Source organism: Nocardioides sp. P5_E3 (assembly GCF_054049275.1).
This window is the reverse complement of sequence record NZ_JBFUMR010000018.1, coordinates 55,185-96,858: the sequence shown is the minus strand read 5'-3', so window position 1 is coordinate 96,858 and position 41,674 is coordinate 55,185. Positions and strand designations below refer to the sequence as shown.

Genomic DNA, 41,674 nt, shown 5'->3' with positions numbered 1-41,674 from the left:
GCGCAGGAGGCGCCCGACGGCCCGCCGTCGTGGGTGACCGGCGACGCCGCCCCGCCGTCGGCTCCCGCAGCCCCGCCGCCGGTCTCCGCCGCTCCCGCGCGTGAGGCGCTCGAGGCGGCCCGGGCCGGGGGACCGGCCGAGCCGGCCGCCCCGGTGCGCTCCGCCGACGACGACGTCGACCCCGACGACCCCGACGCCGACTCCGCGGCCATCGACACCGAGTCGCTGCTCAGCCAGACGCTCGGCGCCAAGCTGATCGAAGAGATCAAGAACGACTGACCCGATGACCGGCCCCAACCCCATCCCAGACCTGCAGCGGGAGACCCGATGACCCAGAACCCCTTCGACGCCCTCGGTGGCGGCGGCTTCGACATGAACGCCCTGCTCCAGCAGGCGCAGCAGATGCAGCAGCAGCTCGAGGAGGCGCAGGCCAACCTCGCCCAGCAGACCGTCGAGGGCACCGTCGCGGGCGGTGCCGTGACGGTCACCGCCAACGGTGTCGGCGAGCTGGTCGGCGTGACGATCCGCTCGGGCGAGTTCGACGGGACCGACCCCGACGACCTGTCCGACCTCTCCGACCTCATCGTCGCCGCCTACCGCGACGCGCGCGCCAAGTCGGAGGCGCTGGCCGGCGACTCGCTCGGCCCGCTGACCGAGGGTCTCGGCGGAGGCGGCGGCATGCCCGGTCTCCCCGGGCTCGGCTGAGGGGCCTCGTTGTACGAAGGTGTCGTCCAGGACCTGATCGACGAGCTCGGCCGCCTGCCGGGCGTCGGTCCCAAGAGCGCGCAGCGCATCGCCTTCCACCTGCTCCAGGCCGAGCCCACCGACGTACGCCGTCTCGCCGACGTGCTGATCGAGGTGAAGGCCCGGGTGAAGTTCTGCTCGACGTGCTTCAACGTCAGCGAGGACGAGCAGTGCCGCATCTGCCGCGACGAGCGCCGTGACCCGAGCGTCCTGTGCGTGGTGGAGGAGTACAAGGACGTCGTCGCGATCGAGCGCACCCGCGAGTTCCGCGGCCGCTACCACGTCCTCGGCGGCGCCATCTCGCCGATCGACGGGATCGGCCCCGACCAGCTCCACGTCAAGGAGCTCATGCCGCGCCTCGCCGACGGCACGGTCACCGAGGTCATCCTCGCCACCGACCCCAACCTCGAGGGCGAGGCCACCGCGACCTATCTCACGCGCCTGCTCCTGCCCATGGGGTTGCGCGTGACCCGCTTGGCGAGTGGACTGCCTGTGGGCGGTGACCTCGAGTACGCCGATGAGGTCACGCTCGGACGAGCGTTCGCCGGAAGGAGATCAGCCGAATGACCGAGACCGACGAGAGGGTGTTCGGCGAGCAGATCGCCGACTCCGTGGAGAGCTTCCTGCTCGCACTGCGCGCCATCGCCCGCGAGGGCAACGGGTCGCAGGCGGTGTCGCTGCTGCTCCTCGAGATCAGCCAGGTCCTCCTGGCCGGTGCCCGGATGGGCGCCCAGACCGACTTCACGCCGCGCGAGGAGTTCCAGCCCGACGTGGGGCCCGAGGCCGACATCGACGACCTGCGGCTGCGGCTGGCCGAGATGCTCGAGGGCGTCGACGACTACTCCTTCGTCTTCGACCCCTACATCCCGGAGGTGGTCGTCAGCCGTCTCTCCGACGACCTGGCCTCGATCGCCATCGACCTCGAGAACGGCCTGCGCCACTACCGCGCGGGCAACGTCGACGAGGCCCTGTGGTGGTGGCAGTTCTCCTACGTCAACAACTGGGGCAACCTGGCCGGTGCGGCGCTCAACGCGCTGCTGACCGTCGTCGCGCACGACCGTTTCGACACCGACTTCGAGGCCGACGCCGACGCCGTGGCCGTCGCTGATGAGATGCTCGGGAGCGCCCCGGTCGCGCGCCCGTAGAATCGGCGGTGGCCTGTCGGCAACGGCGCCGACGGGCACGCCAGAGCTCCGCGGCCGCTGAGGGCCGCACACCGATCCCGAGGACCAACCGTGGGCATTGTCGTGCAGAAGTACGGCGGCTCCTCGCTCGCCGACGCCGACGCCATCAAGCGCGTCGCCCGGCGCATCGTGGACGTCAAGAAGGCCGGTCACGACGTCGTCGTGGCGGTGTCCGCCATGGGTGACACCACCGACGACCTGGAAGACCTCGCCAACGGCGTCTCGCCGCTGCCTCCGGCGCGGGAGATGGACATGCTGCTCACCGCGGGTGAGCGCATCTCGATGGCGCTGGTCGCCATGGCCATCAGCGACCTGGGCTACACCGCGCGCTCCTTCACGGGCTCGCAGGCCGGCGTGATCACCGACTCGGTCCACGGCAAGGCCAAGATCATCGACGTCACCCCGGGTCGCATCACCCAGGCGATCGGCGAGGGCCACATCGTGATCGTGGCGGGGTTCCAGGGGGTGTCGGCCGACACCAAGGAGATCACCACGCTCGGCCGGGGCGGCACCGACACCACCGCGGTGGCGCTGGCCGCGGCCCTCGAGGCCGACGTGTGCGAGATCTACACCGACGTCGACGGGGTCTTCACCGCCGACCCGCGGATCGTGCCAAGCGCCCGCAAGCTCGGCAAGGTCTCCTACGAGGAGATGCTGGAGCTGGCCGCGTGCGGCGCGAAGATCCTGCACCTGCGGTGCGTGGAGTACGGCCGCCGCTACGGCATCCCGATCCACGTCCGGTCGTCGTTCAGCCAGCTCGAAGGCACCTGGGTCGTCAACGACCCGCAGCTCAACCCCGGACCAGCCGGTCCCAGTGAGGGAGACACCATGGAACAGCCCATCATCGCCGGCGTGGCCCACGACCGCAGCGAGGCCAAGATCACCGTCGTCGGCGTGCCCGACAAGGTCGGCGAGGCCGCCCGCATCTTCGAGGCCCTGGCCGACGCGCAGATCAACCTCGACATGATCGTGCAGAACATCTCGGCCGCGGCGACCAGCCTCACTGACATCTCCTTCACGCTGCCCCGCAGCGACGGCCAGGTCGCGATGACCGCGCTGGCCCGCATCCAGGCCGAGGTCGGCTACGACAAGCTGCTCTACGACGACCAGATCGGCAAGGTCTCGCTGATCGGCGCAGGCATGCGCTCGCACCCCGGCATCACCTCGAAGTTCTTCGCCGCGCTCGCCTCCGCCGGCGTGAACATCGGGATGATCTCCACCTCCGAGATCCGGATCTCGGTCGTCGTGGACGAGAACGCCGTCGACGACGCCGTACGCGCGACGCACACGGCGTTCGACCTCGACGCCGACGAGGTCGAGGCCGTGGTCTACGGAGGCACCGGTCGATGAGCGCAAAGGTCAACATCGGCATCGTCGGCGCAACGGGGCAGGTCGGCGTCGCGATGCGCCAGATCCTGCTCGAGCGCGACTTCCCGGCCGACCAGGTCCGCTTCTTCGCCTCCTCCCGGTCGGCCGGAACGGTGCTGCCGTTCGGCGACCGTGAGATCACCGTCGAGGACGCCGAGACCGCCGACCCGGCGGGGCTCGACATCGCGCTGTTCTCCGCCGGCGCGACGACGTCCCGTGCGCTCGTGCCGAAGTTCGTCGAGGCCGGCGTCATCGTCGTCGACAACTCCTCGGCCTTCCGCAAGGACCCGGAGATCCCGCTCGTGGTCTCCGAGGTCAACCCCGACGCGATGGCGGCCGTCATCGAGGCCGGGCGCGGCGTGATCGCCAACCCCAACTGCACGACGATGGCCGCGATGCCGGTCCTCAAGCCGCTGCACGACGAGGCCGGCCTGACCCGCCTCATCGTGTCGTCCTACCAGGCGGTCTCCGGCTCCGGCGTCGCCGGCGTCGACGAGCTGGCCAACGCCGTGGCCGCGGCCGGCGACAAGGCGCGCGAGCTGGCCTACGACGGCTCCGCGATCGCGTTCCCCGAGCCGGTGAAGTACGTCGAGCCGATCGCCTACAACGTCCTGCCGATGGCGGGTTCCGTCGTCGACGACGGCCTCAACGAGACCGACGAGGAGCAGAAGCTCCGCAACGAGTCGCGCAAGATCCTCGGCCTGCCCGACCTGCTGGTCTCCGGCCTCTGCGTCCGGGTGCCGGTCTTCACCGGCCACTCGCTCGCGATCAACGCCGAGTTCGAGCGGGCGATGACCCCCGCCCGGGCCCGCGAGATCCTCGGCTCGGCGCCCGGCGTCGAGCTCGACGAGGTGCCGACCCCGCTCAAGGCGGCCGGCAAGGACCCGTCCTACGTCGGCCGGCTCCGTCAGGACCCGGGCGTCCCGGACGACCGCGGTCTCGCGCTCTTCATCAGCAACGACAACCTGCGCAAGGGTGCCGCCCTCAACACCGTGCAGATCGCGGAGCTCATCGCCGCCGCGCGCTGACCTCAGGAAGAGCCTGACCACCCCGCCCGTCAGCGGACGTCGTACGACGACGAGTGCGCGGAGGTGCCCGCCGCCGGGTCGTCACTGACGGCCGCGGTGACCCACCACGACGCGGCGTGGGAGATCGCCGACGCCACGGGGACGGCCACTAGCGCCCACCCCTCGTCGAGGGAGCCGAGCAGGAACACCAGCACCAGCACCGCCAGGATGCCGACGGCGAGGAGGCTGGTGGAGCCGGCGTGAGGTACGCCGAGCACGCGGAGCAGCAGGCTGCCGGCCCAGGTCAGCACAGCGAGGACGACCAGCAGGATGAGCAGCCCGGGGCCGCCGCCGCACGCCGACGTGCCGCGCACGGCCTCGCAGCCGACCCCGGCCAGCCACGCCAGCAGCACGGCGAGACCGCCGACGGCGACGCCGGTCAGGGATGCCGCGGGCAGGCCGCTGACCTGCACCGACGGGAGCCTCCGGGGGCCGGGTCGGGGCTCCGGCGCCGGAGGGGGCTGGACGACCACAGGGGCCGGAGTCTCGACCTCACGCGGGGGAGTGGACTCGTCGGCGACCTTCCTCCTGCGCCGCAGCGAGAAGGACGGCATCTCGAGCGGGGGACGGTCGTCGGCCATGAGGGGCACAGTGCCACACGACAGGAGCTCCCGGACCCACTCTGGGGTCCGGGAGCTCCGGTGGTCGGGCTGACAGGATTTGAACCTGCGGCCTCCTCGTCCCGAACGAGGCGCGCTACCAAGCTGCGCCACAGCCCGCCGCCCGGACCGAGAATTCCAGTCCGGGCAACGCGGGCGAGCATACCGGAGCGGTCGGGGGCTGCCGAAATCGCCCCGGTCCGGTGGGACCGGCTCAGGGGCTGGCTCAGGGGCCGGCTCAGCGTCGCTTGGTGAAGGTGAGGTGGGTGACCCCGCTGGGCGACGACACCGACTCGATGTCGAAGGTGTCCTCGAGCGCCTCGAGGCCGTCCCACAGCCGGGCACCCCGGCCGAGCACGATCGGCACGACCACGAGGTGGAGGTGGTCGACGAGGCCCGCGGCGAGGAAGTCACGCACCACGGACGCTCCGCCGCCGAGGCGTACGTCGAGGTCGCCGGCCGCCTCGCGCGCGACGGCGAGCGCCTCGGCGGGGGAGGCGTCGAGGAAGTGGAACGTGGTCCCGCCGGCCATCTCGAGCGACGGACGGGGACGGTGGGTGAGGACGTACGTCGGCGTGTGGAAGGGCGGCTCGTCGCCCCACCACCCCTGCCAGTCGGGGTCGTCCTGCCACCCGGGCGGGCCGAACTTGTTGGCGCCCATGATCTCCGCACCGAAGCCCACCTCGTGGCGGGCCGCGAAGACGGCGTCGACGCCGCGCTGGCCGGCCTCGGGATCCCAGAAGGTGGTGGCGAACATCCACTCGTGCAGCCGCTGCCCGGCGTGGCCGAACGGCGACTCCAGCGACTGCGGCTCGCCGGAGCCGAAGCCGTCGAGCGAGATCGAGAAGTTGTGGACCCGGACGAGTGGCACGTGTGGCTCCTTCAGGAGAGGGGCGGGCGGTCGAGCACGGTGGGGACGTAGTCGAGGAGCTGCAGGCGACCGTCGAAGGTACGGCTCTCGACGAGCTCGAGGCGGACGTCGGGATAGCCGTCGAAGACCCGGTCCCGTCCGGTGGCTCCGTTGATCACCGGGAAGACGACCAGCCGGAACCGGTCGACGAGCCCCGCGACGAGCAGCGAGCGGGCCAGCGTGAGGCTGCCGAGGGTGCGCAGCGGCAGTGGACCGGCCTCCTTGAGGACACGGACCGCCTCGACCGGATCGGCGGCCACGAGCCGGGTGTTCTCCCAGTCCAGCGGGTCGCGGAGCGTGGACGAGAAGACGATCTTGTCCATCGTCGCCAGCTGGGCGATGGCCTCGGGCTCCTCCTCCGCCATCCCGGACATCAGCCGGTAGGTGGTCGCGCCCATCAGCGTGGTGTGCTCCTCCTGCTCGCCGAGGAACGCGTAGTAGTCCGGGCCACCCATGCCCCAGAGACCGGGCCAGCCGTCCGCGGCGGCGCAGCCGTCGAGAGACACGATGAGGTCGACCATCAGCTCGGGCACGCCGGCACTCCCTTCTCGCTGGTTCCACACCACCACAACCGGGGGCGGGTGGAAAGGCCGGGCGGCGAGAGCTCAGGAAGCAGGGACGAGGGTCATCAGCGTGGCCTCGGGACGGCACGCGACCCGGAAGCGGACGTACGGGTTGGTGCCGAGCCCGGCCGACACGTGGAGCCAGGCCGAGCCGTCGTCGCCGGGAGCGGAGTCGGCGGGGTGGCGGTGCAGGCCGCGGGCGCGGGCGGGCTCGAGGTCGCAGTTCGTGGTGAGGGCGCGGCCGCCCGGGAGGCACACCTGGCCGCCGTGGGTGTGGCCCGCGATGATCGCGTCGTAGCCGTCGGCGGCGAACTGGTCGAGGACGCGGAGGTACGGCGCGTGGGCCACGGCCAGGCGCACGTCGGCCGTCGCGTCGGCCGGTCCGGCGACGCGCTCCAGGTCGTCGAACGCCAGGTGGGGGTCGTCGACGCCGGCGAAGGCGATGGTGGTGTCGCGCACCGTCAGCGACCCGAAGCCGTTGGTCAGGTCGAGCCACCCGGCCTCGGCGAAGCGTTCCTTGAGGCGGGGCCACGGCAGCTGCGGCGTCGAGGTGTTGCGCTTGCCCGTGTCGGGGAGCAGGTAGAGCAGCGGGTTGCGCATGCCCGGCGCGTAGTAGTCGTTGGACCCGAGGACGTAGACGCCCGGCACGTCGAGCAGTCCGCCGAGGGCGTCGGCGACGACGGGCACGGCACGCATGTGGGCGAGGTTGTCACCGGTGTCGATCACCAGGTCGGGCTCGAGGTCGGCGAGACCGCGCAGCCACTCCTGCTTGGCGCGCTGGTCGGGCGCCATGTGGATGTCACTGAGGTGCAGCACCTTCAGCGGAGCGTGTCCGGCGGGCAGCAGCGGCACGGTCACGCGGCGGAGGGTGTACTGCCGGGCCTCCCATGCGGCGTACGTCGCCAGGCCCACGCCGGCGAGCGTCCCGAGCCCGAGCGTGCGGCGTACGACGGGGAGGAAAGGCATTCGCCAAGGCTGCCACAATGGTGTTCATGAGTGCTCTGAAGGACCGTCTCCGCGCCGACCTGACCACCGCCATCAAGGCGCGTGACGAGCTGCGCTCCTCGACCATCCGGATGGTGCTGACCTCGATCACCAACGCCGAGGTCGCCGGCAAGGAGGCCCGCGAGCTCTCCGACGACGACATCATCGGCGTCCTGTCCACCGAGGCGAAGCGTCGCCGGGAAGCGGCCGTGGCGTTCCAGGAGGCCGGCCGCACGGAGATGGCGGCCAAGGAGGCCGCCGAGGGCGAGGTGATCGCCGACTACCTCCCCGCCCAGCTCGGCGCCGCCGAGATCGCCGACCTGGTGGCCGCCGCGATCGAGCAGACCGGCGCGGCCGGTGAGGGGATGCGCGCGATGGGCAAGGTGATGGGCGTCGTGACGCCCCAGGTCAAGGGTCGTGCCGACGGTGGTGCCGTGGCGGCCGAGGTGCGCGAGCAGCTGGGCTGAGGCCCCTCGGGGAACGCCTCAGCGCCGGCCGCCGCCGCCGCCGTTGCCGTTGCCGCGACCCCGGCCGCCCCCGTTGCCGTTGCCGTTCCCGCTGTTGCCCGCGGAGGGCGGCGGGGGCACGTAGCCGGTCGAGGTGTAGAGCGTCACCGTGTCGCCGCTGCTGAGCTGGCCGCCGCCCTCGGGTGAGGTGTAGGCGACCAGGCCGGCGCCGGTCTCGGAGTTGACCTGGCCCCCGTCGGCGACGGTGAACCCGGCGGCCTGGAGCGCCGCGGTCGCGGCCTCGACGCTCTGGCCGGCCACGTCGGGCACCGTGCTGAGCACGCCGGCGATCTCGTCGCCGGGCGGCGTCTGGAAGTCCTCGTAGGGCAGCTTGGCCGACGCCGCGGCCATCGCCTCGCCCCAGATCGGACCGGCGACGGTCGAGCCGAACGCCTCGTAGATCGTGCTGCCTCCGACGACCTGGCCGTTGAGGGTCATCCACTCGCCGAACTCGTTGGCGCCGGCGACCATGGCTGCCGTGGCGAGCGTCGGGGTGTAGCCGACGAACCACACGGCCATGTTGCTGTTGTTGGTGCCGGTCTTGCCCGCGGAGGGCTTGTCGATGGCGATGTTCTGACCGAACCCGCCGGGCTCCATGACGCCGCGCAGGATGTCGTTGACGGCGTCGGCGGTCGCGCCGGGCATGACCTGCTCGCACTGGCTGGCGAAGTCCTTGAGCGACGTGCCGGACGAGTCGAGCACCTGGGTGACCGGTCGGGGGTCGCAGTGCAGGCCGCGGGCGGCGAAGGTCGCGTAGGCCTGCGCCATCGTCAGCGGGTCGGCGTCGGAGACGCCGAGGATCCACGACGGCACCTGCTGGGCCTGGGGCACCTTGACGCCCATCTGCTTGGCCAGCTCGAGCGGCTCGCACATGCCGGTGCGGGTCTCGAGCTGGGCGAAGAAGGTGTTCACCGAGTGCTGGGTGCCGCTGTAGAGGTCGAACGTGCCGGCGCCGGTGGAGTTCTGCGGGTCCCAGCCCTTCTGATCGCCGGCGTAGGGGCCGTCGCAGGTCTCGAAGTCCCAGTCGTCGAAGTGCATCGTCTGCGGCGAGTTGATGCTCGTGCTCAGCGGGATGCCCTGGTTGATGGCGGCGGCGAGGACGAAGAGCTTGAACGTCGATCCGGCCTGGAAGCCGTTGGCATCGCCGTACTTCTTCGGGACGGTGTAGTTGAGGTAGGTCTCCCCGCCCTTCTTGTCCTTGCCCATCGGGCGGGACTGGGCGAGCGCGCGGACATCACCGCTGCCGGGCTCGATCATCGCCAGGCCGCCGATGGCCTGGTCGGTCTGGTAGACGTGGGAGGCGACCGAGTCGTCGGCAGCCTTCTGCATGTCGAGGTCGATCGTGGTGTTGATCGTCAGGCCGCCGTTGTTCAGCGTGCGGCGACGCTCCTTGGGCGTGTCGCCGAGCACCGGGTCCTTGAGCAGCCAGTTGACGACGTAGTCGCAGAAGAACGGCGCGCGCGACTGCTGGCAGCCGTTGGGCGAGGTCTCGATGTCGAGCGTCTTCGCCAGGGGCCTGCCCTTGAGCCGCTCGGCCTTCTTCTCGGTCAGGATGCCGAGCTGCGCCATCCGGTCGAGGACGACGTTGCGCCGGCCCTCGGCACGCTCGGGGTTGTCGACGGGGTCGTAGCCCACGGGGTTCTTCACGAGGCCGGCCAGCGTCGCCGACTCGAGCAGGTTGAGGTCCTTGGCGTTCTTGGAGAAGAAGTGCCGCGCCGCCGACTGGACGCCGAAGGCACCGTCACCGAAGTACGCGATGTTGAGGTAGCGCTCGAGGATCCAGTCCTTGCTGTGGTTCTTCTCGAAGGCGATCGCGTAGCGGAGCTCGCGGATCTTGCGCGCGTAGGTCTCCTCCGTCGCGGCCTTGCGCTCCTCGTCGGTCTCCGCCTGGTAGAGCAGCGTCTGCTTGACCATCTGCTGCGTGATGGACGAGCCGCCCTGCACCGAGCCGCCGTTGGCCTGGTTGGTGACGAAGGCGCGGACCGTGCCCTTGAGGTCGAGGGCGCCGTGGTCGTAGAAGCGGTAGTCCTCGATCGCGACGATCGCCTTGACCATCGGCCGCGAGATCGAGCCCAGCGGCACATTGATGCGGTTCTGGTCGTAGAGCGAGGCGATCAGGTTGCCGTTGACGTCGTAGATGCGCGTCTTCTGCGACAGGTCCTTCGCCTCGAGCGACTCGGGGAGGTTGACCATGCCCTTGCTGACGTCCTTGGCGGCCACGCCGACCAGGCCCGCGAACGGGATGGCGAGGCAGGCGACGAGGACTCCCATGACGACCGCGACGGCAGCCATGACCGCGAGGTGGGACGCCACGCGACCGGCGGGACGGCCCGGGGGGCGCCCGGAGGGCGAGGACGAGCGTGAGGACATGCGCACCAGAGTACGGGGCGGACGCCTATCACCCGGAATTCCAACGGCGCAGCCAGATAGTCACATTGGACTATACGAATTGAGCCACACGGTCCCTGCCTGGACCGGCGAGATTCGTTTACTTTTCATTCTGAGTCAGGGATGGCCGCTATGGGGGCGGCCGACCGGCTCGACAATCACCGTGGGGTTTGACTTATGTGGGTCGAGGACTGGGCAGCACGCGCCGCATGCAAGGGCGACACGCCGGACGCACTGTTCGTGCGTGGCGCAGAGCAGAACAAGGCCAAGCAGGTCTGTGCGGGATGCCCCGTCCGGACCGAGTGCCTCGCCGAGGCGCTGGACAACCAGATCGAGTGGGGTGTCTGGGGCGGGATGACCGAGCGTGAGCGCCGTGCGCTGCTCCGCCGTCGCCCCGGCTCGTCGTGGCGCACCATCCTCGAGACGGCCCGCACCAAGGTCGAGGCTCCCTCAGTCTCGGTCTGAGACGTGCAGCGGCGAGTGAGGAACGAGTTCGCCGCGTGGGCACGGCCAGATTGAGCAAGGCCCGCGGCTGAGGAACGAAGCCGCGACGGTTGCGTCGAAATCAGCTCTGCCGCGCGAGGCTCTCGCCGATCGCGCGGAGGCCGTCGAGGTCGTGGACGTCGGTCGCCATCGCGGGCACGACCGCGGTCGGCACCTTCGGGTGGGCCGCAGCGAAGCGCTCGCGCAGGTGCTGCTCGCGCTCGATGATGCGGACCCGGTCGGCGTGGAGCCGGAGCAGACCGGCGGTCAGTGACGAGGAGTCGCCCGACTGCAGCCGGTCGGCGGCGGTGATCGCCGCCTCCGCCGACAGCTCGGTGCGTGCCGATGGGCTGGCCCGGTTGACGACCAGGCCCGCCAGTGGCATGTCGTCGTCGGTGAGCCGGTCCACGAAGTACGCCGCCTCGCGCAGCGCGTCCGGCTCCGGTGCCGCGACCACGACGAAGGCCGTGCCGTCGGCCTGGAGCAGGGCGAACGTCTTGTCCGCCCGCTGGCGGAAGCCGCCGAACAGGGTGTCGAAGGCCGCGACGAAGGTCTGCATGTCGCGCAGCACCTGCGCCCCGAGCACCTTGGTCAGCGCGTTGGTCACGACCGAGAAGCCGGCCGTCATCAGCTTGGCCGGACCGCGGGCCGGGGCGAGCAGGAGCCGGATGAAACGGCCGTCGAGGAAGCTGGACAGCCGCTCCGGGGCGTCGAGGAAGTCGAGCGCGGAGCGCGAGGGCGGGGTGTCGACCACGATCAGGTCGTGGCTGCCGTCGGCCAGCGCCTGCCGGTGCAGCTGGCCCAGCTTCTCCATCGCCATGTACTCCTGCGTGCCCGCGAACGAGCTCGACAGCGCGACGTAGAACGGGTTCTCCAGGATCTGCTTGGCCTTCTCCGGACTGGCCTGCGACTCGACCACCTCGTCGAAGGTGCGCTTCATGTCGAGCATCATCGCGTCGAGCGACCCGCCCGCCTCCGCGTCGACGGCCGCGACCGGGCGCGGGGTGTTGTCGAGCTGACCGATCCCCATCGACTGCGCGAGCCGGCGCGCCGGGTCGATGGTCAGCACGACCACCTTGCGCCCCCGCTCGGCGGCGCGCAGCGCGAGCGCGGCGGACGTCGTGGTCTTGCCGACACCGCCGGCACCGCAGCACACGATGATCTGGGTGGTCCGGTCGTCGAGCAGCGCGTCGACGTCGAGCACGGGTGGCGCGTTGTTCATTCGGGGTCCCTGCGGCGTTGTCCGGGGGAGCGGAGCGGGGGAGGAGGACGTCGTGGGGTGGTCTTCATGCCATTCCCTGGTGGCGCAGCAGCTGGGCCAGCTCGACGAGCGCCCCTTGGTCGATCCCGCTCGCGAGGCGCGGCAGCTCGTAGGTGGGCATGCGCTCGGCAGCGACGAGCTCGCGCTGCTCGTCCTCGAGGTGACGTCGTACGGCGTGGTCGCGCGCCTCGGCGACGAGCGACCCCACCAGGCCGGCGTCGACGTCGACCCGGGCGCGGGTCAGCTCGGAGGTCACAGCGGTCGGGTCGACGGTGTCCTCGCGCACCTGCGCCAGCGCGCTCGGGCTGAGGTCCTGCGGTCGCACCAGGTTGACCACGACACCACCGACGGGCAGGCCCGCCGCGCGGAGCTCGCTGATGCCGTCCGAGGTCTCCTGGACGGGCATCTCCTCCAGGATCGTGACGAGGTGCACGGCCGTGCGCGGCGAGCGCAGCAGCTCCATCACCTTGTCGGCCTGGGTCTTGATCGGTCCCACCTTCGCCAGGCCGGCCAGCTCGGAGTTGACGCCGAGGAACTGGCAGATGCGGCCGGTGGGCGGCGCGTCGAGCACCACGGCGTCGTACGTGATCTGGTCCTTGTGCCGACCGCCGCGGGGCCGCTGCACCGCCTCGTAGACCTTGCCGGTGAGGAGCACGTCGCGCACGCCGGGCGCGATGGTGGTGGCGAAGTCGATGACGCCGAAGCGGTCGAGCGCCTTCCCGGCCCGCCCGAGCTTGTAGTACATCGAGAGGTACTCCAACAGCGCCGACTCGGGGTCGATGTGGAGCGCGTGGACCTGGCCGGCGCGTCCGTCCCGGTCGGGCGCGCCCTTGGCGATGCGGCGTTCCTCGTAGGGCAGCGGGTCGACGTCGAACATCCGGGCGATGCCCTGGCGGCCCTCGACCTCGCAGAGGAGCACGTTGCGACCGGACGTGGCCAGCGCGAGGGCCAACGCCGCCGCGACCGTCGACTTCCCGGTGCCGCCCTTGCCGGTGACGACGTGCAGGCGCACCTTCGGCCAGTCGTCGAGGCGTTCGGCGCTCGCAGTCACGAGCCGAGGATAGCGATCCGGCGTCGGTCCGTTCCTGTCGCTTCTAAGCGTGAACGCGCGTCTTTGTGTCCATGGCGACCGGCTTTTGCTTGACCGGCAAACAAAAGTCTGCGAACGTCCGCACAGGACCCCTCGTGACCCACGTCACAAGCGCGTCCGCTCCTCTTTGCTCGCGCACGCCTGCACCGCCGTACTCACCCGCCGTACTCACCAGCCCCTGGAGGCCTTGGGATGTCACCCACCACCCCGCGACGACGGATCGCCCGGCGATCCACCGTCGGCACCGCGCTGACTGCCGTGGTCGCGCTCGTCGGCAGCGTCCTTCTCGGCGTCGCCACCGCCCTGCCCGCTCAGGCCCACGAGGGGCACGGTCACGTGCTGATCTTCACCGAGGACGCCGCGGGCGACTGGCACGACGCGGCCATCGCCCAGGCGACGCCGAAGGTGAAGACGGCGCTGGAGGCGGCGGGCATGACGGTGTCGGTCGTCCACAAGGAGACGGCCGGTGGTTCGGAGGCCGTGTTCACCGACGAGGGCCTCGCGCCGTTCGACGCGATCCTCGTCTTCCAGGCCAACGGCGACCCATGGAACGCCTCGGAGAAGGCGGCGCTGGAGCGCTGGCAGGCGGCAGGCAACGGCATCGCAGCGGTGCACAACGCGCTCGACATGCGCGGCAACTACCCCTGGTGGGACAACATGGTCGGCTCGCTGATGCCCGGCCACGCGCCCACCGGCACCGACCCCGGCCCGTCCGGCGTCGTGCGCAACGAGGACACCACCCACCCGTCCACCAAGCACTTCACGGGCACCGAGGACGTGACCCGCTGGACCCGCAACGACGAGTGGTACAACTTCAGCAACAACGTGCGCGGCACCGCCCACGTGCTCCAGTCCATGGACGAGTCGACCTACTCGGGCGGCAACATGGGCTACGACCACCCGATCACCTGGTGCAAGCCCTACGAGGGTGGCCGCTTCTGGGGCACCGCGCTCGGCCACTTCCCCTCGCATTACGACGAGCCCGACTTCATGGCCGAGCTCGTGGGCGGCGTGAAGTACGTCGCCGGCCTCGAGGAGGGCGACTGCGGCGGCACCGTGTGGAGCAACTTCGAGCGCATCCCGCTCGACCAGAACACCTCCGCCCCCTTCGCGATCGACGTCGCCGACGACGGCAAGGTCTTCTACACCGAGCTCGTCCGCGGCCAGCTGCGGATGTACGACCCGGAGTCCCAGGCCGTGACCACGGTGCTGTCGCTCCCCGTCTACTCCGGTGGTGAGGACGGCCTGCTCGGCGTCGCCCTCGACCCCGACTTCACGACCAACGGGCACGTCTTCCTCTACCGCTCGGCGGAGTCCCCGGACAACGCGAACCCCGACAACTTCTGGTCCATCGTCTCCCGCTTCACGTTCGAGAACGGGTCGGTCGACCCCGCGTCGGAGAAGGTGATCATCAAGATCCCCGCCCGCCGCCTGCCTGACGAGCCCGGCCACACCGGTGGCGGCCTCGACATCGACGACAAGGGCAACCTGTTCATCGGTGTCGGCGACGACGTCAACCCCCACTCCGAGCCGTCGGGCGGCTACGCCCCGCTCTCCGAACGCGCCGGAACCTTCCACGACGCCCGCGAGACCTCGGCCAACACCAACGACCTGCGCGGCAAGATCCTGCGGATCACGCCGGTCGACGAGCCGGGTCAGCCCGGCATCGGGTCCAGCTACACCGTCCCGGACGGCAACCTGTTCCCCGAGGCCGAGGACGCGGGGCGCGACAAGACCCTGCCCGAGATCTACGCGATGGGCTTCCGCAACCCGTTCCGGTTCTCCATCGACAACGAGACCGGCTGGCTGAGCATGGCCGACTACTCGCCCGACAACGGCACCGACGCCCCCGCCACGCGCGGTCCCGCCGGCATCGCCGAGTGGAACCTCATCAAGAGCGCTGGCAACTACGGCTGGCCGATGTGCATGGGCGGCAACCACCAGGGCCAGAACCCCAACGGTGAGCCCTTCCGCGACGTCGACTACGGCAGCACCACGCCGCTGAACCCGCCGGTCGTCGGTGACTACTTCGACTGCGCCAACCCCGTCAACGACTCGGTGCGCAACACCGGTCTCACCGACCTGCCGCCGGCCCGCGCCGCCGACATGTACTACGGCTACCGCCGCTCGTCGGTCGGTGCCATCCCGCAGGGTGGCGGCCTGGCCCCCATGGGCGGTCCCGTCTACCGCTTCGACGAGGAGCTGGAGTCGGACACGAAGTTCCCGAAGTCGTACGACGGCAAGCCGTTCTTCTACGACTGGGCGCGCAACAAGATGTTCAACATCCAGCTCAAGGACCCGGCCGCGGCTGCGGGCGCGTCGCAGGTGGAGAAGGTCAACCCGTTCCTCCCCGACGTGCCGTTCCTGGCCCCGATCGACTCGAAGTTCGGTCCCGACGGATCGATGTACGTCCTCGACTGGGGCGGCGGCTACGGCCGTGACAACCCGACCTCGGGCCTCTACCGCATCGACTACATCAGCGGCTCCCGCTCGCCGATCGCCCGCATCAGCGCCGAGCCCGACTCGGGCCAGGCGCCCCTCAAGGTGTCCTTCGACGCCAGCGCGTCGACCGACCCCGAGGAGGAGGACCTCACCTACGCGTGGGACTTCGACGGCGACGGCACCACCGACGCCACCGGCGTGACCGCCACCCACACCTACACCGAGAACGGCGTCTTCAACGCCCGCCTGACCGTCACCGACCCGGCCGACAAGTCCGGTACGACGACGGTCCCGATCACGGTCGGCAACACGCGACCGGTGGTCGAGCTCGAGACCCCGCCCAACGGCGCGTTCTTCGACTTCGGTGACGAGGTCAGCTGGGACGTGAAGGTCACCGACCCCGAGGAGGAGACGGTCGACCCGCAGGCCGTCGAGGTGCAGCCGGCGCTGGGCCACGACGACCACGCCCACCCGCTGGTCGCCTCGCGCGGCTTCACGGGCAGCACGGTCACGAGCGTCGGCGGCCACGCGGCCGACGAGAACATCTTCTACGCCATCGACGCGCGCTACAGCGACACCGGTGGCGCCGACGGCGAGAACCCGCTCCTGGGCTCCGACACCGCGGTGATCTTCCCGAAGCTGCGCCAGGCCGAGTGGTTCGACGCCAAGTCGGGCACCGCCACCCTGGCGCCGGGCCGTGACGCGGCCGGCGGCGGTCAGGTCGTAGTCGGCAAGGACGGCGCCTGGCTGCAGTTCGAGCCGGTCAGCTTCCACCAGATCGAGACCTACAACCTGCGGGTCCAGGCCAACGCCGCGGGCGGCACCATCGAGCTGCGCAAGGGCAGCCCGACCGGTGACGTCGTCGGCACGGCCGAGGTCCCCGCGACCGGCCTGCAGTACCGCGACATCGCGGTCGACGTCAGCGAGGTCGGCAGCGAGACGATGGACCTCTTCCTGGTCTTCACCGGGTCGAACGACATCAAGCTCAACTTCATGGAGGCCATGGGCCAGGGCATCTCGCCCACCGCGTCCCCGCTGGTCGCCATCACCGCCCCGGCCGACGGCGACAAGCTCGACCCCGGCGCGCAGGTGACGGTCGCGGCCGACGCCTCCGACGCCGACGGCTCGATCGCCAAGGTCGAGTTCTTCGCGGGCGACACCAAGATCGGTGAGGACGCCACCGCGCCCTACACCGCCGACTGGACGACGCCGGACGACGAGGGCCTCTACGAGATCACCGCCAAGGCGACCGACGACGAGGGCAACACCACGACCTCGCGGCTCGTGCAGGTGCAGGTGGGCGAGCTCTTCGGCGACCTGGTCCCGTTCAGCAACGTCAACGGTGAGTTCGAGCGGCTCGGCGCCGGGCAGTTCCGCATCTCCGGTGCGGGCGCCAACGCCTGGCAGGGCACCGACCAGTACTCGACTCTCTACCAGCCGGGCGCCGGTGACGACGAGTACGACGCCGTCGTACGCGTCGACGCCAGCACCCTCGCCAACAACTCGGGCAAGGCGGGCCTCATCATCCGCAACGACATGACGCAGCCCGGCACCTCGCCCGGTTACGCCATGCTCGCGTGGCGTCGTGCCAGCGGGATGGAGTTCCTCACCGACCCCGATGGCAACGGCCAGCTCAACGCCTCCGTCGCCGGAGGCACCAGCACGGTCCCGAAGTGGCTGAAGCTCAGCCGCCGCGGCGACCAGGTGTCGGCGTACTGGTCCAACAACGGCACCACGTGGACGCAGATCGGGACGGCCGCGACCCTGGCCAACATCGGCGACACGCAGGACGTCGGCTTCTTCATCATGGCCCACGAGTCCGCGGTCCGGACCGCCGACTTCTCGCAGTTCGCTGTCGACAGCGACCCGCAGGAGCCGGAGCCGGAGCCGGAGACCCCGGGCCAGCCGCTGACCTGTGCCACCGGCCCGGTCTCGGACGAGTTCGACTCGCCGGCGATGCTCCCCAAGTGGGCGATGCGCAACGCTCCGGGTGCCCCCATCACCCAGGCCGGTGGCTCGCTCCGCCTGCCCGTCACGAACGGTGACATCAACGAGGCGAGCGAGGGTCCGGTCAGCTTCGCCGGCCAGCCCGTGCCCGCCGGCGACTGGACCGCCACCACCAAGCTCACCCTCGAGCACAGCTCGCACTGGCAGTGGGCGGGCCTGGTCGTGCACCAGTCGGACAACGAGTACAACAAGATCGCGTTCGTCCGGCACCAGAACGGCACGCGCCTCGTGGAGTTCCAGTCCGAGACCAACGGCACGCGCACCACGCCTGCCGCCCCGGTCGTGGCTTCGAACTTCCCGAGCACCATCCAGCTCCGGCTCACCAACGTCGGCGGCAAGCTGACCGGTGCCTACTCGGCCGACGGGTCCACCTGGACCCCGCTGGCCGGCACGCTCGACCTCAAGACCGGGTCGGCTGCCCGCATCGGTCTGATGGCGGCCGGCGACCTCGGCACCACGCCTCGGGTGGCGGAGGTCGACTGGTTCCGCGTGACGCCGGACCGCACGGCGCCGGCCTTCGAGGCCGACGACGAGTTCGACGGCACCGCGCTGGACGGCTGCCGCTGGGCGGAGTCGGTGCGCTACAGCTCCACCACGGCGTCGGTGGCCGACGGCCACCTCAAGATCGGGACGGAGCCGGGCGACATCAACGGCAACAACCCGGTCCAGCCGCGCAACTTCATCCTGCAGGACGCGCCCGAGGGTGACTGGGTGGCCGAGACGAAGCTCAAGGCCCCGCTCAAGCACCGCTACCAGCTGGCCGGCCTGCTGATGTACGGCAACGACGACAACTACGCCAAGGCCGACATCGTGGCCTACAACGCACCCGGCAGCGCGCTCGACCTCAGGGCCGAGCTCGCCGCGGAGAAGGGCGGCAACGGCGTCGCGGGTGGTGACGCGATCAACATCCCCGACACCACCGAGAGCGGCTACTGGTGGGTGCAGGTGACCAAGGTCGGCACGACCTACACCGCCGCGGTGAAGTCGACCGCGGGTGCCTCGTGGACGCCCATCGGCGACGGCATCACCTACGACGGGCCGCTCAACTCCCTCGGAGTGATGGCGATCGGTCCCGAGCAGGAGGAGCCGGTCACGGTCGAGTTCGACTACTTCCACCTCGACACCGAGGAGGAGCCGCCGGCCGACACGACCGCCCCGGTCACCACCGCCACCCAGGCCGTGGTCGAGGACGGCGTGCAGGTCACCCTCACGGCGACCGACGAGACCGGCGGCTCGGGCGTCGCGTCGACCGAGTACCGGATCGACGAGGGCGAGTGGACCGACTACACGGCTCCGTTCGTGATCAGCGAGCCCGGCACCCACACGGTCGAGTTCCGCTCGACCGACGTCGCCGGCAACGAGGAGGCAGTCAAGAGCCTCGAGGTGGTCGTCGAGGCCGCCGACGAGGACGCGCCGAGCACCACCCTCACCTGGCAGCCCGCCACGGCTGACGGTGAGCAGGGCTGGTACGTCACCGCTCCGAGCTTCGCGCTCGCCGCGGAGGACGACGGCTCGGGTGTCGCGTCGACGGAGTACCGCATCAACGGCGGTGCCTGGACGACGTACGACGGCGCGGTGGAGGTGCCCGACGGTGAGCACACCATCGAGTACCGCTCGACCGACGAGGCCGGCAACGTCGAGGACGTCCAGTCCTCGCAGGTGAAGGCCGACACGGTGACCCCGGCGACCGGGGCCACGCAGGAGAAGGCGCCGAACGGGGTGCGGGTGGTGCTCGACGCCACCGACGCCACCTCGGGTGTCGCGGGGTCCGAGATCAAGGTCGACCAGGGTGCCTGGAAGGCCTACACCGCACCGGTCGTGGTGACCGGCGCCGGTGACCACACGGTCCGCTTCCGCTCCACCGACGTCGCCGGCAACGTGGAGGAGGAGCAGTCCCTCACGTTCACCGTCGACGCCGACGGACCGCCCGCCGACACGACCGCTCCGGTGACCACCGTGCGGACCGACCCGGGCTCGCCCGACGGCGGCGCCGGCTGGTTCACCACGGCTCCGAAGGTCACGCTCGCCGCGACCGACGCGGGCTCCGGCGTGGCACGCACCGAGTACCGCATCGGCAACGGCGCGTGGACGGCGTACACCGCTCCGTTCACGGTCACCGCGCAGGGCCGCCAGGTCCTCGAGGTGCGGTCGGTCGACCGGGCCGGCAACGTCGAGACGGCGCAGTCGAAGGACATCGCGGTCGACACCGGCGAGCCGGAGGTCGCCATCTCCGGGATCCGGGCACGCACCTACCCGAGCCACAAGGCGACGGACGTGGCGTGGACGGCGACGGACGCGACGTCCGGGGTCCGGAGCGTGCGGGCGGTGCTCGACGGTGAGACCGTCGAGGCCGGCGCGTGGCAGATGTGGACGCTGCCCACGGGCCGCCACGTCCTCACGGTCACGGCCACGGACGGTGCCGGCAACACCAGCTCGCGCACGGTGGTCTTCACCGTCCGGGCGACCGGAAAGTCGCTGAAGAAGGTCGTGAAGACCGTGGCGTCCGACGGCGAGATCGGTCCCAAGCTCGCCAACAAGCTGCTGCAGGCCGACAAGGACGCCCGCAAGGCCGAGAGGTCGGGCAACCGGAAGGCAGCGAAGAAGGAGCTGAAGGCGCTGCGCAAGCTGGTCCGCACCAAGGTCGACGGGGAGCTCCGCGCGGCCCTGCTCGCCCAGGTGAAGGAGCGCCTGGCCAAGCGATGACGTCGCAGGTCCGGCACTGAGACTGGCCGGGCCCGGGGAGGGTGCCTCTTCCCCGGGCCCGGCTCTTCCATTTCCGTCGATGCCTGTGTCGACACCCGCTCTGCGACACACCCGCCGAGCTGCACTGTGGTGCCCGCCCACACGGTGGCGGCGGTCACACCCCCGCTAGGGTCTCGGGCATGGACAAAGTGGTCTCTTCCGCGGCCGAGGCGGTCGCCGACATCCCGGACGGCGCGACCCTCGCGGTCGGCGGGTTCGGCCTCTCCGGCATCCCCTCGGTGCTCATCGACGCGATCCTCGAGGCAGGCACGGCCGACCTCGAGGCGGTCTCCAACAACTGCGGCGTGGACGAGTGGGGCCTGGGCCGGCTGCTCTTCGCCAAGCGGATCCGGCGGATGATCTCCTCCTACGTCGGCGAGAACAAGGAGTTCGCCCGCCAGTACCTCTCCGGCGAGCTCGAGGTCGAGCTGACCCCGCAGGGCACGCTCGCCGAGCGGATGCGCGCCGGCGGCTCGGGCATCCCGGGCTTCTTCACCGCGACCGGTGTCGGCACGCAGGTGGCCGAGGGCGGGCTGCCGTGGAAGTACGACGACGCGGGCAACGTCATCGTCTCGTCGCCGCCGAAGGAGACCAAGGTGTTCTCCACCGCGGAAGGTGACAGGGAGTACGTCCTGGAGGAGGCGATCGTCGCCGACTTCGGCCTGGTGCGGGCCTGGAAGGGCGACCGTCACGGCAACCTGATCTACCGACAGTCAGCGCGCAACTTCAACCCGCTCGCCGCGATGTGCGGCCGGGTGACGATCGCGGAGGTCGAGGAGCTCGTCGAGCCCGGCGAGCTCGACCCGAACGACATCCACACCCCCGGTGTCTACGTGCAGCGGGTCGTGCAGCTGACGCCGGACCAGGCGGCGGACAAGAAGATCGAGAGGGTCACCACCCGACCGCGGCCCGACGCGTCCGCTGATGCATCGGGGGACGCGCTGGTGGACGACGCGGCGACGCACGGACTGGGAGGCTGACATGAGCTGGACGCGTGAGGAGATGGCGGCCCGGGCCGCCTCGGAGCTGCAGGACGGGTCCTACGTGAACCTCGGGATCGGGCTGCCGACGCTGGTGCCCAACTACGTCGGCGACGACGTCGAGCTGGTGCTGCAGAGCGAGAACGGCATCCTCGGCGTGGGGGCGTACCCCTTCGAGGGCGACGAGGACCCCGACCTGATCAACGCGGGCAAGGAGACGGTGACGCTGCGCAAGGGGGCGTCGTTCTTCGACTCCGCGCAGTCGTTCGGGATGATCCGCGGCGGCAAGATCGACGCCGCGATCCTCGGCGCCATGCAGGTGTCCGCGGTCGGTGACATCGCCAACTGGATGATCCCCGGCAAGATGGTCAAGGGCATGGGTGGCGCGATGGACCTGGTCCACGGCGCCAAGCGGGTGATCGTGCTGATGGAGCACACGGCCAAGGACGGGTCGCTGAAGATCCTCGACGAGTGCGACCTGCCCTACACCGGCAAGCGCGTCGTGCAGCGGATCATCACCGACCTCGCGGTCATCGACGTGATCGACCCGACGACCGGTGAGGTCGCCCCCTCGGGCACCCTCGGCGACCGGGCGCTCAAGCTCGTCGAGCTCGCCCCGGGTGTCACCGAGGACGAGGTGCGGGAGAAGACCCAGCCGCCGCTGGTCTGAGCCCGCCGGGTCACAGTTCCGCAACGACCGGACTTCTCAGGCTGCGCGGGGCGAATTCTTCAAGGGTCCTTCAGGGGCGCTTGGTTGAGTCCTCCTCGGCGGTGGCCCGGCGGAAAACCCCCGTAGGACGCTGGGTCACCGTCCCGTCAACCCGGCTACCCGGAGCACGCCCCGGTCCCCCCGGGGGCGCATCGACGCCTCGACCTCGTACGCTGCCGGAGACACCGGCCGCGGGGGGATGGAGGGAGAACGCACGTGCTGAGCCAGGAAGACACCGCAGGCGCCCGCAGAGCAGCGGACGATCATCGAGACGACTCCTCAGGGCAGGTCGTGGTGCCGGGGCAGCGTTCGCCCTCGGCCGCACGACTGCTGGAGATGACTGCCCGCGACACCGATCAGTGGCGCTCCGACGCCCGGGCCGAGGCGGCGGGGCTCGTCGCCGCAGCCCAGGACGAGGCGGATGCGCTGGTGCGTTCGGCGCAGGGCGAGGCCACGAGCCTGGTCGAGGCCGCGCGACGCGAGGCCGCGCGGATGGTGGACGAGGCGCGAGCGACTGCCGACGGAGTGCAGGCGGAGTCGGAGAAGCAGCGCACGCGCGGGGAGAGAGAGGTCGCTCGTCTCCAGCAGGTGGCGGCAGACCACACGCAGCACCTCCGTCGACACCTGAACGACATGCTGGACCGACTCGACTCCGCTCCCGCTCAGGCGCAGCCCGACAGGAGCGACGGCTCCCAGCCCGGGTAGGTATCTGGGCCGAGCGGGGACTGCCGCTCGAGCAGGAGCCCAGCAGGTGCTTGGGGAACGACCTGCAGGCTCATCGGGTCGATCGACCTGCGTCTCGTTCCCCAGCTGCTCGACCGGAGTGGCCAGCAGCGACGCCCCGGGGCTCCCGGCTGCGGGGCTCAGTCCTCGCCGTCGGCGCCCTTCGACCAGTCGGGGAGCTCCTGGAGCGCCCAGCCGTTGCCGTCGGGGTCGGCGAAGAAGACGAAGCGACCCCAGGCCAGCTCGTCGACCTCGCTGACCTCGACGCCGCGCGCGACGAGGTCGGCGTGGGTCGCGTCGGCGTCGGCGATCACGATCTGCATGTTGTCCAGCGACCCGGGCTCCATCTGCGTCAGCCCCTTTCCGATCGCGATCGAGCACGCCGACCCGGGCGGCGTCAGCTGGACGAACCGCACGTCGTCGCTCACCACCTGGTCGTGGTCGACGACGAAGCCGACCTTCTCGTAGAACTCCTTGGCCCGGTCGACGTCGGTCACGGGCACCATCACCAGCTCCAGCTTCATGTCCATGACCCGAGGCTAGGACTCCTTCAGGCCAGCCGCTGACCGCTTTTCGCGCGGACACCTGAGGACGCCGCGGCTGTGAGCGGCCCCCTCCGTCCACCATCTCCTCAGGTATCGCCATGTGGGCGTGGGAGGGCCGGGCGCACCGCCGGGTGTGCTATCTCTAGTAACCCAGTAGAGATTGCGTAGAAAGGCGGACGATGGAGTTCCTCTGGTACATCCCCAACCAGGTGACGGCGGGGCACCGGCTCGACGACACGGTCGCGGGGCACAACAGCCTGCCGCGCCTGACCGCGCTCGCTCGCCTGACCGAGGAGCACGGGTGGGGAGGGGCGCTGATCGGCACCGGCTGGAAGCGGCCGGACACCTTCACGGTCGCCACCGCCCTCGCGGCCGCCACGACGACGTTCAACCCGCTGATCGCGATCCGACCGGGCTACTGGACGCCGGCGCACTTCGCCTCGTCCGCCGCCACGCTCGACCAGCTGAGCGGCGGGCGGGTCAAGGTCAACGTCGTGAGCGGCCCCGACCACCAGCCGCAGTACGGCGACGACGAGGGCGACCAGGCGCAGCGCTATGCCCGGACACGCGAGTTCATGCGGCTCGTGCGGCGCTACTGGACCGAGGACGACATCACCTTCGAGGGCGAGCACTACCGGGCCGAGGGTGCGACCCTCGAGCACAAGCCGGTGGCGCGCGAGGGGCGGCCACACCCGCAGCTCTACTTCGGCGGAGCCTCCGAGGCGGCCCAGCGCACCGCGGCCGCCGAGGCGGACGTGCAGCTCTTCTGGGGCGAGCCGCTCGACGGCGTGGCGGCGCGCATCGACCACCTCCGGACGCTGAGCGCCGAGCTCGACCGCGACCTGCCGCCGCTCGAGTTCGGCCTCCGGATCACGACCCTCGTCCGCGAGACGACCGAGGAGGCCTGGGCCGACGCCGAGGCGAAGGTCGCCGCGATGGCCGAGGGCCAGCACGAGTGGGCCGTCGACCCCGGCCGCCGGGTGGCCGTCGGGCAGCGGCGGCTGCTCGACCTCGCCGAGAAGGGCGACGTGCTCGACGACTGCCTCTACACGGCCCCCGGCCGCGTGGGTGGCGGCGGCGCCGGCACGACCTGGCTGGTCGGCTCGCCGGACGACGTGGCCAAGGCCCTGCGCCGCTACGCCGACCTCGGCGTCAGCCACTTCGTGCTTAGCGACACGCCGTACGAGCAGGAGATCGTGCGCGTCGGAGACTCGCTCCTGCCGCTCCTGCGCTGACCCCGCGCACGCGCCGACACCCGTCGGCGCGGGTGAACGGGAACTCCTGTCACCACAAAGTCGGCAAAGTCTATTCAGTTACATTACTTTTGAAGTCCGCTGTTCCGAGAAGGAGTACCACTGATGCCACGACGAGGGCGCACCCGCACCCTGACCCGAGCGGCCCTGCTGGCCACCGCCGGCCTCCTGGCCCTGTCCGCCTGCGGCGGTGAGCAGGCCGGCCCCAAGCTGGAGCTCTCGGCCGCCCTGCCCGACTCGCCGTCCGACGGCACCACGCTCCGCGTGGGCGACCCGGCCACACAGGTGGCCCTCGAGACGTCCGGGCTGATCGACGACCTGGACATCGACGTCGAGTGGGCCAACATCACCGGCGGCCCCAAGACGCTGGAGGCCTTCCGCGCCGACGCGATCGACATCGGGTCGGTCGCCGACATCCCGCCGCTCTTCGCGCACTGGACCGGCACCGACGTCCGCATCGTCGCCGCCCGCGAGACGGTCGACCCGATGGAGCACCCGACCTACGAGCTCGGCGTCGCGCCCGGCGTCGACGTGAAGAGCATCGAGGACCTCAAGGGCAAGAAGATCGCCTACAGCCCCGGCCAGGCGCAGGGCGCCCTGGTGCTCAACGTGCTCCGCGAGGCGGGCCTGACCCAGGACGACGTCGAGTTCGTCGAGATGCAGAGCGTCGACGACGCCTTCTCCGTGGCCCTCGCCAGCAAGCAGGTCGACGTCGCGCCGCTCGGCCAGACCCTGGTCAAGACCTACCTCGCCAAGTACGAGCAGGACGGGGCCACGACCATCGCCCCCGGAGTGCGCGACGACGCGTGGACCCTCTACACGCCGACCACCGTGCTCGAGGACGCCGACAAGGCGGCCGCGATCAAGGAGTACGTCGCCGCGTGGGCCAAGGCCCAGCAGTGGATCTCCGACAACCCGGACGAGTTCGCCGAGGCCTACTACGTCGATCACGAGGGCCTCTCGCCCGAGGACGCGCAGTACGTCGTCGACGCGCTGGGCCAGTTCACCGTGCCGACCGACTGGGACGAGTTCATCGCCCGCCACCAGCAGACCGTGGACACGCTGGTCGAGGCCCAGGACCAGGAGCCGCTGGACGTGGAGACCCTCTACGACCGCCGCTACGAGAAGGCGATCGCGGCGGCGGTGGACGGGTCATGACGACCCTCACCGGCAGCCCGTCCACGCCCACCCGGGCGCTGGCGGAGGCGGAGGACGTACGCCCCACCCGGCGTCGGCTCGGCCCCGGGGAGCCGATCCGCTTCGGCGGCCTCATCGGGATCGGCGTGCTGCTCGCCGCCTGGGTGGTGGGCTCCGCCACAGGGGTGCTCGACCCGCGCACGCTCACCGAGCCGTGGACGGTGCTCCAGACCGCGGGCATGCTGATCGAGACCGGCCGCCTCCAGGAGAGCCTGGTGACGTCGGGCATCCGCGCGGCCCTGGGCCTGGGCCTCGGCGTCGTCGCCGGCACGATCCTCGCGCTGATCTCCGGCCTGTCCCGCGTCGGTGAGTCCCTCATCGACGGGCCCATCCAGGTGAAGCGCTCCATCCCGACGCTCGCGCTCATCCCGCTGCTGATCCTGTGGCTCGGCATCGGCGAGCCGATGAAGGTGATCACCATCGCGCTGGCCGTCTTCGTGCCGATCTACATCCACACCCACAACGGCCTGCGCACCATCGAGGGCAGGTACGCCGAGCTCGCCGAGACGCTCGGCGTGTCCCGCAGCGAGTTCGTGCGCCACGTCGTCCTCCCCGGTGCGATGCCCGGCTTCCTGCTGGGCCTCCGCTTCGCGGTGACCTCGTCGTTGCTCGCGCTGGTCGTGGTCGAGGTCATCAACGCCACGAGCGGGATCGGCCACATGATCACGCTGGCGTCCAACTACGGGCAGACCGACATCATCGTCGTCGGCCTGGTCGTCTACGCGCTGCTCGGCGTCACCGCCGACGCGGTCGTCCGACTGATCGAGAGGAAGGCACTGTCATGGCGTCGTACGCTGGCGAGCTGAGCACCCAGGTAGCACCCGCGGTGCGGGTGAAGTCCCTCCACCGCAGCTTCAACGAGGCAGGTGGCGTGCTCAACGGCCTCGACCTCGACATCGCGCCCGGTGAGTTCGTGGCCCTGCTCGGGCGCAGCGGCTCGGGCAAGAGCACCCTGCTCCGGTCCCTCGCGGGCCTGGACCGCGGCGTCGCCGGCACCGGTGTCATCGAGGTCCCCGAGAAGGTGTCGGTCGTCTTCCAGGACTCCCGGCTGCTGCCGTGGAAGCGCGTCCTCGACAACGTGACGCTCGGCCTGCGCGCCGGCGACGCGTCGGACCGCGGTCGCCAGGCGCTCGCCGAGGTCGGCCTCGCCGGCCGCGAGAAGGCCTGGCCCCACGAGCTCTCGGGTGGTGAGCAGCAGCGCGCGTCGCTGGCCCGCTCGCTGGTCCGCGACCCGCAGCTGCTGCTGGCCGACGAGCCGTTCGGCGCCCTCGATGCGCTCACCCGGATCCGCATGCACACGCTGCTGCGCAAGCTGTGCGAGGTGCACCAGCCGGCCGTGCTGCTGGTCACCCACGACGTCGACGAGGCGATCGTGCTGGCCGACCGCGTCATCGTGCTCGACGGAGGCGTCGTACGCCACGACGCGCGCGTCGAGCTCGACGGCCGGCGCTCGCAGGCCGACCCGGCGTTCGCCCGGCTGCGGGCGCGGCTGCTCACGGAGCTCGGCGTCGAGGACGACCACGACGCCGCTCCGGCACGCCACCTCGACCGCCACCGCGACCCGGCGTCGGAGAGGGCGGCCTCGTGACCTCGGACAGGCAGCTGCACCTCAACCTGTTCATCTACCCCGACGGCCACCACGAGGCGGCCTGGCGGCACCCGGACAGCGAGACCGACCGGATCCTCGACATCTCCTACTACCAGGAGCTGGCCCAGCGGGCCGAGGCCGCGAAGTTCGACGCCGTCTTCTTCGCCGACGGTCCGTCGCTGGCCGAGAACATCCAGTACGCCGCCCGCTTCCGCCTCGAGCCGATCACCGTGATGACGGCGATCGTCGCGGCGACCGAGCGGATCGGCGTCATCGGCACGGCGTCCACGACCTACACCGAGCCGTACAACCTCGCCCGGCAGTTCGCGGCGCTCGACCACCTCAGCAAGGGCCGGGCCGGCTGGAACATCGTCACCACCGGCGCAGCCGACGCGGCGCTCAACTTCGGTCTCGACGCGCACCCGCTGCACCGCGACCGCTACGAGCGGGCCGAGGAGTACGTCGACGTCATCACGAAGCTGTGGGACAGCTGGGAGGACGACGCGGTCGTCGCCGACCGGGAGAGCGGGATCTTCGCCGACCCCGACAAGATCCACCGCGTCGAGCACGTCGGCAAGTACTTCCGGGTGGCCGGCCCGCTCAACGCGCCGCGGTCCCCGCAGGGCCGGCCGGTCTACGTGCAGGCCGGGTCGTCGGAGGACGGGCGTGCCTTCGCCGCCCGCTGGGCCGAGGCGATCTTCACCGCGCACCAGACGCTCGGGTCGGCGCAGGAGTTCTACGCCGACATCAAGCGCCGCGCGCAGGCGCAGGGCCGCGACCCGCGGGGCCTCAAGGTGCTCCCGGGCATCAGCCCGTTCATCGGGGCCACGGCGAAGGAGGCCGAGGACCTGCACCAGGAGTTCAACGACCTGACCCAGCCGGGGTACTCGCTCGCCCAGCTCAACCGGCTGACCGGCGTCGACCTGTCGGCGTACGACCTCGACGAGCCGTTCCCGCGCGAGGTGATCGACACCGACGAGGAGCGCAGCGAGGGCAGCCGCTTCCAGCTCGTGCTCGACATCGTCGAGCGCGAGAACCCCACGCTCCGCCAGCTGTGCCACCGGCTCGCCGGTGCGCGCGGCCACCGGGTCGTCACCGGCACGCCCGACCAGGTCGCCGACACGATCCAGGAGTGGGCCGAGTCCGGCGCCGCCGACGGCTTCAACGTGATGCCGCCATGGCTGCCCGGAGGGATCGAGGTGTTCATCGAGGAGGTCGTGCCGATCCTGCGCCGACGCGGGTTGTTCCGCACGGAGTACACAGGAACCACGCTGCGCGACCACCTCGGCCTCGAGCGCCCCGCCAGCCAGTACGCACCCCATCACCAGGAGAAGACCGCATGAGCTTCGAGCACTACCGACCCCTGGGCCGCACCGGCGTCCAGGTCAGCCCGCTGACCCTCGGCGCGATGATGTTCGGCGCGTGGGGCAACCCCGACCACGACGAGTCGATCGCGATCATCCACCGCGCCCTCGACGCCGGCATCAACGTCATCGACACCGCCGACGTCTACGCCCGCGGCGAGTCCGAGGAGATCGTCGGCAAGGCGCTGCAGGCCCGCAAGGGCAGCCGCGACGACGTCTTCCTGGCCACCAAGTTCCACGGCAACATGCACGACGAGGACCCCAACCAGGCGGGCAACTCGCGCCGCTGGATCGTCCGCGAGGTCGAGCACTCGCTGCGCCGCCTGCAGGTCGACCACATCGACCTCTACCAGGTGCACCGCCCGCGGCCGGAGGTCGACATCGACGAGACGCTCGGCGCGCTGACCGACCTCGTCCGACAGGGCAAGATCCGCTACCTCGGCACGTCGACGTTCCTGCCCTCGCAGGTCGTCGAGGCGCAGTGGGTCGCGGAGAAGCGCCAGCGGGAGCGCCCGGTCACCGAGCAGCCGCCGTACTCGATCCTCGCCCGCGAGGTGGAGCGCGACATCCTGCCGACGGCCGAGAAGTACGGCATCGGCGTGCTCCCGTGGAGCCCGCTGGCGGGTGGCTGGCTCTCGGGCCGCTACCGCCGCGGCGAGGACCCGGCCGTGTCGTCGAGCCGGCTGAAGCGCCAGCCGGCCCGGCACGACCCGGCGTCGCCGGAGAACAAGGTGAAGCTCGAGGCCGTGCACGCGCTGCAGGAGCTCGCCGACGAGGCGGGCCTGTCGCTGATCCACCTCGCGCTCGGCTTCGTGCTCGCCCACCCGGCGGTGTCCTCGGCGATCATCGGCCCCCGCACGCTCGAGCAGCTCGAGTCGCAGCTCGGGGTGGAGAAGGTCGTCCTCACCCCCGACGTGCTCGACCGGATCGACGAGATCGTGCCGCCCGGCACGACGCTCAACGAGGCTGACCGGGGTTACGCACCGCCGGCCCTCGTGGAGGCGGCGCTGCGGCGTCGGTGACGGCTCCGGGACCCGGCTCGCGTGGGGTGAGCCAGGGACCGGATTTGTCGGCGCGATCCCCGGATATCCGGGGAAGTTCCCGCTTGTCGGCCGAAACTTCGGCCGACAAGCGGGAGGTTCGGCCGACAAGTGACGGCCCCGGGGGCGACCGAAGGACGTGCTGTGAGGCTTCTCTCGTCGGGGAACATCGACCGGCGCGCAGTGGCTGAGGGAGTCGTACAGTCCTCAACCATTCTGGAGGCACCACCTTCATGTCCCGTGCATTCGAGCCCCTCGCCGTCGGCCCCTGGAAGCTCCCGCAGCGCTTCGTGATGGCCCCGCTGACCCGCAATCGCGCGGGTGACGGCAACGCCCCGACCGACCTCAACGCGGAGTACTACGCGCAGCGCGCCGGAGCCGGCCTGATCGTCACGGAGGGGACCGCCCCCAGTCACGTCGGCCAGGGATACCTCGACGTGCCCGGGCTCTACACCGACGAGCAGGTCGCCGGCTGGCGCCTGGTCGCCGATGCCGTGCACGCCCGCGACGGCGTGGTCGTCGCCCAGCTGATGCACGCCGGTCGGATTGCCCACGCGGACAACAAGGGCGGCGTGGAGACGATCGCCCCCAGCGCCGTGCAGGCCCCCGGCGAGATGGTCACCGCCGACGGCACCAAGCCGCACGACGTGCCCCGCGCGCCGGAGACCGACGAGGTCGCCGGCCTGGTCGCCGACTTCGTGACCGCGGCCCGCAACGCCGTCGCGGCCGGCCTCGACGGTGTCGAGGTGCACGCGGCCAACGGCTACCTGCTGCACCAGTTCCTCGACCCGACGGTGAACCTGCGCGACGACGTCTACGGCGGTTCACCGGAGAACCGTGCCCGCTTCGTCATCGAGGTCGTGAGCGCGGTCGCCGAGGCGATCGGCGCCGAGCGGGTCGGCCTGCGGCTGAGCCCGGCCCACCAGTTCAACGGCATCGGCGAGGAGCTCGGCCCCGACCTCACCGCCACCTACCGGGCCGTGGTCGACGCCGCCGCGCCGCTCGGCCTGGCCTACCTGAGCCTGCTGGCCAGCCCGCTGGAGCCGCTCGAGACGCTGGTGCGCGACCTGCGTGAGCGCTTCGACGGCGTCGTGCTCCTCAACGACGGCTTCGGTGACGTGACCACCCTCGACTCGGTCGAGAAGCTGCTCGAGACCGGCCTCGCCGACGCGGTCGTCGTCGGGCGTCCCTTCCTGGCCAACCCCGACCTCGCCGACCGGTGGCGTGCCGGGTCGGAGCTCAACGCGCCGAACCCCGACACGTTCTACGGCGGCGGTGCCGAGGGCTACACCGACTACCCCACCATCGAGCAGGCGTCCTGACCCGCTCCCGCTGACAGTCCGGCCGGCCCGTCCCCGTTGGGCCGGCCGGACTCATGCCGGTCGGGTCCGCGAGGCGGCGAGCACGCCGAGCACCGCGGCGAGCGCGGCGAAGGCGAAGACGGTGAGGAACGGGTCGAGGTCCTGCCGCTCGGCCGCCGCGAACGCGGCACCGGCCACCGACAGCGCGAGGGCGGCGCCGAGGGAGTCGGCCACCGTGAGGGCGGAGGAGTTGAAGCCCCGGTCGCGGTCGGTCGACGCCTCGAGCATCGCCACCCCGGTGCGGGGGTAGGCGAAGCCCATCCCGGCACCGGCGAGGACGTACGCCGCCGCGGGCAGGACGGCTGACGGGTGGGCGCCGGCGTCGTGGGCCAGCACGCTCGCGGCGAGCGCCGTCAGGCCGGTGAGCACCAGGCTCGTGCCGACCACCATCGCGCGGGTGTGGGACACACGCGCGCCGAGCCGCGCCTGGACCTGGCTCGCGCTCGCCCACACCACGCCGACGAAGGTCAGCGCGATGCCGGCCCGGCCGGGGGAGAGCCCCCAGTGCTCCTGCAGGACGTAGACGATGTAGGCCTCGGCGCAGAAGAACGTCGCGGCGAGGAGGCCGCGGGTGGCCACCACGGACGGCAGTCCCCGGCGCAGGGTGCGGCTGCCGGGCGGGAGCAGGCGGCCGAGGGAGATCCAGACGCCGGCGAGGGCCGCCAGGGCACCGATCGCCGCGACGCCGCGGGCCGACCCGACGAGCTCCAGCACGAGCACCGCCACCGCTCCGAGGGCCGCCCACCACAGCCGTGACACGGGCGTGTCCGTGCCCTCGGCGTGCACGGTGAGGCCGCGCAGCGCCGGGGCCAGCAGGGCGAGGGCGAGGGCCACGAGCGCCACCGCGCCGAGGAAGACCCAGCGCCAGCTCCACACGTCCGCGACCAGGGCCGCCAGCCCGGGTCCGAACAGGGCGGGCAGGACCCACGCCGCCGCGAAGGAGGCGAAGACCGCGGGCCGGAGCACGGCCGGGAAGACCAGCCCGACGACGACGTACAACCCCACCGTGAGCGCCCCGCCGCCGAGGCCTTGCAGGACGCGGCCGACGAGCAGCACCTCCATCGACGGCGCCAGACCGCACACGAGCAGCCCGGCCGAGAAGAGCGCCATCGACGCCAGCAGCGGCACCACCGGTCCGGTGCGGTCGCTCCACATGCCCGCGGCCACCATCCCGACCACACCGCTGGCGAGCGGCGCGGCGAAGGCGAGCGCGTAGAGGTCGAGCCCGTCGAGGTCGCGCGCGACCGTGGGCATCACGGTGGCCACGGCCATGGCCTCGAACGCGACGAAGGCGATCAGGCCGAACATCGCAACGGTCGTGGCGGCGTACGCCGGCGAGAGGATGCGCTCGCGGGGCTGGGGCGGTGTCGTGCTGGTCGTCACCGGCCCGACGGTAGGACCTCAGGTGCACCTGAGGTCAATCGGAATAACGAACCCGGTGCAGACGCTGGGTCGACAGTGACTGCTCCCTCCGTCGACCTGTCCGTGCTCGACCTCGTCCCGGTCCGCAGCGACCAGACCACCGGTGACGCCCTCGCCGCCTCGCGCAGCCTGGCGCAGGTCGCCGACGAGCTCGGCTACCGCCGCTACTGGGTGGCGGAGCACCACAACATGCCGGCCGTCGCCGCCACCAACCCGCCGGTCCTGATCGCCATGTTCGCGTCGGCGACCGAGCGGATCCGGGTCGGGTCGGGCGGCGTGATGCTGCCCAACCACGCCCCGCTCGTGGTGGCCGAGCAGTTCGCCCTCCTCGAGGCCGCCTACCCCGGTCGCATCGACCTCGGCATCGGCCGCGCGCCGGGCACCGACCCGCTGACCCGCTACGTCCTGCGCGGCGGGAGCGCGGAGTCCGCCGACGAGGCGGTCGCGAAGTTCCCCGACTACGTCGAGGACATCCGCACCCTGATGACGACCGAGGGCGTCGAGCTCCAGGTGGGGCCCCGCCGCCAGCCGCTGCGGGCCACCCCGTCGGCACGCACGATCGCCGACATGTGGCTGCTCGGGTCGTCGGACTACTCGGCGCGACTGGCCGCCGAGAAGGGCCTGCCCTACGTCTTCGCGCACCACTTCTCGGGAGAGGGGACCCGCGCCGCGCTCGACCTGTACCGCTCGTCCTACCGCCCGTCGCCGGAGTACCCCGAGCCGCGGACTTTCCTGACCGTCAACGCCGTCGTGGCCGAGACGGAGGAGGAGGCCCGGCGACGCGCGCTGCCCAACGTGCAGCAGATGATCGCGCTCCGCACCGGCGCGCCCCTCCACCCCCAGCGGCTCGTCGAGGAGGCCGAGGCCGCCGAGATGACCGCCGACCAGCGCGCCTTCGGTGACGCGATGGCGCAGCGCTGGATCGTCGGCTCGCCCGACCAGGCGCGGACCCGGATCGAGGAGCTCGCCGCCGAGCACGGCGTCGACGAGGTGATGGTGCACCCCGTGGCGGGTGCCGCGGCCGGGACGGACGTACGCACGTCACCCGCGCGCGAGGAGACGCTGCGCCTGCTCGCGGGCTGAGCGGGCAGTTCCTCGCGCACCACAACGCCGACCGGGCAGTTCCTCGCGCACCGGATCTGCCATGCGCGAGCACGTGCCCGGTCGGCGGTTTCAAGCGCCACGAAGTGCCCGGTCAGTGGCGTTCCTCGAGCCCGACCGCCTCGCGCAGGTCCTCCGCGGCCTCGCGGAGCCGGGGGTCGTCGGCGGCGCGTGAGTCCATCAGCGCAGCGAGCGCCTCGGCGATGACGTTGAGCTTCTCCTGCATGGCCTCGGTGTTGCGGCGGCCGGCGTTCTCCAGCAGCACGAGCAGCAGCAGCGACAGCACGGCGCCGAAGGTGTGGATCGCCAGCTCCCACTTGGTGGTGGTCTTCCACAGCGGGTAGCTCGCCGCCCAGATGACCAGCACCGCCACCACGACCGCGAAGAACGGCGCCCGGCTGATCACCTTCGTCGACAGCTCGACGAACCGCTCGAAGGGGTCCAGGCCGTCCTGCTGCTCCCGGCTCTTCGCCGCGTCAGTGCGCTCCATGACCGGAACCTAGTGCCGCGGACGCCTCACCGTCCTCATCCCTGCCCGAGCCCGGCGTCCCGGGCGCGGATGATGACGTCGGCCCGGTCGGTGGCCTGCAGCTTGGCCAGGATGCTGGTGATGTTGTTGCGGATCGTCTTGGGCGAGAGGAACAGCGCCTGCGCGATCTGGCCGTTGGAACGGCCGGCCGCGATGAGGTCGAGCACCTCGGTCTCCCGCTCGGTGAGCTCCGGGAAGGGTCGCTCGGGCCGGCTGGCCGGGGCGAGCACCTCCGCGATGCGCGCGGCGAGCGAGGCACCGAAGACGACGCCGCCGCCGTGGACCGTCGACACCGCGCGGACGATCTCGTCCTGCTCCGCCCCCTTGCGGAGGTAGCCCCGCGCCCCGGCTCGCAGCGCGGACAGCACCGTGCCGTCGTCCTCGCCCATCGTCAGCACGAGCACCCCGACCTCGGGGTGCGCCGTCACGACCGCGCGGGTGGCGTCGATGCCGTTCATCACCGGCATCTGCACGTCCATGATGACGACGTCGGGGCGGTGCTCGTCGACGAGCGCGACGGCCTCGGCGCCGTCGGACGCGCGGGCGACCACGTCGATCCCGGGCAGCGGGTCGAGCAGCGAGGCCAGGCCGTCGCGGAAGACCGGGTGGTCGTCGGCGATCAGCAGCCGGATCGGCGGCGTCGTCGGCTCGGTCATCGGGGGCTCCTCACGGGTTCGGTCCGGCGCAGGCTCGACGTGGTCGGGGGGTCGGTCGGCGGAACGGCGTCGCCCGCGGCGGTGCCGTACGGCAGGACCGCGCGGACGGTGGTGCCGCCGGACTCCGGGCACACCACCTCGCAGCGGCCGCCGAGCTCCTCCGCGCGCTCGCGCAACGACAGCAGGCCGACCCCGGCGGTGACGTCGGGACCGATGCCCCGGCCGTCGTCCGCGACGGTGACGGTCAGCCCGCCCGCGTCGCCCTCGAGGCGTACGTCGACGTGGCTCGCGCCGGCGTGCTTCACCACGTTGGCGAGCGCCTCCGACACGATCCGGTAGGCCGCGACCTCCACGGCCGCCGGCAGGCCCGTCGCGCCCTCGGCCGTGACGTCCACGTCGACCTCCGAGCGCACCCGGTCGGCCTGCTGCCGGACCGCGGCCTCCAGGCCGAGGTCGTCGAGCGCGGGTGGGCGCAGGTCGTGCACGAGGCGGCGTACGTCGTCGAGGGCGTCGCTCACCTCGGTGCGGGCCAGGGCGACGAGCTCGCGGGCGCGTGCGGGGTCGGTGTCGATGGTGTTGCCGGCGGCCTGCAGGCGCAGCGCGACCCCGCCGAGGACCGGGCCGAGGCCGTCGTGCAGGTCGCGGCGGATCCGGCGGCGGTCGTCCTCGCGGCCGAGCACGAGCCGCTCGCGGCTGGCCTGCAGCTCGGTGGCGAGCAGGCGGGCGCGGATCGCCACCGCTGCCTGGCGGACGAGGTCGACCAGCAGGCCCTGGTCGCGCCGCGACAGCATCGAGCGGTAGCCCTGGACGGGCAGCACCAGCCGGCCGATGCGCTCGTCCTGGTAGGCGATGTCGATCTCCTGCACCTCGGCCGGCGGCGTGCCGTGCGAGGCGGAGAGAAGGCCGCCTTCGGGGGTGAGCACCTCGACCCGCACGTGCCGGACCTTGAAGGTGTCCGCCACCGCGGAGGCGAGGGCCGGCAGCTGCTCGTCGACGGTCCCGATGGTCTCGAGCCTGGCCGCCAGCGCGGACACCGCGCCGTAGCGGTCGTTGCGGCGGCCGAGCAGCAGGCGGTGGACGAGGCCGCCGAGCCAGCCGCGCAGCGGGCCGTAGGCGACGACGGCCAGCACGAGCACGACGAGGGTGACGTCGCGCTGGTCGAGGCGGTCGCCGAGCAGCGCGGTGCCGGCGGCGAGCACGGCGAGGTCGATGCCGATGACGATCGCGGCCACGACGGCGGTGGTCAGGGTCCAGGCGACCAGGGCGTCGACGTCGCCGAGCCCCGGGCGCAGCAGGCCGACGGCGAGCGACGCCGCGAGGGTGATGACCGCGACGTCGAGCAGGACCGTGGTGAAGCCACCGCTGACGGACAGGGTCGCGCCGGCGAGGACGAGGAGCACGCACATGATCCCGGCCCACAGCAGCCAGCGGATCTGGGTCCGCTCACGCGGGTCGGCGTGCCGGTGGCGGACCCACAGGAGGGCGACCGCGACGGCGATGGACCCGAGGGTCAGCACCTGCCCGAGGTGCAGCAGCGTCTCTGCCACTCCGTCGGTGACCGGGAGGTGGACGAGCTCGGTCGAGACGCCGGGCACGTGCGTGGTGTAGACGACGTCGTCCGGCGCGAGCACCAGCATCAGCGGCAGCGCGAAGGAGGCCACCAGCACCGCCGCGGAGACGGGACGCCAGCGGCCACCCAGCAGCCGGCCGGTGGGGTAGAGCAGGAGCAGGGCCACCAGCCCGGACAGCAGCACGGCGCCGAACCGGGCCACGAACCAGAAGGCAGCGTCGGTGCCCACCGAGTCGTGCGCGTGACCGTGGGCGAGCCACCCCGACAGGGTGCCGTCGACCGACCACACGACGGCGACGGCACCGAGCACGAGCCCGACGCGGTCGCCCGGCCGCTCGCGCAGCACCCACGCCGCCGAGGCGGCGAGGACCAGCCCGGGCAGGGCTACTGGGAAGGCAAACCCGATGTCGGCCGCCGCCCGCTCGGCATCCGTGTTCGTCACGTCGAGCCAGACCGATCCGACCAGGCAGGCGAGCCCGATGACCAGCGGGACGTACGCCGTCAGCGAGGCGCGCGGCTGCGCGGGTGCGGCGGGTGCGGCGGGCGGCGTACGGCTCACGCGAGCAGTATCACCGCGAACGTGTCCCGCCGTCCCGGGACCACGGTCCCCGTCGTGGGGGACCGGGCAAGGGGACCGGGGCCGGGACCTCGCTCCCTGACGGGCGGGTCGTCGGGCGGAGGAATCTTCCGGCATGCCGCAACCGCGGCGCCCCACCTCATCGAACAGGAGTCACGACCGTGACGACCCAGCACTCTCCCGCACCCGCCCGCTCGGACGTCGCCACCGTGGCCCCTGGCACCGCGGCGAGCCCGACCCGCCCCTTCCTGCTGCACGGCAGGATGCTGACCGCCGGCGCCGTGGCCTGGTCGGCCTCGATCCTGGCCGTGGGCCAGGACCCGGGCGGCACGACCGGCCTGGTGGTCTTCGGACTCGGCTCGGGCCTGTTCCAGGTCGGCCTGCTCTTCCTGCTCCGCACGCTCTGGCGGACCCAGGCGCTCGGCGAGGGACGCTTCGCCCGGGGCGTGCTCCGGTTCGAGGCGTTCGCGGTCAGCATGGCCATGGCCTCGACGTTCGTCGATGCCGTCGGCCTCTCCGACCTCAGCCAGCCGGCCTGGCTCGCGCTCGACCTCTTCTGGCCGCTGTCGATGCTCGGCATGTTCCTCATCGGCATCCGCATCGCTGTCGCCGGCCGCTGGACGGGCCTGACCCGCTACTGGCCCGTCGTCGCCGAGAGCTGGGCCGTCGTGACCATCCCCGCGATGGGCATCTTCGGGGAGACGGCAGGCAAGTACGTCGGCGCGCTGCACCTGCTCGTCGGCTACGCCGTCCTCGGCGTGCTGGTCAGCCGCAAGCGCGGCTGACTGCCCCTCGGTCGTTCCCGGCCTGCTGCGTCATACGAACCCGCACCCATGGGTGCGGGTTCGTATGACGTCCGGGTCCGGAGATGGCCGCTCAGTCGAGCGCCAGCCCGGCCGCGGGCGTGACCCCGGCGGCACGACGGGCCGGCAGGACGCACGCGGCCAGGCCGGCGAGGGCGGCGACCGCGGCCACGGCCCCGACCTGCCACACCGGGACGGTGAACGCGGCGTCCTCGACGACGGCGGTCACCATCACCTGCACCCCGACCCAGGCGAAGACCAGCCCGATGGCGGTGCCCAGCATCGTCGCGACCGACGACAGGAGCAGTCCCTCCACCGCCATGGCCCGCCCGAGCTGGCGGCGGGTGAGCCCCATCGCGCGGAGCAGGGCGTTCTCCCGGCCACGCTCGAGCACGGACAGCCCGAGGGTGTTCGCGATGCCGACGAGCGCGATCACGATGGCGACGGCCAGCAGGCCGACGACCGACCCGGTCAGGATGTCGACCTGGAGGTAGACCCAGCTCCGGTTGCCGTGGCCGCCGTCGAGGTCGGCGCCGGCCGCCCCGGCCAGTGCCGCGAGGTCGCCGGACAGGTCCTCGGCATCCGCGCCGTCGCTCGCCCTGGCCCACACGGCCATCGGCTGCGGGTCGGGGTCGAGGCTCGCCAGCGTGGCGGCCGAGACCAGGCCGGACCGGCCCCACCCACTGGCGGTCTCGACGTCCAGGGTGTGCTCGCGGCCGTCGACCGTGAGCGTCACCTCGCCGTCGTCCCACACCCGCTCGGCGGTCCTCGCCGGCAGGTCCTCGACGACCTCGTACGGCAGCAGCAGCACGCCGTCCTCCGGTGCGAGGTCGGCCCCGCCACGTACGACGCCGGGAGCCCGGCCCGCCCCGAGGAGCGCGACGTCGACCCGGCCGATGGTCGCCGTGGTGCCGTCCAGCCCGACCGCCTCGGCGACACCGGGGGTGTCGGCCACCCGGTCGACGAGGGCGGCGTCCAGGGGCGCCTCGGCGGCCGTGATGGTGGCGTCGAGCGGGTAGGACCGGTCCATGTCCTTGTCGATCGCGGTCCGCGAGGACGCCAGCCCGGTGAGGATGGCCGTGGTCAGCGTGACCCCGACGAGGAGCGACGCCGCGGTGGTCGCCGTACGACGCGGGTTGCGCACGGCGTTGCCGGTGGCCAGCCGCCGGACGGGGCCGGCCCCCGGGAGCCCGCCGACCAGGCGGATCAGCCGCGGCACCAGCACCGGTCCCAGGAGCAGCACGCCGACGAAGGAGGCGATGCCGCCGGCGAGCATCGCGGGCACCGAGCTCGCGGCGACCGCCAGGACGAGCAGCGCAGCCCCTGCCGAGACGCCCAGCGCGGCGAGCGCCAGGCGCCAGCGACCGGAAGCCGAGCGGACGTCCACGCCGGTGTCGGGACGGAGCGCGGCCAGCGGCGCGACCCTGGTCGCCGAGCGCGTCGGCAGCCAGGCGGCGGCGAGCGTGACCAGCGTGCCGACGGCGAACGCCGCGCCGGTCCACACGGGGTCGAGCGCGGCCGGTCCCATGTCGGTGAACCAGCGCCGGACGAGCGCGACGAGCCCTGCTCCGGCGAGGGCGCCGACGGCGACGCCGAGGGCGGCGGCCACCACCCCGAGCGCGAGGGCCTCGAGGCGGATCGCGCGGCGCAGCTGGCGGCGGGTGACACCCACGCAGCGCAGCAGCGCGAAGTCGCGCATCCGCTGGGCGAAGAGGATGGAGAACGTGTTGGTGATGACCAGCACGCCCACGAAGAGGGCGATGACGACGAAGAGCAGCGCCATGATCGCGATGACGTCCACGCCGCGGGAGATCTCCGCCTGGCGCGCCGCCACCCAGTCGTCGGCCGTCTCGACGGTCGCGCTCCGGGCGACCCCGGTGGCCTGCGCCTCGGTGCCGCCCCACGCCACGGCGTCGACCCACAGGGTGTCCTCGAAGCGCCGCAGGTCGTCCCACGGCACGTAGAGCCCGGCTCCCATGGCCGCCGGGCTGTCCACGAGCCCGACCACCTCGACGTCGGTGGCCGCCGGCCCGCTCCCGATGCGGACGACGTCGCCGAGGGCGACGTCGTTGGACTTCGCTCGGTTGACGTCGGCCAGGGCCTCGCCCGCCGCGGACGGGAAGCGGCCGTCCTCGAGGGCCTGCCACTGCAGGCGCGGGTCGAGGGAGACCTCCGAGACGTCCACCGACTGCGCGAGCTGCACGCCGTCGCGGCTGACCGGCTCCATGGCGTAGCCCAGCGTGAGGGCGGGGAAGCCGCCCTCGGCGGCCGCGTCGACGAGGCGCTGGGCGTCGCGGGGTGCGTCCGGGCTGACGACCAGGTCCACGCCGCTGACGGGTGCCCCGGCGTCGGCGGTCAGTCCGGACCGGGTGGCCCCGGTGAGCATGCCGATCACGACGATGAAGGCGACGCCGATGACGACGGCCACCGACGCGGCGACGTACCTCCGGGTGTGGTGGCGCATCGACGCCACGAGCACGGTGCGCATCAGGCGGCTCGCCCGCGCAGTGCGGCGACGAGCTGGTCCTGGCCGGGGTCGGTGAGGTGGGCCGTGACGGCACCGTCGTGGATCACGACCACGTCGTCGGCGTACGCCGCCGCGTCGAGCTCGTGGGTCACCATGACGACGGTCATCCCGAGCTCGCGGACCGAGCGGCGCAGGTGGCCGAGCACCTCGGCGCTGGCCTCGCTGTCGAGGTTGCCGGTGGGCTCGTCGGCGAACACGATGTCGGGCTGGGTGACCAGCGCACGGGCGATCGCGACGCGCTGCTGCTGGCCGCCGGAGAGCTGGCTCGGCAGGTGGCCGAGCCGGTCGGCGAGGCCGAGCACGCCGACGACCTGGTCGTAGCGCTCCCGGTCGACCGGACGGCCCGCGAGCTCGAGCGGGAGGACGATGTTCTGGCCGGCGGTGAGCATCGGCAGCAGGTTGAAGGCCTGGAAGACGAAGCCGATGTGCTCGCGGCGGAAGATCGTCAGCGCGGTGTCGTCGAGGCCGGCGAGGTCGCGGCCGGCGACGGTGACCGAGCCGGAGGTGGCGGCGTCGAGCCCGGCCAGGCAGTGCATCAGGGTGGACTTGCCGGAGCCGCTCGGGCCCATGATCGCGGTGAAGCGCCCCGCGGGGAGGTCGAGGTCCACGCCGCGCAGGGCGTGGACGACGTTGTCGCCGGAGCCGTAGGTGCGGGTGAGGCCGCGGGCGGAGGCGGCGGTGGCTGTCGTGGATCCGAGTGTCGTGGTCATGGGGACAACGCTCGTCGTCGGCAGCCTCCCGATCGTCAGCCCCCGGCACGGACCTGGCGTCGGTCCGCGGTCGCACGCCTGCTGGTCGTCGTACGACCGGGGGAGGACGTCGGGTCGGTGGACTTGTCGGCCGAACTTCCCGCTTTGGTGCCGGGATTTCGGCCGACAAGCGGGAACTTCCCCGGATATCCGGGGATCGCACCTCCCCGCGGTCAGGCGGTGACGAGGCCCGTCTCGTAGCCGAGCACGACGAGCTGGACGCGGTCGCGGGAGCCGGTCTTGGCCAGCACCCGCCCGACGTGGGTCTTCACGGTCGTCTCGGCGACGACGAGGTGCTGCGCGATCTCGGTGTTGGTCAGGCCGCGGGCGATGAGGGTGAGCACCTCGACCTCGCGCTCGGTCAGCGGCGCGAGCCGGTCGTCGTTCGCCGTCGGCTCGCCGGGGTCGGGCAGCGCGGCGAAGTGGTCGAGCAGCCGTCGGGTGGTGCTGGGCGCGACGACGGCGTCGCCGGCCATCACCGCCCGGATCGCGCCGAGCAGGTCGGGCGGGGCGGCGTCCTTGAGGAGGAACGCCGAGGCGCCCGCGCGGATCGCGGCGAAGGCGTACTCGTCGAGGTCGAAGGTCGTCAGCACGATCACCCGGGGCGACCGGTCCTGCTCGAGGAGCCGCCGCGTCGCCTCG

The 41,674-nt window shown here is 71.9% G+C and carries 35 protein-coding genes, 1 tRNA gene and 1 pseudogene (1 of these 37 running past the window's edge); 21 read left to right on the top strand and 16 right to left on the bottom strand.

All coding sequences use genetic code 11. The features are described 5' to 3' along the window. From ACXJKB_RS13230 to ACXJKB_RS13205, 6 genes and pseudogenes are all read left to right on the top strand, one after another. Positions 1–279: pseudogene (locus ACXJKB_RS13230) on the top strand (hypothetical protein); the annotation flags it as partial. A 48-nt stretch (positions 280–327) separates the two neighbouring features. After that, the gene (locus tag ACXJKB_RS13225; RefSeq protein WP_191194125.1) at positions 328–705 is read left to right on the top strand and encodes a YbaB/EbfC family nucleoid-associated protein; all 378 of its coding nucleotides are present in this window, start codon (positions 328–330) and stop codon (positions 703–705) included. A 9-nt stretch (positions 706–714) separates the two neighbouring features. Then, positions 715–1,311, top strand: a complete 597-nt coding sequence (gene recR / locus ACXJKB_RS13220) for a recombination mediator RecR (protein WP_191194126.1) — start codon at positions 715–717, stop codon at positions 1,309–1,311. Further along, positions 1,308–1,889: a DUF5063 domain-containing protein gene (locus ACXJKB_RS13215; RefSeq protein ID WP_300048699.1), complete on the top strand. Its 582-nt coding sequence runs from the start codon at positions 1,308–1,310 to the stop codon at positions 1,887–1,889. The genes recR and ACXJKB_RS13215 overlap by 4 nt, the downstream gene beginning before the upstream one ends. Before the next feature lie 90 nt (positions 1,890–1,979). Continuing rightward, positions 1,980–3,278, top strand: coding sequence for an aspartate kinase (locus ACXJKB_RS13210; RefSeq protein WP_457189037.1), 1,299 nt, complete (start codon positions 1,980–1,982; stop codon positions 3,276–3,278). Then, positions 3,275–4,324 carry an aspartate-semialdehyde dehydrogenase gene (locus ACXJKB_RS13205; RefSeq protein ID WP_457189035.1) on the top strand — a complete coding sequence of 350 codons (1,050 nt, stop codon included), beginning with the start codon at positions 3,275–3,277 and terminating at the stop codon, positions 4,322–4,324. The genes ACXJKB_RS13210 and ACXJKB_RS13205 overlap by 4 nt, the downstream gene beginning before the upstream one ends. A gap of 29 nt (positions 4,325–4,353) precedes the next feature. Here the strand turns inward: ACXJKB_RS13205 and ACXJKB_RS13200 are convergent, their stop codons facing one another. From ACXJKB_RS13200 to ACXJKB_RS13180, 5 genes are all read right to left on the bottom strand, one after another. Then, complete coding sequence (locus ACXJKB_RS13200) at positions 4,354–4,944, bottom strand: hypothetical protein (RefSeq protein WP_457189033.1); 591 nt, start codon at positions 4,942–4,944, stop codon at positions 4,354–4,356. A 61-nt stretch (positions 4,945–5,005) separates the two neighbouring features. Then, a tRNA-Pro gene (locus ACXJKB_RS13195) sits at positions 5,006–5,082 on the bottom strand. A gap of 118 nt (positions 5,083–5,200) precedes the next feature. Next, entirely contained in the window at positions 5,201–5,833 is a 633-nt protein-coding gene (locus tag ACXJKB_RS13190) for a dihydrofolate reductase family protein (protein ID WP_457189031.1), read from the bottom strand. Positions 5,834–5,844: 11 nt separating this feature from the next. Further along, positions 5,845–6,405, bottom strand: coding sequence for a dihydrofolate reductase family protein (locus ACXJKB_RS13185; protein ID WP_457189029.1), 561 nt, complete (start codon positions 6,403–6,405; stop codon positions 5,845–5,847). Positions 6,406–6,477: 72 nt separating this feature from the next. After that, the gene (locus tag ACXJKB_RS13180) at positions 6,478–7,401 is read right to left on the bottom strand and encodes a metallophosphoesterase (protein WP_457189027.1); all 924 of its coding nucleotides are present in this window, start codon (positions 7,399–7,401) and stop codon (positions 6,478–6,480) included. A 26-nt stretch (positions 7,402–7,427) separates the two neighbouring features. Here ACXJKB_RS13180 and ACXJKB_RS13175 point away from each other — a divergent pair, with 26 nt between their 5' ends. Next, positions 7,428–7,886: a GatB/YqeY domain-containing protein gene (locus ACXJKB_RS13175; protein ID WP_457189025.1), complete on the top strand. Its 459-nt coding sequence runs from the start codon at positions 7,428–7,430 to the stop codon at positions 7,884–7,886. Positions 7,887–7,904: 18 nt separating this feature from the next. On the opposite strand, the gene ACXJKB_RS13170 is transcribed toward ACXJKB_RS13175, so the two are convergent. Next, a complete protein-coding gene (locus tag ACXJKB_RS13170; protein WP_457189023.1) occupies positions 7,905–10,295 on the bottom strand; it encodes a transglycosylase domain-containing protein in 2,391 nt (796 codons plus the stop codon). Positions 10,296–10,490: 195 nt separating this feature from the next. Between ACXJKB_RS13170 and ACXJKB_RS13165 the strand changes: the two genes are divergently transcribed. After that, complete coding sequence (locus tag ACXJKB_RS13165) at positions 10,491–10,778, top strand: WhiB family transcriptional regulator (RefSeq protein ID WP_191194136.1); 288 nt, start codon at positions 10,491–10,493, stop codon at positions 10,776–10,778. 100 nt (positions 10,779–10,878) lie between these two features. Here ACXJKB_RS13165 and ACXJKB_RS13160 read toward each other — a convergent pair whose 3' ends face one another. Both ACXJKB_RS13160 and ACXJKB_RS13155 read right to left on the bottom strand, forming a co-directional pair. Continuing rightward, a complete protein-coding gene (locus tag ACXJKB_RS13160; RefSeq protein WP_457189021.1) occupies positions 10,879–12,018 on the bottom strand; it encodes an ArsA family ATPase in 1,140 nt (379 codons plus the stop codon). Positions 12,019–12,082: 64 nt separating this feature from the next. Next, positions 12,083–13,108: an ArsA-related P-loop ATPase gene (locus ACXJKB_RS13155; RefSeq protein WP_457189019.1), complete on the bottom strand. Its 1,026-nt coding sequence runs from the start codon at positions 13,106–13,108 to the stop codon at positions 12,083–12,085. 231 nt (positions 13,109–13,339) lie between these two features. On the opposite strand from ACXJKB_RS13155, the gene ACXJKB_RS13150 reads away from it, so the two are divergent. The 4 genes from ACXJKB_RS13150 to ACXJKB_RS13135 all read left to right on the top strand — a co-directional run bounded on the left by ACXJKB_RS13150 (position 13,340) and on the right by ACXJKB_RS13135 (position 22,732). Further along, positions 13,340–20,299: an OmpL47-type beta-barrel domain-containing protein gene (locus ACXJKB_RS13150; protein ID WP_457189017.1), complete on the top strand. Its 6,960-nt coding sequence runs from the start codon at positions 13,340–13,342 to the stop codon at positions 20,297–20,299. Between the two features lie 179 nt (positions 20,300–20,478). Further along, positions 20,479–21,318, top strand: coding sequence for a CoA transferase subunit A (locus ACXJKB_RS13145; protein ID WP_457189015.1), 840 nt, complete (start codon positions 20,479–20,481; stop codon positions 21,316–21,318). 1 nt (position 21,319) lies between these two features. Further along, positions 21,320–21,988, top strand: coding sequence for a 3-oxoacid CoA-transferase subunit B (locus tag ACXJKB_RS13140; protein WP_457189013.1), 669 nt, complete (start codon positions 21,320–21,322; stop codon positions 21,986–21,988). Between the two features lie 375 nt (positions 21,989–22,363). Then, entirely contained in the window at positions 22,364–22,732 is a 369-nt protein-coding gene (locus tag ACXJKB_RS13135; protein WP_457189011.1) for a hypothetical protein, read from the top strand. A 158-nt stretch (positions 22,733–22,890) separates the two neighbouring features. Here ACXJKB_RS13135 and ACXJKB_RS13130 read toward each other — a convergent pair whose 3' ends face one another. Beyond that, on the bottom strand, positions 22,891–23,280 hold the full coding sequence (locus ACXJKB_RS13130) for a VOC family protein (RefSeq protein ID WP_457189009.1): 390 nt from the start codon (positions 23,278–23,280) through the stop codon (positions 22,891–22,893). 194 nt (positions 23,281–23,474) lie between these two features. On the opposite strand from ACXJKB_RS13130, the gene ACXJKB_RS13125 reads away from it, so the two are divergent. From ACXJKB_RS13125 to ACXJKB_RS13095, 7 genes are all read left to right on the top strand, one after another. Beyond that, a complete protein-coding gene (locus ACXJKB_RS13125; protein WP_457189007.1) occupies positions 23,475–24,530 on the top strand; it encodes an LLM class flavin-dependent oxidoreductase in 1,056 nt (351 codons plus the stop codon). A 123-nt stretch (positions 24,531–24,653) separates the two neighbouring features. Beyond that, complete coding sequence (locus ACXJKB_RS13120) at positions 24,654–25,706, top strand: ABC transporter substrate-binding protein (protein ID WP_457189005.1); 1,053 nt, start codon at positions 24,654–24,656, stop codon at positions 25,704–25,706. After that, positions 25,703–26,551 carry an ABC transporter permease gene (locus ACXJKB_RS13115; RefSeq protein ID WP_457189003.1) on the top strand — a complete coding sequence of 283 codons (849 nt, stop codon included), beginning with the start codon at positions 25,703–25,705 and terminating at the stop codon, positions 26,549–26,551. The genes ACXJKB_RS13120 and ACXJKB_RS13115 overlap by 4 nt, the downstream gene beginning before the upstream one ends. Beyond that, positions 26,527–27,333 (top strand): ABC transporter ATP-binding protein, encoded by an 807-nt coding sequence (locus ACXJKB_RS13110; protein ID WP_457189001.1) that lies wholly within the window; start codon positions 26,527–26,529, stop codon positions 27,331–27,333. The genes ACXJKB_RS13115 and ACXJKB_RS13110 overlap by 25 nt, the downstream gene beginning before the upstream one ends. Next, entirely contained in the window at positions 27,330–28,676 is a 1,347-nt protein-coding gene (locus tag ACXJKB_RS13105) for an LLM class flavin-dependent oxidoreductase (protein ID WP_457188999.1), read from the top strand. The genes ACXJKB_RS13110 and ACXJKB_RS13105 overlap by 4 nt, the downstream gene beginning before the upstream one ends. After that, entirely contained in the window at positions 28,673–29,719 is a 1,047-nt protein-coding gene (locus ACXJKB_RS13100; RefSeq protein WP_457188997.1) for an aldo/keto reductase, read from the top strand. Before ACXJKB_RS13105 ends, ACXJKB_RS13100 begins: the two co-directional genes overlap by 4 nt. A 251-nt stretch (positions 29,720–29,970) precedes the next feature. Beyond that, a complete protein-coding gene (locus ACXJKB_RS13095; RefSeq protein ID WP_457188995.1) occupies positions 29,971–31,059 on the top strand; it encodes an alkene reductase in 1,089 nt (362 codons plus the stop codon). Positions 31,060–31,110: 51 nt separating this feature from the next. On the opposite strand, the gene ACXJKB_RS13090 is transcribed toward ACXJKB_RS13095, so the two are convergent. Beyond that, positions 31,111–32,481 (bottom strand): MFS transporter, encoded by a 1,371-nt coding sequence (locus tag ACXJKB_RS13090; RefSeq protein WP_457188993.1) that lies wholly within the window; start codon positions 32,479–32,481, stop codon positions 31,111–31,113. 75 nt (positions 32,482–32,556) lie between these two features. On the opposite strand from ACXJKB_RS13090, the gene ACXJKB_RS13085 reads away from it, so the two are divergent. Then, complete coding sequence (locus ACXJKB_RS13085) at positions 32,557–33,603, top strand: LLM class flavin-dependent oxidoreductase (protein WP_457188991.1); 1,047 nt, start codon at positions 32,557–32,559, stop codon at positions 33,601–33,603. 112 nt (positions 33,604–33,715) lie between these two features. Here the strand turns inward: ACXJKB_RS13085 and ACXJKB_RS13080 are convergent, their stop codons facing one another. Genes ACXJKB_RS13080 through ACXJKB_RS13070 form a run of 3 tightly spaced genes read right to left on the bottom strand, consistent with a single transcriptional unit; the run spans position 33,716 to position 36,935 of the window. Continuing rightward, positions 33,716–34,111 (bottom strand): low affinity iron permease family protein, encoded by a 396-nt coding sequence (locus tag ACXJKB_RS13080; RefSeq protein ID WP_457188989.1) that lies wholly within the window; start codon positions 34,109–34,111, stop codon positions 33,716–33,718. Between the two features lie 35 nt (positions 34,112–34,146). Next, on the bottom strand, positions 34,147–34,806 hold the full coding sequence (locus ACXJKB_RS13075; protein ID WP_457188987.1) for a response regulator: 660 nt from the start codon (positions 34,804–34,806) through the stop codon (positions 34,147–34,149). Continuing rightward, on the bottom strand, positions 34,803–36,935 hold the full coding sequence (locus ACXJKB_RS13070) for a sensor histidine kinase (RefSeq protein WP_457188985.1): 2,133 nt from the start codon (positions 36,933–36,935) through the stop codon (positions 34,803–34,805). The genes ACXJKB_RS13075 and ACXJKB_RS13070 overlap by 4 nt, the downstream gene beginning before the upstream one ends. Before the next feature lie 179 nt (positions 36,936–37,114). Here ACXJKB_RS13070 and ACXJKB_RS13065 point away from each other — a divergent pair, with 179 nt between their 5' ends. Continuing rightward, entirely contained in the window at positions 37,115–37,738 is a 624-nt protein-coding gene (locus ACXJKB_RS13065) for a hypothetical protein (protein ID WP_457188983.1), read from the top strand. A 91-nt stretch (positions 37,739–37,829) separates the two neighbouring features. Here ACXJKB_RS13065 and ACXJKB_RS13060 read toward each other — a convergent pair whose 3' ends face one another. The 3 genes from ACXJKB_RS13060 to ACXJKB_RS13050 all read right to left on the bottom strand — a co-directional run. Beyond that, entirely contained in the window at positions 37,830–40,244 is a 2,415-nt protein-coding gene (locus ACXJKB_RS13060) for an FtsX-like permease family protein (RefSeq protein ID WP_457188981.1), read from the bottom strand. After that, positions 40,244–40,993 (bottom strand): ABC transporter ATP-binding protein, encoded by a 750-nt coding sequence (locus ACXJKB_RS13055; protein ID WP_457188979.1) that lies wholly within the window; start codon positions 40,991–40,993, stop codon positions 40,244–40,246. The genes ACXJKB_RS13060 and ACXJKB_RS13055 overlap by 1 nt, the downstream gene beginning before the upstream one ends. A 212-nt stretch (positions 40,994–41,205) precedes the next feature. Further along, positions 41,206–41,674, bottom strand: the 3' portion of a protein-coding gene (locus ACXJKB_RS13050; RefSeq protein WP_457188977.1) for a response regulator. The gene runs 224 nt beyond the window's last position; 469 of the gene's 693 nt are visible here — the last part of the coding sequence; its start codon lies beyond the right edge, outside the window; it ends in the stop codon at positions 41,206–41,208.

Coding starts and splice junctions, on each gene's coding strand:
- ACXJKB_RS13225 (WP_191194125.1), top strand. CDS start 328: ATGACCCAGAACCCCTTCGACGCCCTCGGTGGCGGCGGCTTCGACATG.
- ACXJKB_RS13215 (WP_300048699.1), top strand. CDS start 1,308: ATGACCGAGACCGACGAGAGGGTGTTCGGCGAGCAGATCGCCGACTCC.
- ACXJKB_RS13205 (WP_457189035.1), top strand. CDS start 3,275: ATGAGCGCAAAGGTCAACATCGGCATCGTCGGCGCAACGGGGCAGGTC.
- ACXJKB_RS13200 (WP_457189033.1), bottom strand. CDS start 4,944: ATGGCCGACGACCGTCCCCCGCTCGAGATGCCGTCCTTCTCGCTGCGG.
- ACXJKB_RS13180 (WP_457189027.1), bottom strand. CDS start 7,401: ATGCCTTTCCTCCCCGTCGTACGCCGCACGCTCGGGCTCGGGACGCTC.
- ACXJKB_RS13175 (WP_457189025.1), top strand. CDS start 7,428: ATGAGTGCTCTGAAGGACCGTCTCCGCGCCGACCTGACCACCGCCATC.
- ACXJKB_RS13170 (WP_457189023.1), bottom strand. CDS start 10,295: ATGTCCTCACGCTCGTCCTCGCCCTCCGGGCGCCCCCCGGGCCGTCCC.
- ACXJKB_RS13165 (WP_191194136.1), top strand. CDS start 10,491: ATGTGGGTCGAGGACTGGGCAGCACGCGCCGCATGCAAGGGCGACACG.
- ACXJKB_RS13160 (WP_457189021.1), bottom strand. CDS start 12,018: ATGAACAACGCGCCACCCGTGCTCGACGTCGACGCGCTGCTCGACGAC.
- ACXJKB_RS13150 (WP_457189017.1), top strand. CDS start 13,340: ATGTCACCCACCACCCCGCGACGACGGATCGCCCGGCGATCCACCGTC.
- ACXJKB_RS13145 (WP_457189015.1), top strand. CDS start 20,479: ATGGACAAAGTGGTCTCTTCCGCGGCCGAGGCGGTCGCCGACATCCCG.
- ACXJKB_RS13140 (WP_457189013.1), top strand. CDS start 21,320: ATGAGCTGGACGCGTGAGGAGATGGCGGCCCGGGCCGCCTCGGAGCTG.
- ACXJKB_RS13135 (WP_457189011.1), top strand. CDS start 22,364: ATGACTGCCCGCGACACCGATCAGTGGCGCTCCGACGCCCGGGCCGAG.
- ACXJKB_RS13130 (WP_457189009.1), bottom strand. CDS start 23,280: ATGGACATGAAGCTGGAGCTGGTGATGGTGCCCGTGACCGACGTCGAC.
- ACXJKB_RS13125 (WP_457189007.1), top strand. CDS start 23,475: ATGGAGTTCCTCTGGTACATCCCCAACCAGGTGACGGCGGGGCACCGG.
- ACXJKB_RS13120 (WP_457189005.1), top strand. CDS start 24,654: ATGCCACGACGAGGGCGCACCCGCACCCTGACCCGAGCGGCCCTGCTG.
- ACXJKB_RS13115 (WP_457189003.1), top strand. CDS start 25,703: ATGACGACCCTCACCGGCAGCCCGTCCACGCCCACCCGGGCGCTGGCG.
- ACXJKB_RS13110 (WP_457189001.1), top strand. CDS start 26,527: ATGGCGTCGTACGCTGGCGAGCTGAGCACCCAGGTAGCACCCGCGGTG.
- ACXJKB_RS13100 (WP_457188997.1), top strand. CDS start 28,673: ATGAGCTTCGAGCACTACCGACCCCTGGGCCGCACCGGCGTCCAGGTC.
- ACXJKB_RS13095 (WP_457188995.1), top strand. CDS start 29,971: ATGTCCCGTGCATTCGAGCCCCTCGCCGTCGGCCCCTGGAAGCTCCCG.
- ACXJKB_RS13080 (WP_457188989.1), bottom strand. CDS start 34,111: ATGGAGCGCACTGACGCGGCGAAGAGCCGGGAGCAGCAGGACGGCCTG.
- ACXJKB_RS13075 (WP_457188987.1), bottom strand. CDS start 34,806: ATGACCGAGCCGACGACGCCGCCGATCCGGCTGCTGATCGCCGACGAC.
- ACXJKB_RS13060 (WP_457188981.1), bottom strand. CDS start 40,244: ATGCGCACCGTGCTCGTGGCGTCGATGCGCCACCACACCCGGAGGTAC.
- ACXJKB_RS13055 (WP_457188979.1), bottom strand. CDS start 40,993: ATGACCACGACACTCGGATCCACGACAGCCACCGCCGCCTCCGCCCGC.